This window comes from Variovorax sp. Soil_C_39, from assembly GCF_057656815.1.
Genome location: NZ_JBDGJQ010000001.1, coordinates 553,208 through 609,183, shown reverse-complemented (window position 1 = coordinate 609,183; position 55,976 = coordinate 553,208). Strand labels below are relative to the sequence as shown.

Here is a 55,976-nt window from a genome sequence, read left to right as displayed (position 1 = left end):
GGTGAGCTGGTCGTCCCACTTTCTTGCGGCGATGTCCTGCGGCGAGTAGCGCCGGCCTTCGTAGAGGCCGAGGAACGCTTGGGCGGGCAGGTCGCAGGCCGCGAAGGCACCGAGCCCGTGCACGCCGCTGGGCCCGACGCGGATATAGGGCGTGGAAGAGGTCTGCTTGCGCGATTTCATGCCGACGATTGTGCCGGCGCCTCGGCCGCCTGCGCCTGGAACATGCGCGTGAAGTCGCAGCATTCCTGCGCCAGCATGACGATCGACGCGGTCAGCGCGCTGCGATGCTCGCCCTTGTGCATCGCGACGTAGCGCACCACGGGCAGGGCGGGCACCACGTCGATCACCGCGAGCATGCCGGCTGCCACCAGCGGCTCGAGGCACTGGCGCGGCAGGTAGCTCACGCCGAGCCCGGACACCGTGAGGCCGGTGAGCGCGACGAGGTTGCTCACCACGATGCTTTCGGCCGGCTGCACGCCCTGTTCCTTCATCCAGGCGTCGTAGGCGCGGCCGGTGCCCGAGTTGCTGCCCTGCACCAGCATGCGATGGCGCGCGAGCTCGTGCAGGCGGACCGGGCCGGTGGCCGGCACCACGCCGGGCTTGCACATCCAGGCACTCCGCACCTGGCCGATGACCTTGGTCTGCATGCGTGAATCGGCAAAGGTGTGGGGCACGATCGCGAGGTCGAGCTCGTCGGCCAGCAGCTTGTCGCGCAACTGCAGGCTGTCGTCCACGTCGGGTGCGAGGATCACCTTGGGGTAGTGGCGCTGGATCAGCCCCACGAGCCGCGGCAGCCAGGTCATCGCGGTGAGCTCGGTGACGCCGATGCGCAGCCGGCGCTGCACCACGCCGGGCTTGCCGAACTGCTCGACGGCGGCGTCGCGCTGCTCGAGCAGGCGGCCCGCGAGCACGAACATCTCCTCGCCCTTCTCGGTGAGCCGCGCGCTGCGCTGGCTGCGGTCGAACAGTGCCGTGTCGAACAGCTGCTCGAGTTCGTGCACTCGCTTGGAAACGGCCGATTGCGTGGTGTTCAGCTGGTTGGCCGCCTGCGCGAAGCCGCCGAGCTTGGCTATCCAGTAGAGGGCTTCGAGCTGCTTGAATGTCATCACGTTGCGGGGTCCTCGACTAAGTCGCTTTATTCATGTGATTCGATCACAAAAAATCGCTTTTGGAAATTTGAAGCGGCGCCGAAGATGGGCTGGCCTCATCTTCCAAGGAGACTTTCGAATGAACCTCAAACTGTCCCTCGCGCTGGCGACCTCCGCTGCATTGCTCTGCGGCGCCGCGGCGGCCCAGGAGAGCCCCACGCTGCGCAAGATCAAGGAAAGCGGCGTGGTGCAGATCGGCAGCCGCGACACGCAGCTCCCGTTCTCGTACAAGGCCGGATCCGAGAGCGCGCCGATGGGCTTCACGAACGACATCTGCCTGCAGGTGGTCGAGGCGATCAAGGCGAAGCTCGGCCTGCCGAAGATCGAGGTGCGCTACACGATGCTCACTTCGACCAACCGCATCCCGCTGGTGCAGAACGGCACGGTCGACCTCGACTGCGCGACCACCACCAACACGGTGCAGCGCCAGCAGCAGGTCGACTTCGCGCCAAGCCACTTCGTGACCAACATCACGGCCGTGGTCAAGAAGAGCTCGGGCATCGACTCCATCGCCGACCTGCAGGGCAAGACCGTGGCCACCGTGGCCGGCAGCACCTCGATGCAGCTGCTGCGCGGCTTTCGCAAGACCGAGAACATCGAGGTGCAGGAGATCGCGGGCAAGGACACGGCGGACGGCTTCCTGCTGCTCTCGAGCGACCGCGCGGTGGCCTACGTGCTCGACGACGTGCAGCTCGCGGGCCTGGTCGCCAACCAGCCCAATCCGGCCGACTACAAGCTGCTGAAGGACGTGCTGCGCCAGGAGCCCTACGGCATCATGATGCGCAAGGGCGACCCCGAGTTCAAGGCCATCGTCGACGAGGCCGTGACCGCGATGATGAAGTCGGGCGCGATCGAGAAGCTCTATGCCAAGTGGTTCATGTCGCCGATTCCGCCGCGCAACGTGAACCTGAACTTCCCGATGTCCGATGCCGTGCGCGAGGTCTACCGCAACCCGAACAACAAGGGCGTGTGAGGATGCCGTCCGATGCCATCCGCCCGAACGGGTTCGCGTTTTCGGATGCGCTGATGCGCGAGGTGAAGGCGCGCTTCCTGCACGTCGACCGCGACCACCACGGCCGCGAGCGGCTGTACTTCGACAACGCGGGCGGCTCGTTCCGCCTGAAGGCCGCGGCCGAACGCTTCGCCGCCATCGATGCGGTGCCCGACAACACCGAGCGCATGCACGCCACGGCGATCGAGCTGCAGCAGGTCCAGGCCCGCGGCGCGGACGACCTGCGCACCGTGCTCAATGCCGAGGGCGGCAGCGTCTATGCGTCGCTGACCGCGTCGGGCGCGATGTTCGACATGGTGCGCGCCGTGGCCGAGAACGTGCCGGGCACGAACATGGTCACCACGGTGCTCGAGCATCCGTCGGCCTTCGATGCGATGAGCCTCTATGCGCAGAAGTGCGGCCGCGAACTGCGCGTGGCCCGCAGCAACCGCGAGACCGGCGGCGTCGACGTCGACGAGATCGTGCGGCACATCGACAAGGACACGAGCCTGCTCAACGTGATCCATGCATCGAACATCTCGGGGGCCAAGCTCGATCTCGAACGGATCGTGCAGTGCGCCCGCGAGATCAAGCCCGACCTCTACATCCTGGTCGACGCCGTGCAGCACGCGCCGCACGGGCTCATCGACCTGCAGAAGACGCCGGTGGACGGCATCAACATCGCGCCCTACAAGTTCTTCGGCTGCCGTGGCTCGGGCCTGTCGTGGGTGTCGGACCGTGCGGCGCGGCTGCCGCACCACAAGCTCGCGGGCAAGAAGCCCGATTTCTGGGACCTCGGCAGCTCCGCGCCCTGGCAGTTCGCCGTGCTCACCGAGGTCGTCGACTACGTCTGCTGGCTCGGTGGCCATTTCTCGCAGGCCAATGAGCGGCGGGCGTTGTTTGCCGCCGGCATCGCGCACATCGAGCTGCACGAGCGGGCGCTGCTCGCTGCGCTGCTCGACGGGACAGAGGCCACACCGGGGCTGCGCCGCATGGTCGGCGTCAAGGTCTTCCTCGACCATCCGGACCTCACGAAGCGCGACCTGATCATCGGCATCGGCTTTGACCGCATCGACTGCGCGCAGGCCGTGGTCGAGTATGGTCAGCGCGGCGTCACGGTGTATGAGCGCGTGGCGAGCAGCATCTACTCGAAGCGCATGCTCGACGCCTTCGGCCTCGAGGGCACGGTGCGCGTCTCGCCGCTGCACTGCCACTCGGTCGCGGACATGGAGAAATTCCTGCGCGTCACGCAGGAGATCGCCAAGTCGGCTGCGGCTTAGGGCCTGTTCACCCTATTTACGGGGATCGCGTTGGCCCGCATTGGGGCTGGCTGCAAGGCGCCCGCGCGCAGCAATGCTGAAGCATTGCAAGCGCGGGCAACGCCGCAGACGGCCCCAATGCGGGCCAACCCGGAGGGAAGGCATGCCAAAGCGGCCAACTCCGCGTTGCACGCCTTGTGTATGCCGACGCACACACTGCGTCGTGCGCCTTGATTTGTCCGCTTTGGCATGACTTCGCGACCCCGTAAATAGGGTGAACAGGCCCTAGCCGAGCGCCGAGAGAAAGCGCCGCACCACCGGCGCCACCTGTTGGAGATGCGTCTCGAGCAGCCAATGCCCGCCGTCGGTCATCACGAGTTCGGCCTTCGGCAGGTCGCGCAGGTAGGCGCGCCCCGAGGCCTCGGGCATGTAGCCGTCGTTCGGCCCCCAGACGATCAGCGTCGGCGGCTGGTGATCGCGCAGGTAGGCCTGGTAGCGCGGGAACCATTCGAGGTTTTCTTTCAGGCCTTCCATGAGCCGGCGCGCGAGCTCGCGGCGCTCGGGCGTGTCCATCAGCGGCCAGTGCAGCTTCCACAGGTCGGGCGGGATCTGCGCCGCCTGCGCCTCGGGCACCTCGCCGACGAACTCGGCGCGGAAACCTTCCTCGCTCACGGCCTCCTCGAGCACCGCGCGGTGCTCGGGCGAGGGGTCGCGCCAGAACGCCTGGATGGCCTCGTACTTGGGGCCGAGCGTGTCTTCGTAGATGTCGCCGTTCTGGATGAGCAGCCCCCTGATGCGCGCGGGGTCGCGGATCGCAAGGCGCAGGCCGATCTGGGAGCCGTAGTCGTGCAGCCAAATCGCATGGTGGTCGATGCCGAGCCGGTCACGGAAGGCGTCGAGGAAGGCCGCATACGCATCGAAGTCGTAGCCGAAGCTGCGGGCGTCGGGCGTGTCGCTGAGCCCGAAGCCGGGAAAGTCGGGCGCCACCAGTCGCCGGCGGTCGGCCAGCGCCGGCATGAGGCGGCGGAACTGAAACGACGAGCACGGGTAGCCGTGCGGCAGCAGCAGCACCGGCGCGTCGCGCGGGCCAGCCTCGCGGTAGAAGATCCGCATGCCGTTCACCTCGGTGAAGCGGTGTGCGACCGGATGCGTGTCGGCGTGTTCGGTCATGCAGCCATGCTGCATGCCGGTGCGGGCGCGGTTGTAGGCGGTGTTTGACGCGCCGCGTCGGTCAGGCCAGAAGGTCGGCGAGCGTCCGCGCGATCACCTTGGTGGCGCGGCGCAGGTCCTCGAGCACCACGCGCTCGTCGCTGCGCTTGGCGTGCGATTCGAGCACCGTGCGCGGACCGGCGCCGTAGATCACGCCCGGGATGCCGGCCTCGCCGTAGAGGCGCACGTCGGTGTAGAGCGGCGTGCCCATGGCCCTGACCGGCTCACCGAACAGTTCGCCGCCGTGCTTCTGGATCGCGTCGACCAGCGGCTTGTTGCCCGCGAGCGGCTTCATCGAATTGGCGAGCAGCAGGCGCTTGATCTCGACCGTGATGCCTTCGCTCTCGGCCGCGGCATCGGCGATGACCTTGCGGATCGCGGCCTCGACCTCGACCGGGTTCTCTTCGGGGATCATGCGGCGGTCGAGCTTGAAGACCACCTTGCCGGGCACGACGTTGGTGTTGGTGCCGCCTTCGATGCGCCCGACATTGAGGTACGGGTGCGTGATGCCCTCGACCTTCGACGTGACCTGGCGGTAGAGCGCGTTCTGCGCGTAGAGCGCGTTGAGGATCTTCACGGCGCCCTGCAGCGCGTCGACGCCGGTGGCCGGAATGGCCGCATGGGCCATCTTGCCGTGCACCGTCACTTCCATCTGCAGGCAGCCGTTGTGGGCCGTGACCACTTCGTAGCTGAAGCCGGCCGCGATCATCAGGTCGGGCTTGGTGAGGCCGTTCTTGAGCAGCCAGCCCGGGCCGAGGATGCCGCCGAATTCCTCGTCGTAGGTGAAGTGCAGCTCGACGCCGCCCTTCGATGGCTTTGCCACCGCCTCGAGCGCGCGCAGCGCGAAGGTGAAGCTTGCGAAGTCGCTCTTGCTGACCGCAGCGGCACGGCCGTAGAGCGCGCCGCCTTCGATCTCGCCGCCGTACGGGTCGTGCGTCCAGCCTTCGCCGGGCGGCACCACGTCGCCGTGCGCATTGAGCGCCACGGTGCGGCCACCGTCGCCGTAGCGCCGGCGCACGATCAGATTGGTGATCGATTCGAGGCCGTAGTCCTTCACTTCCTGCGCCGGCACGGCATGCTTCTCGGCTGCGAGGCCGAAGCCTTCGAGCAGCTCGGCGGTGCGCTCGGCATGCGGCGCATTGTTGCCGGGTGGCGTGTCGGTCGGTACCTGCACCAGTTGCTGCAGGAACTTCACTTCCTCGTCGAAGTGGGCGTCGATCCAGGCGTCGAGCTTGGCGTAGTCGGTCATGTCGGTTCTTCTTCGGTGAATCAGTGAGGCTGTTCGGCGGCGAGGTTGTCCAGCAGGTTCTGGAACGCCCGCACCGCGAGTTCGATGTCGTCGTTGGTGCTCGATTCGAGCGGGTTGTGGCTGATGCCCGAATTGATGCCGCGCACGAACAGCATGGCCTGCGGCATCACCTCGTGCAGCTTCATCGCATCGTGTCCGGCGCCGCTGGGCATGCGGTAGAGCGGCACGCCGAGCGCAGCCACGGCCTCTTCCCAGCGCCGCTGCCATTCGGGCGCGCTCGGGGCGGCGGCGGCACGCATCGCCTCCTCGAGCGTGTAGCGCACGCCGCGGCGTTCGGCCACCTGCTGCAGCGCGTCGAGCACGTCGCGCACCACGGCGTCGCGCTGCGGGTCGTTGGGCGCGCGGATGTCGAGGCTGAACCTGCAGCGCCCGGGCACCACGTTGATCGAGCCACCGGGCACCTCGAGCATGCCGACGGTGGCGACCGAGTCGCCATCCTTCGCGGCGCGCTCCTCGGCGCGCAGGATCAGCTCGGCCACCGCGGCCGCGGCATCGTGGCGCCGGTCCATCGGCGTGGTGCCGGCGTGGCTGGCGGTGCCGATCACCTCGCCGACGTAGCGCACGCCACCGTTGATCGAGGTGACGATGCCCAGCGGGATGTCGAGCTCGTTGAGCACCGGTCCCTGCTCGATGTGCACCTCGACGAAGCCGAGGTACTTCGAGGCATCGCGCCGGATCTTCGGGATGTCTTCCTCGCGCAAGCCCGCATGCAGGCGCGCCTCGCGCATCGTGATGCCGTCGGCGTCCTTCTGGTCGAGCCAGGCCGCATCGAAGTGGCCGATGAGCGCGCCCGAGCCGAGGAAGGTGGCCTTGTAGCGCTGGCCTTCCTCTTCGGCGAAGCCCACCACTTCGAAAGCGAACGGCAGGCGGCGGTTCTGGCGCTTGAGCTCGCGCACGCAGGCCATCGGCACGAAGATGCCGAGCCGGCCGTCGTACTTGCCGCCGTTGCGCACCGTGTCGTAGTGCGAGCCGGTCAGGAGCGCCTTGGCGCCCGGGGTGGCGCCTTCGTAGCGGCCGACCACGTTGCCGACCGCGTCGATCTCGACCGAGTCGAAGCCGCAGTCGCGCATCTCGCGCGCGATCTGCGCGGCGCAGGCGCGGTGCGCGTCGGTCAGGTAGGTGACGGTGAGCTGGCCCTTCTCGGCATAGCCCGGATCGCTGTGCACCGCGAGCGCTTCGTGCCAGTCCCACACCATGTTGCCGATCTGGGGCTCGGTTGCGAACTTGTCGTTGAGCCGGATCTCGGCGATGCGGTGAATGTTGCGCAGCGCCTCGGCGAGTTCGAAGCCCGGATGGTTGTGCAGCCGGCGTTCGAAGGTCTCGATGATCTCGCGCTTGCCGAGGCCGGTGCCACGCGGGCCGCGCACCGCCAGGATGAACGGAAAGCCGAACTTGGTGTTGTAGTCGGCATTGAGTCGCTGGATGTTCGCGAACTCTTCGGGCGTGCAATCGGTGAGCCCGGCCTTGCCTTGTTCGTTCGTCGATTCAGTGGTGAGCGTCTTGCTCACCATCGCCTTTCCGGCCAGCTCGGGGTGGGCGCGCACGAGGCCCAGCTTCTCGTCGCGCGTGGCACCGTTCACTGCCTGCGCGAGCGCATGCTTCAGGTGCGCGAGCGAACGGAACGGTCGTGCCGCCAGCGCCTTGCGCGCGATCCACGGCGAATGCTCGTAGGTGCCGTCCAGCAGCGCGACGGCTTCGTCGGCCGTGGCCGCGTTGAGTTGGTCGATGGTGAGGCTCATCATGATGCGGCTCCGGATTCGAAGGGGTGCGCCTCTTTCCAGTGGCGCGCGATGTCGATGCGGCGGCAGACCCAGACGCGGTCGTGCTGCGCGATGTGGTCGAGAAAACGCTGCAGCGCCACGATGCGGCCCGGCCGGCCGAGCAGGCGGCAGTGCATGCCGATGCTCATCATCTTCGGCGCCTCGTCGCCTTCGGCATAGAGCGCGTCGAAGCTGTCCTTCAGGTATTGGAAGAACGGGTCGGCATGCGAATAGCCCTGCGGCAGCGCGAAGCGCATGTCGTTGCAGTCGAGCGTGTAGGGCACGATGAGTTGCGGCACCACGCTGCCGTCGGTCTTCTGCACCTTCATCCAGAACGGCAGGTCGTCGCCGTAGTAGTCGCTGTCGTACTCGAAGCCGCCGTAGTCGGCCACCAGGCGGCGCGTGCGCGGGCTGTCGCGGCCGGTGTACCAACCCAGGGCACGCTCGCCCGTGAGCTTCTCGATCGCTGCCATGCCCAGGCGCATGTGCTCGCGCTCGGTGGCCTCGTCGATGTTCTGGTAGTGGATCCAGCGCCAGCCGTGGCAGGCGATCTCGTGGCCCAGTTCCTTGAAGGCCGCGGTCAGCTCGGGGAAACGCTCGAGCGCCATGCCCACGCCGAACACCGTGAGCGGCAGGCCGCGCTTCTCGAACTCGCGCAGGATGCGCCACACGCCCACGCGCGAGCCGTACTCGTAGATGCCTTCCATGCTGATGTGGCGGTCCGGAAAGCTCGCCGGATTGAACATCTCGGAGAGGAACTGCTCGGAGCCCGCATCGCCGTGCAGCGTGGCGTTCTCGCCGCCTTCCTCGTAGTTGAGGACGAACTGCACCGCGACGCGCGCCTGGCCCGGCCATTGGGCGTGCGGCGGGTTGCGGCCATAGCCGACGAGGTCGCGCGGATAGGGCAGGGTGGTGTCGTAGACGGTCATGTGAGGGCGAGGGAAATGTCGTTGGTGGGAACCTTGCGGTCGAAGGTGAGGTTGGCCTCGACGTGCTCCAGGTGCTCGGTCATGAGGCGCACCGCGCGCTCCTCGTCGCGCGCGGCCAGCGCCTTCACGATGTCGGCATGCTCGTCGTTCGAATGGGCGGCCGCGCTGGTGCTCTGGTACATCAGCGTGATGAGCGCGCAGCGCGAGATCAGCTCGCCGAGGATCTGCGCCAGCACCTGGTTGCCCATGAGCTCGGCCATGCGCACGTGGAAGTCGCCGAGCAGCTCGTTGCGGCCCGAGACGTCCTCGCCCGAGACGGCCGATTTCTCGAGCGCCACGTGTTCCTTGAGCGCCTTGATCTTGGCCGGCGTGACGGTGCGCACGAACTCGCGCGTCATCTCGGCCTCGAGCATGCGCCGCACCTTGAAGACCTGCCGCGCCTCGTCGACCGCGGGCGCGGCCACGAAGGCGCCGCGCGCGGGCTCGAGGCGGATCAGCTTGTTCTGCGACAGCTGGAACAGCGCCTGGCGCACCAGCGTGCGCGACACGCCGAAATGGTCGGCCAGCTTCTGCTCGGCCAGCTTGGTGCCGGGCTGCAGCCGGTGCTCGACGATCGCCTTGGTCAGCGCGTTGACGATCGAGCGGGTGGTGGAGGACTCCATGTTTTCATGATAGACCCAAAGACATTAACTGTATACACTTTTGTCCACCGGAATTTCCCGCAGCCTTTCTTTCGAAGGAGCCCCTCATGGGCCTGAGCACCCACGTACTGGACACGATGCACGGCGGCCCCGCGGCCGGGATGGATGTGGCGCTGTACACCACCGACGGCGACACCGCCACGCTGGTGAAGCGCTTCACGCTGAATTCGGACGGTCGCAGCGACGGTCCGCTCTACGACAACCAGTCGCTCCGGGCCGGTACCTACCGGCTGGTGTTCGACGTGGCGGGGTATTTCAAGGCGCGCGGCGTGCAGCTGCCCGAGCCGAACTTCCTCAACAAGGTGTCGCTGGACTTCGGCGTGGCGCATGCCGACCAGCACTACCACGTGCCGCTGCTCGTGAGCCCGTGGAGCTATTCCACCTACCGCGGCTCGTGAGTGCTTGTCTTTCTCCTTCCCCCGCTGGGGGAAGGCTGGGATGGGGGCAGCCCCCGCGCTCGATGGATGCGCCGCGTGCCCCCACCCCGACCCTGCCCCGAGGGGGGAGGGAGCTACTGCGCGAGCTGGCCTTCGGTCAGCGTGTCGAGTTGGAAGCGCCCGCTCTTGTCCCACAGCCAGGTGTCGGTCCAGGTCACCGCGCCCAGTCGCGTGGCGGCCGGGAAGGGCGCGGCCTGGAGCACGGCGCGCTCGATCTCGGCGATGACCTCGGGTGCATGCTTCGGCGCGCGCAGCCAGTGCATCGAAACCACCTTGCCGCCGGCATCGAGATTCACCTGCAGCGTGCCGACCGCATACAGCAGCGGCGGCAACTGGCCGCCGTAGACGCGCGAACTGTTGATCTCGTAGATGTGGCGCGCGGCGTCGCGGCGGTAGTCGCGCGCGCTCGATGCGCCCGATGCGCGTGGCGCGGGGCCGCCAGCGCTGCGCTCGGCGGTGGCGCTGCTCAACTGGCCAGGCACCGATCCGGTGGTGCCGCATCCGGCCAGCCAGAGGGCGCAAAGGGACGAGGCGAGCAGGGCAAGGCGGCGCGGCGTAAGCTGAAGATTCATCGCCGGGGTTATACCGTGACTCCCGCGGTGCCCCGCAACCGAAGGTATTTGCCATGAGCGGTACGCTCGATCCCCTGCTGGCCCGTCTTGAGCGCGAGGACGCGGTGCTCGTGCGGGTCGAATCGACGCAAGGCTCGGCGCCGCGCGAGGCCGGCACCTGGATGGCGGTCTGGGCCGACGCGATCGCGGGCACCATCGGCGGCGGGCAGCTCGAGTTCCAGGCGATCCAGGCCGCGCGCGACATGCTGGCCGGCGGGCCCTCGATCGATGGCATCCGGCGCTATCCGCTCGGCCCGAGCCTGGGACAGTGCTGCGGCGGCGTGATGTTCCTGTCGTACCGCCGCATCACGGCGGCCGATGCGCCGGCCCTGCAGCGCGAACTCGTGGCGCAGATGCATCCGGTGGCGCTGTTCGGCGGCGGCCACGTGGGCGCCGCGCTCGCGCGGCTGCTCGCAGGCCTGCCGTTCCGGGTGCGCTGGATCGACAGCCGCGACGGCGTGTTTCCCGAGGCGCTGCCCGCGCAGGTCGAGACCGAGCATTCCGACCCGGTGCAGGATGCGGTGGCCGGGCTCGCCCCGGACAGCCGCGTGCTGATCATGAGCTTCAGCCATGCCGAGGACCTCGACATCGTGATCGCCTGCCTCAAGCGCCTGCGCGAACGCGGCGACCTGCCCTATGTCGGGCTGATCGGCAGCAAGACGAAATGGGCCACGTTTCGCCACCGGCTCGAGGCGCGCGGCTTCGGGCCCGACGAACTCGCGCGCATCACCTGCCCGATCGGCGTGCCCGGCATCACCGGCAAGGAGCCCGAGGTGATCGCGGTGGCGGTGGCGGCACAGTTGTTGCAATCGCTCGGATGAACAGGGTTTTCCCGGCAGCGGGGCCCTCAAAAAATCGACCCGCCATCCGTCAAAACTGTATACACTTTCGGTCCACAAGTCCCCGCCGCAGCGGAGCGAGGCCCATCCGGAGCCTGCGTTCGCGGCACTTTCTCTGCTTACAGCGCCCGCAGTGGTGAGCAGGCTGAAGAAGAAACCCGTGCCCGGCGTGCCCCCGCGCCGAACGGGCTGAGAGAGCACCCCATGGAAAGCTACTACCTCGACTGGGCCAACCTGCTGCTGCGTTGGGTCCACGTCATCACGGCCATCGCGTGGATCGGCGCGTCGTTCTACTTCGTGATGCTGGACAACAGCCTCGAGAAGCCGCAGGACGCCGAATCGCTCGACAAGGGCGTGGGCGGCGAACAATGGGCCGTGCACGGCGGCGGCTTCTACAACATGCAGAAGTACGCGCTGGCGCCCAAGAAGCTGCCGGACCACCTGCACTGGTCGTACTGGGAGAGCTACAGCACGTGGATCACGGGCTTCGCGCTCTTCACCATGTCGTACCTCTGGAACGCCAGCACCTACCTGATCGACAAGTCGAAGATGGACTGGCAGCCCGGCGCGGCCATCGGCGTGGCGCTGGCCTTCTTCGTCGTGTTCTGGATGGTCTACGACGGCATCTGCCAGGTCTTCGGCCGCCGCAAGAATGGCGACACCATCGTGGGCGTGCTGATCGCGCTTTTCATCGTGTTCGCGACCTGGCTCGCCTGCCAGTGGTTCGCGGGCCGCGCGGCCTTCCTGCTGGTGGGCGCGATGATGGCCACCACGATGAGCGGCAACGTGTTCTTCTGGATCATCCCGGGCCAGCGCAAGAACGTGCAGGCACTGCGCGAAGGCCGCCCGGTCGACCCGGTGCACGGCCAGCGCGGCAAGCAGCGCAGCGTGCACAACACCTACTTCACGCTGCCGGTGCTGTTCGCGATGCTGAGCAACCACTACAGCTTCACCTACACGCACGAGCACAACTGGATCGTGCTGCTGCTCATCATGCTGGGCGGCGCGGCGATCCGGCAGTTCTTCGTGGTGCGCCACCGCTTCAAGCTCGGCAATGCGCGCAACCCGCTGCCCTATGCGCTGATCGGCATCGTGGTGCTCGGCCTCACGATCGTGTGGATGAAGCCCAAGCCCGCGGCGGCCCCTGCCGCGGGCGCGGCCGCCGCACCGGCCGTGGCGTTCCAGGACGTGCAGAAGGTGCTCGAGCAGCGCTGCTACATGTGCCACGGCGCCGGCGTGCAGATGAAGAACGTGCGCGTCGACACGCCCGACCAGGTGGCCGCGCATGCGCAGGCGATCTACCAGCAGGTGACGGTCACGAAGATCATGCCGATGAACAACGCCACGGGCATGACCGACGAGGAGCGCGCGCTGATCGGCCGCTGGTTCCAGGCCGGCGCAAAAACCAAGTAAGCAGAAAAACGGCGACCGCGGTCAAGAGTCCGGTTCGTGGTTCGCCGCACAATCGCAGGCAGGAGACACAAGCCAAGCATGACCGCATCGACCCTGCCTGCCGCCCCCGATCCGCGCCAAGAACCGCGCGCCTTTCTTGAACATCTTTATCGCGTGGCAGTCGACCGCGCGCTGCCGCTGTCAACGCTCGGCGCGCACCTGCCGAAGCCGCCCAAGGGCCGAACGCTGGTGCTCGGCGCGGGCAAGGCCGGCGCCTCGATGGTGCAGGCGCTCGAGGCGCTGTGGCCGGCCGATGCGCCGCTCGCGGGCCTGGTCGTCACGCGCTATGGTCACATCCCGCCGCGCCCCGAAGGCGTGCCCGAGCGCATCGAGATCGTCGAGGCCGCGCATCCCGTGCCCGATGCGGCCGGGCAGCAGGCCGCAGCGCGCATCCTCGCGCTCGCCGAAGGGCTCACGGCCGACGACCTGGTGCTGTGCCTGATCTCGGGCGGCGGTTCGTCGCTGCTGGTGCTGCCGGCCGAGGGCCTCACGCTCGAGGACAAGCAGCGCATCAACAAGCAGCTGCTCGACAGCGGCGCGCACATCGGCGAGATGAACTGCGTGCGCAAGCACCTGTCGCGCATCAAGGGCGGCCGGCTGGCCGCGGCCTGCGCGCCGGCGCGGGTGGTCACGCTCACGATCAGCGACGTGCCCGGCGACGATCCGGCCGTGATCGCGAGCGGCCCCACCGTGCCCGACGCCACCACCTGCGCCGAGGCGCTGGCGATCCTCGACCGCTACCGCATCGAGGTGCCGCCGCCCGTGCGCGCGCAGCTCGAAAGCGGCGAACTCGAAACGCCGAAGCCGGGCGACACGGTGTTCGCGGGCCACGAGGTCCACATGATCGCCACGCCGCAACAGTCGCTCGAAGCCGCCGCCGCGGCGGCGCGCGCGGCCGGCATCGAGGCCCACATCCTCAGCGACGAGATCGAGGGCGAATCGCGCGAGGTCGGCAAGGTGCATGCCGCGCTGGCGCGTGCCGTGGCACACCGCGGCCAGCCGTTCGCCCGGCCTTGCGTGCTGCTCTCGGGCGGCGAGACCACGGTCACGGTGCGTGCGCGCCAGCCGGGCCAGGCCAAGGGCCGCGGCGGGCGCGCGGGCGAGCTCTGCATGGGACTGGCCGGCGCGCTCATGGGCCAGCAACAGGTCTGGGCGCTGGCGGCCGACACCGACGGCATCGACGGCGTGGAGGACAACGCCGGCGCCTTCGTCACGCCCGACACGCTGGCGCGCGCAGCGGCGGCCGGCCGCAAGCTGTCGGACCACCTCGACCGCAACGACGCCTACGGCTTCTTCGACGCCATCGGCGACCTGTTCGTCACCGGGCCGACGAACACCAACGTGAACGACTTCCGGGCGCTGCTCATTCTTTAAGCAGTGCGACCGCGCGGCCGGCGAGGTCGGCGAACTCGGGTTAATCTACGCCCTGGCGGTGCATTGCCACCGCCGCCGCTGGCGCACCACGATGGTGCCGCATCGCGTATCCAGATTCATCCCCCGTTTTCAATCATCCCGTCCCGAAGGAATAGCTCGTCATGACCTCCACCTACACCGACACCCGCCTGCTGATCGACAACGAATGGGTCGATGCCACCGGCGGCAAGACGCTGGACGTCGTGAACCCTGCCACCGGCAAGGCCATCGGCAAGGTGGCGCATGCCAGCATCGCCGACCTCGACCGCGCACTGGCTGCTGCACAGCGCGGCTTCGAAGCCTGGCGCAGCACGCCGGCCCACGAGCGCGCCGCCGTCATGCGCCGCGCCGCCGGCCTGATTCGCGAGCGCGCCGGCGACATCGCCAAGCTGTTGACGCAGGAGCAGGGCAAGCCGCTCGCCGAAGCCAAGGGCGAGACCCTGGCCGCGGCCGACATCATCGAATGGTTCGCCGACGAAGGCCGCCGCGTCTACGGCCGCATCGTGCCCTCGCGCAACCTGGCCGCGCAGCAGCTCGTGATCAAGGAGCCGCTGGGCCCGGTCGCCGCGTTCACGCCGTGGAACTTCCCGATCAACCAGGTGGTGCGCAAGCTCGGCGCCGCGCTGGCCACCGGCTGCTCGTTCCTCGTGAAGGCACCCGAGGAAACCCCGGCCTCGCCCGCCGAACTGCTGCGCGCCTTCGTCGACGCCGGCATTCCGCCCGGCACCGTGGGCCTGGTGTTCGGCAACCCGGCCGAGATCTCGAACTACCTGATCGCGCACCCGATCATCCGCAAGGTCACCTTCACCGGCTCCACCCCGGTCGGCAAGCAGCTCGCCGCGCTGGCGGGCTCGCACATGAAGCGCGTGACGATGGAGCTGGGCGGCCATGCCCCCGTGATCGTGGCCGAGGACGCCGACGTGGCCCTGGCCGTCAAGGCCGCCGGTGCCGCCAAGTTCCGCAACGCGGGCCAGGTCTGCATCTCGCCTACGCGCTTCCTGGTGCACAACAGCGTGCGCGAGGAATTCGCCAAGGCCATGGTCAAGCATGCCGAGGGCCTGAAGCTCGGCGACGGCCTCGCCGAGGGCACCACGCTCGGCCCGCTCGCCAATGCCCGCCGGCTCACGGCCATGGCCCACGTGCTCGAAGACGCGCGCAAGAAGGGCGCCACCGTGGCGACCGGCGGCGAACGCGTCGGCGACTCGGGCAACTTCTTCGCGCCCACGGTGCTGACCGACGTGCCGCTCGATGCCGACGTGTTCAATAACGAACCCTTCGGCCCGATCGCGGCGATCCGCGGCTTCGACACGCTCGACGAAGCCATCGCCGAAGCCAACCGCCTGCCGTTCGGCCTGGCCGGCTACGCCTTCACCAAGTCGATCAAGAACGCGCACCTGCTGAGCCAGAAGCTCGAGCTCGGCATGCTCTGGATCAACCAGCCGGCCACCCCGTCGCCGGAAATGCCGTTCGGCGGCGTGAAGGATTCGGGCTATGGCTCGGAAGGCGGCCCCGAGGCACTCGAGGCCTATCTCAACACCAAGGCGGTGTCGATCCTCGGCGTCTGAGACGCCGGCGCGGCATCCGTGCCGCGCTGAAAAAAAAGCGGCACCGCTGTAACGCGGTGCCGCTTTTTTTATGGCATCTGGCACTCAGCGCTCGGAAGGCCCAGGCGAAGCATCGACCAGGCGCAGGTAGCTGCGGATGCGCCGCGTGGTCCACAGCGCGGCGGCCTGGTCCAGCGCGCCGCCCGCAGAGGGCGCCTCGCTGCCGGGAGGGGGCGCGGCACGACCTGGCGCACGCAGCTCTGCCGCCTGCACGTGCGGCCGCACCTGCTGCACGGCTTGTTGTTGCTGCTGCTGCTCTTGTTGCTGCTGCAACGGACGACGGTAAAACTGACGCATGACAAGGCTCCTTCGCGAAGAGGGAAACCTCGTGGCATGACCACGCAAGCTGACTTGAAACGTCAGCGACGAGAACGGGCGGAAATCGGGAGGGGAGCCGCTTGCCGTGAAAGGCAAGGGGCGCGCTGCGGGCACACAGGCTGCAGCGCGGGAGAAGCCTGCGCTAGAGAGCCGGGTGTGTCACGCCTGCCGAGGCACGCGTCTTGTCACTGATCCAACTGGCACTGTCCACGCACGAGGCTCCGAAGTGAAGATTTCACAATTGTTGCATTGCATCATGGGTGCGTCAACCCGAAGACCGGACATGAACGAAGGTCAGTCGCGCGTGCACTCGAACCGCACGCCCTGCTCGGCCTGCGCCCTGCCGAGCCATTTCGGCGTGGCGTTTCGCGCGCGGCAGTAGTCGTCGGCCTGCACATACGTCATGGCGCGCAAGGCGCCGTCGCCAAGCGGCACCACTTCGTTGGGGGCCGCGCAACCGGCGGCGGCGAGCAATGCGAGCGGAAGGAGAAGAATGCGCCAGGTCATCCGGCCATTCTAAGCAGCCGGGGTGCCGGGCGCCTCGCACAGCGCCCGGATCTGCGGCGGGATCGGCACCGCGCGAATGCCGCCACCCTCGCGCTTCGCCGCAAAGATGCGCACTTCCTCGCACTCGAGGATCAGGTCGTCGCCGCGCGTCACGCGGTAGGCCTGCACGAAGCTCTTCTCGCGCCATTCGGTCACGCGCACCGCCACCTGCAGCGTGTCGCCGTAGCTCGCGGCCTTGACGAAGCGCGTGTGCGTGTCGACCAGCGGCGTGCCGATCACGCCGAGCGTCTTGGCGGTGTCTTCCCAGCGCGGCACGCCGCATTCGGCAAAGAAATGGCGCGACGCCGCATCGATCCAGCGGAAGAAGTTGGGAAACCAGACGATGCCGGCGGGGTCGCAGTCGCCGAATTCGACGCGCACGGTGTAGACGATGGAGGGTGCGTTGCTGCTTGTTGTCATGCGGTCATTTTCGTTGGGAGCAAACGGGGCGCTGGCTCGGGCTTGTCGACGTGCCGCAGGCCGAGTTCGGCCACGCAGGCGGTGCCCACGAGGGTCATCGTCCGCTCGGTTTCGGCCGCGAGCAGCTGCAGCACGGCGCGCGCACCGTCTTCGCCGCCGCTCGCAAGGCCGAACAGCGGCGCCCGGCCCACCAGCGCCGCGCGCGCACCGAGCGCGAGCGCCTTCACCACGTCGCTGCCGCGCCGGATGCCGCCGTCCACCAGCACCGGGATGCGTCCGCCCACGGCGTCGAGGATGGCGGGCAGCGCGCCGATGCTGGCCGGGGCCGCATCGAGCTGGCGCCCGCCGTGGTTCGACACCACGATGCCGTCCGCGCCGTGTTGCAGCGCCCGCCGCGCATCCGCGACACCCAGCAGGCCCTTGACCAGCAGCGGCCCGTCCCAGAGGCTGCGCAGCCAGCCGAGGCTTTCCCAGGTGAGGCCGCGGTCCATCGTGCGCGAGAGCAGCGCGGCCTGGGCCTGGGCGTCGACCGGCGTGTCGCCGTCGGGCAGCAGGTTGACGAACTGCGGCGTGCCGCCGCGCGCCTGCCGCAGCAGCCACGCGGGGTGCAGCGCCATGTCGGCGAGCGTGCGCGGCGTCAGGCGCATCGGCACGCGGAAGCCGTGGCGCAGGTCGCGCTCGCGCAGCCCGCCCACCGGCACGTCGACGGTGAGCACCAGTGCCTCGAAACCGGCCGCGCGGGCACGCCGCACCACGCGCTCGGCGATCGCGCGCTCGCCCATCACGTAGAGCTGCATCCAGAGCATGGCGTCGGGTGCGGCCGCGCGCACGTCCTCGATGCGGGTGTTCGACGCGGTCGAGAGGATGAAGGGCACGCCCGCGGCCTGCGCGGCGCGCGCCATCAGCGCATCCGCGCGCGGGCGCACCAGCCCCGCAAGGCCGATCGGCGCAACCGCGAAGGGCGCCTGCCATCGGCGCTCGAAGAGTTCGATGCCGATGTCCATCGCGCGGGTGTCGCGCAGGCATTCGGGCACCAGCGGCAGCGCCGCGAGCGCGTCGAGGTTGCGCTGCATGCAGCGTTCGTCTTCCGCGCCGCCGTCGACATAGTCGAACACCAGGCGCGGCAGTACCCGGCGCGCGCGGCGCCGGTGGTCGTCCACATTGAGCAGCGACATCAGTCGGAGACGATCTTCCGCTCGCGGATCACTGCGCCGAAGCGCTCGGAATCGGCCGCGGCGCGTTGCTGGAACGCGGCCGGCGAACCGGGCAGCGCCTCGCCGCCGAGCGCCGCGATGCGCTCCTGCACGGCCGGCATCGCCAGCGTGCGGTTGATCTGCGTGTTGAGCAGCGCCACCACCTCGGGCGGCGTGCCGGCCGGCGCGTAGAAACCGAACACGGTGTCGGCGTCGAAGCCGCGCAGGCCGGCCTCGTCGAGCGTGGGCACCTGCGGGAAGAGCGCCGAGCGCTTGGGGCTGCCCACGGCGAGCAGCCGGAGCTTGCCCGCGCGCACCTGCCCGAGCGCGATGCCGGGGTCGAAGACATAGTCGATCTGCCCGGCCAGCAGGTCCTGCAGCGCCGGTGCGGCGCCGCGGTAGGGCACGTGCAGCGCGAACACGCCCGCCTGGCTCTTGAACATCTCGCCCGCGAGGTGCGGCGAGCTGCCGTTGCCGGGCGACCCGTACGACAGCTTGCCGGGGTTGGCTTTCAGGTGCGCGATGAACTGCGCCACGTCCGTCGGCGGCAACGAGGGCCGCGCGACCAGGAACACCAGCACGCGCGCGGCCGCGGCCACCGGCGTCAGGTCCTTCGCCGGGTCGAAGCTCATGCGCTGGTAGATGTGCGGGTTCACCGACACCATGCCGCCCGAGCTCATGAGCAGCGTGTAGCCATCGGCCGGGGCGCGCGCGACGACCTCGCCGCCGAGGTTGCCGTTGGCGCCCGCGCGGTTCTCGATCACCACGGGCTGCTTCAACAGCTCCTGCAGCGGCTGCGAGACGGCCCGCGCGATCTGGTCCGCCGCACCGCCGGCCGGGAAGTTGACGATCACCTTGATCGGCTTGGCCGGCCAGTCGGCGGCATGGGCCGGCGCCAACAGCGCGGCGGCGGCGAGCCACGGCAGGCCAAGGCGCCGCAGCAGGGGAGTGGGGTTGATGAACATCGTGTGTCTCCTTTTTTTTGGAATCAAACCTTGAGCGTCGGCGGGCGCTTCATCCAGCGGATGGGCTGCGCCTGCACCGGCCGCGGCGCCGCGCCATGGCGCACCAGCGCCGCGTCGAGCGCCTTGCCGCCCTCGTCCGCGAGCGCCGCTTCACGGGCCGCGGCAATGGCCTCGGCGCGGGCCGCAGCGGGCAGGCCCGGGCGGCCCGCGAGTTCGTCGATCACGTGCAGCAGGTTGTGCTTGCCGCGTTCGTTGGTGCTGCCGTAGCCCTTGATGAGCCGGCCGCACAGTGCCAGCTCGCGCCCGAGCGTCCAGCCCTCGCGCGTGCCGCGTTCCACGGCCGCGAGCCAGCGCTCGATCAGCGCCTGCTCCTCGGCGAAGCGGCTGCCGCGGCGGCGCAGCCACTTGAGCGAGGACAAGAGGCGCAGCGACGCCATGCCGAGCACCGAGTGGCTGCCGACCTTGAGCGGCATCGACCACGGTTCGCGCCCTCGCGCCTGCCGCTTCCGGTCCCACGCCGCCACGCGGCGCGCGAGCGCGGGCGGCAGCAGCGCCGCGAACTCGGCCGAGCCGGGCTTGAAGTGGTCGTAGACCTTCAGGATGTCGTCGCTGCCCGCACGCACCTCGGCGCGCACGCGCTCGGCGCGGCTCGCGCGGCCCTTGAGCGCCGCGACCCGAACGATGTCGTCGAAGGCCATCCACAGCGCGAGCCAGCGCGCGACCTCGCGCGTGATCGCGAAGCCCTGCGCGCCCGACGGATCGGCCGCGCGTTCGGCATCGAGCAGCTTCGCGAGCCGGTCGGCGTAGAGCGCTGCGTAGGCGGCGTCCTGGTAGTCGCACACGCGCGCATGGCCGAGCGCGAGCATGTCGTGCACCGCGGGCGGAAAGCGCTGCGCGAGGTCGGCCGGCAGCGCGCGTGCCGGCGGTGGCGCCTCGCTGCCCTCGGCGGCGAGCACGCTGCTCACGAACGCAGCCTGCGCACGCGGCGCATGCACGGCGCCGAAGGCGGCAGCGAATCCGCGCAGGCTGGCGGCGGCCATCCTGCCGAGCTTCTCGGGTGCGCTGCCCCCGCGCACCACGTGCTCGTAGGCCTCGCGCGGAAACGGGAACAGTCCGCTGCCCGCGACGGCGCCGAGCATCACCGCGCTGACCACGGTGCCGGCTTCGCGCGCGATGGCGTTCATGTCGAACACATGGTGCTCGCGGCTGAAGGCCTTGACCACGTCGAACAGGCGCTCGGCGTCGGCGCGGCCGTCGCCGGGCACCATGCGCTCGGCCGTGGTGAGGATGCGCGCCGACGAGCTGATGACCAGCGTGCGCAGCGGCGCGCTCATGCCGTTGCCGATCTGGCGCGCGGTCTCGAGCAGCTCCGAGGAGACGATCGCATCGAGCGCGCCCGGCACCGGGCTCAGGCTGAACACCGGGCGCCGCCCGCCGAGCTGCGCGAGCGGCACGGGAAAGACCTCGATGTAGTAGGTGGTGGCACCGGTGCGCTGCGCGACGCCGGGAATCGAGGTGCTCTGCGCCGCGTAGCCCGCGTGGCGCGCGGTCTCGACCAGCCATTCGGTCAGCACGCCGCCGCCTTCGCCGCCGAGGGCGCAGACGAGCAGGGTGATGGGTTGTGCGTTGTTCATCGTCATGTCCTTCAGGCCGGTTGCAGCGCGCGCACCAAGGCACCGCGCACGCCGTGCAGCAGCCGCTCGTGCCACTTCGGGTTCTGCACCACCTCGGCGCGGTAGAAGCTCGGGCACAGCGTGGCCGCATGGGCGTTTTCGCCGCACAGGCCGCAGCCCACGCAGCCGTCGATCACCGTGGCCACCGGGTCGACCTTGAGCGGATCGGGGTTGTCCTTCAGCGTGAGCGTCGGGCAGCCCGACAGGCGGATGCAGGCGTGGTCGCCGTTGCACACATCCTCGTCCACGCCGTACTTCACGCGCACCACCCGCTCGCCTTTCTTGAGCAAGCTCGCGATCCAGGGCTTGATGCGCCGCTGGCGCTCGAGCTGGCACTCGCCCTCGGCGATCACCACCTTCAGGCCGTTGAAGTCGCTCGTGAGCGCATCGGTCAGCGTCTTGCGCATGCGCTCCACGTCGTAGGTGGTGACGGTGCGAAGCCACTGCACGCCCAGGCCCTTGAGCGTGGACTCGATGGTCTGGTTCTTGTCGACCAGGCTCTGCTGCTTGTCGACCGCGCGTTCCTTCATCTCGTCGTCGGGCGTGGAGATGATGTCCTGCGTGCCGGTGGCCGAGGTGTAGCCGTTCTTGAAGATGACGAGCACCGCGTCGTCGCCGTTGAACAGCGCGCTCTGCACGCCCGTGAGCAGGCCGTTGTGCCAGAAGCCGCCGTCGCCCATGATCGACAGCGTGCGCCGGTTCATCATCGGCGCCACGCCGGCGCGGCTCGCGAGGCTCATGCCGTAGCCGAGGATCGAATGCCCCATCGAGAACGGCTCGAAGGTGCCGAACGCATGGCAGCCGATGTCGGCCGCGATGTGCACCGGCCCCGTCTCCTGCTGCGCGAGCTTGAGGGCCGAGAATACCGGCCGCTCGGGGCAGCCCACGCAGAAGCTCGGCGGCCGCGCGGGCAGCGCCACCTCGAGCTGGCGCGCCACGGCCTCGCGGCGCTCGCGGTTGCCGGCCAGCCAGGCCTCGGCCGACGAAGCGACGTCGCTGGTGCCGAGGTACCGGGCCGCAAAGGTGCCAATGCCGCCCGACAGCACCTCGACGCCGTACTCGCCCGCCGCGGGCAGCATGTCCTTGCCGTGCAGCGGCGTCTGGATGTCGCGCCGGCGCAGCAGCGTCGCGATGTCCTGCTCGATGTACTCGGGCTGGCCTTCCTCGACCACCAGCACCGCGCGCTTGCCGACGCAGAAGTCGGCCACCTGCTCGGGCACCAGCGGATAGGTCACGTTGAGCACCAGGATCGGGATGTCGGTCTCGCCGAAGGCATCGGCCAGCCCCTGTTGCTGAAGGCTGCGCACCAGCGCGTTGTAGAGCCCGCCCTGCACCACGATGCCGAGGTCGGCATGGCGCCGGCCCGGCATCAGCTCGTTCAGGCCGCGCTCGACGATCTGCCGGCGCGCGGCCGGGATGCGTTCGTCGCCCTTGAGCTTCTCGTGGCGGAAGGTCACGGGCGGGTGCGCGAGGCGCATGTAGTCGAAGCCCGCGGGCTCGCTCATCAATGCGCGCGTCGAAATGGCGGGCGCGATGTTGTCCTTGCAGTCGAAGCTGCCGCGCACATGGCAGGTGCGGATGCGCAACTCCATGAGGCAGGGCATGTTCGAGGCCTCGGATAGAAGGAAGCCCTCTTCGACCATCCGCACCATCACGCCGAGGTCGGGCCGCGGGTCGAGCAGGCACATGCTCGACTTGAGCGCATAGGCGTGCGTGCGCTCCTGGATCACGCTGGCGCCTTCGCCGTAGTCCTCGCCCACCACGACCAGCACGCCGCCCGTGACGCCCGGCGACGAGAGGTTGGACAGCGCATCGGCCGCCACGTTGGTGCCGACGATCGACTTCCACGTCACCGCGCCGCGCAGCGGATAGTGGATCGACGCGCCGAGCATCGCGGCGGCCGAGGCCTCGTTGGAGCAGGCCTCGACGTGCACGCCGAGCTCTTCCATGTAGTCCTTGCCCTGCACCATCACGTCAAGCAGGTGCGACACGGGCGCGCCCTGGTAGCCGCCGACATAGGAAACGCCCGACTGCAGCAGGCCCTTGGTGATCGCGAGGATGCCCTCGCCGTGGAAGGTGTCGCCGGCGCCCAGGCGCAGCAGCTGCACTTCCTTGCTGAATGAAACTTCCAAGTGAATGACTCCGTGGGGTTGTCTGGCTTGTTCTGATCTCCGCCGGTGGCTTCGCGCGGCAGGCGCCAGTGTGCAAAGACACTGGCATCTCTTCAATAAAATGAGACAGCTAAGTAATATGCATGCCATGCATATTGAATCGATGGACCTGAACCTGCTGCGGCTGTTCGACGCGGTGTACCGCGCGCGCAGCGTGAGCCGCGCAGCCGAAGCGCTGGGCCTCACGCAGCCGGCCGCGAGCCACGGCCTCGGGCGCCTGCGCCTGCTGCTGAAGGACGCGCTCTTCACGCGGGCGCCGGGCGGCGTGGCGCCGACGCCGCGCGCCGACCGGCTGGCGGCGGCAGTGCAGGCCGCGCTCGGCACCCTCGAGGAAGCGCTCAGCGAACCCGACCGCTTCGAGCCGGCGGCCTCGCGAAAGTTGTTTCGCATCCACATGAGCGACATCGGCGAAGGCCGTTTCCTGCCCGCGCTGATGGCACGCCTGGGCGAACTGGCGCCCGGCGTGCGGCTGGAGACGCTGCCGCTTGCACTGGGCGAGATCGCGCCCGCGCTCGACAGCGGCCGCATCGACTTCGCCTTCGGTTTTCTGCCCAAGGTGCGCGACACCCAGCGCAGGCACCTGCTCAAGGACCGCTACATCGTGCTGCTTCGCAAGGGCCATCCGTTCGCGCGCGGGCGGCGCAGCAGCCAGGCGCTGATCGAGGCGCTGCAGACGCTCGAGTACGTGGCGGTGCGCACGCATGCCGAGACGCTGCGCATCCTGCAGCTGCTCAACCTCGAAGAGCGCGTGCGGCTCACCACCGAGCACTTCATGGTGCTGCCGGCGATCGTGCGCGCCACCGATCTGGCCGTGGTGATGCCGCGCAACATCGCGCGCGGCTTTGCGGAGGAGGGCGGCTACGCCATCGTCGAGCCGGCCTTTCCGCTGCGCGACTTCACGGTCTCGCTGCACTGGAGCCGGCGCTTCGAGGCCGATCCGGCGAACCGGTGGCTGCGCGAGGTCATCACGGGGCTGTTCACCGAAGGCAGCTGAGGCGCTCCGATCAGCCGGGCGGTTTCGCGCCGCCGCGCTCGATGTTCGATTCGGTGATGCCGAGCAGCTCCTCCATCGCCCGCCGCGCCTGGGCAGGCTTGCGCGCCCAGATGGCCTCGAGCACTGCGCGGTGCAGCGGCAGGCTCTTGCGCGGCGCGCCGGGCTGGCGCGTCGAGAGCTCGAACGAGATGCGCAGCGCCGCTTCGATGGTGGCGCCGAACGCGACGAGGAACGGGTTGCCCGTGGCGTTCAGGATCGCGCGGTGGAATTCGAGGTCGGGGCCGGCGTAGGCGACGGCATCCATGCCGGCCGCGTCCATGCCGCGGTAGGCGCGCTCGATGGCGGCGATCGCGGCATCGGGTGCCGAGGCCGCCGCAAGCTCGCAGGCCGCGGGCTCGACGATGCGGCGCAGCTGCATCAGGTGCTGCGCCATCTGCACGCGGTCCTGGCCCGACCAGGTCCAGCGCAGCACGTCCTCGTCGAGCATGTTCCATTGGGTGCGCGGCAGCACGCGCGTGCCGGCCTTCTGGCGCGAAGCGACGAGCCCCTTGGCCTTGAGCCGCGTCAGCGCCTCGCGCACCGACGTGCGCGCCACGCCGAGCGCCTCGGCCAGTTCGAGCTCGGTCGGGAGCGCCGAGCCGTCGTCCCATTCGCCCGCGATCACGCGGCGCGCGAGCGCCTCGGTCACGGCCATCGGGCCGCGCTTGGTCGAGGCGGGCGGGGTTACTTCAGGATTTTTCAAGTCGGACATATTTATTGTTGCATCGAGCCTATCTGAGTGAAGAGCGCGAAAAAGCAAGGGTTTTCCAGAAGACATTTTGATTTATATGTCTGTCATATTCGCCAGAACACCCGAACCAGGAGACACCTCGATGAAATCCGTACTGCGACGCGCCGCACTCACCTTCGCAACGGCCGCATTGGCCGCCGTTCCCGCACTGGCGCAGGCCCAGCCCGCGGCGGCCACCTATCCGCAAAAGCCTGTCGTGCTCGTGGTGCCGCAGCCGCCGGGCGGCGCGGCCGACCAGTTCGCGCGCCCCTTCGCTCAGCTGCTGTCCCAGCGGCTGGGCCAGCCGGTGGTGGTCGACAACCGGCCCGGCGCCAACGGCAACATCGCGGCCGCGTACGTTGCGCGCAACCAGCCGGCCGACGGCTACACGGTCTTCTTCGGCTCGGTCAGCACGCTGGCCGTGAACCCGCACCTCTACAAGTCCACCGGCTTCGATCCGCTGAAGGACTTCCAGCCGATCACGCTGACCAACCAGACGCCCAACGTGCTGGTGGTGGGCGCGGGCACCCCGTACAAGACCGTGGCCGACGTGGTCGCTGCCGCGAAGAAGGAACCCGGCGCGCTGAGCTTCGGCTCGGCGGGCAACGGCAACACGATGCACCTCACGGGCCTGCAGTTCGAAGCCGCCACCGGCACCCAGCTGATCCACGTGCCGTACAAGGGCGGCCCGGCCGCGCTCAACGACGTGATGGGCGGGCAGATCCCGATGATGTTCCACAACCTCTCGGCCGTGCTGGCGCAGGAGAAGGGCGGCCGCGTGCGCGTGCTGGCCGTGGCCGACACGCAGCGCTCGAAGCTGCTGCCGAACGTGCCGACCATGGCCGAGGCCGGCGCGCCCGGCGTGGTGCAGCTCGCCTGGAGCGGCATGCTCGTGCGTGCGGGCACGCCCGCGCCGGTGGTCGAGCGGCTGCACAAGGAGATGCTCGATATCCTCAAGGACCCGGCATTCCGCAAGCCGCTCGAGGCGCAGGGCTTCGATATGCTGTCGTCGACGCCGCAGGGCTTCACGGACCGGCTGAAGGCCGACTACGCCAGGATGGGCGAAGTCATCAAGGCCGGCAAGGTGCAGATCGATTGAATGTCTCCCTCCCCACCATCAACATGCCCGCACGCAACACCTTCAAGCACGCCCTCGCGGCGAAGATCCCGCAGATCGGCATCTGGTCGACGCTGCCTGACCCGTACATCTCCGAGCTGCTCGCGGGCGCCGGCTTCGACTGGATGCTGCTCGACGCCGAGCACACGCCCGGCGACCCGACCACGATGCTGCGCCAGCTGCAGGCGGTGCAGGCCGAGCGCGACCGGCCCACCAGCGCCGTGGTGCGCCCGCCGTGGAACGACCCGGTGCTGATCAAGCAATACCTCGACATCGGCGCGCAGACGCTGCTGCTGCCTTTCGTTCAGACGCGCGAGGAGGCCGAGGCGGCCGTGGCCGCCACGCGTTATCCGCCGCACGGCATCCGCGGCATGGGCGGCACGGTGCGCGCCTCGCGCTTCGGCCGCGACACCAAGTACGTGGCCGAGGCCTCGAACGAGATCTGCGTGCTGGTGCAGGTGGAAACCGCCGAGGCGCTCGAGCAGCTCGAAGCGATCGCCAACGTCGACGGCATCGACGGCGTCTTCATCGGCCCCGGCGACCTGTCGGCCAGCATGGGCGTGGCGGGCCAGGTCAACCATCCCACGGTGCGCGCCGCGATCGACAAGGCCGTCGCGCGCATCCTGGCTTGCGGCAAGGCGCCCGGCATCCTCATGAACGACGAGCCGCGCGCGCAGGAACTGCTCGACCTCGGCGCGCTGTTCGTGGCCGTGGCCAACGACCAGCTGCTGCTGCGCAAGACCGCCGACGAGGTGGCCGCGCGCTTCCGCCAGCGTGGTGCGCCGCCTGCACCTTCCGCGCCGCCCGCCCCCGCGACCTACTGAAAAGAAACCCACCCGCATGTCCACCGAGAGCGCCCGCCCCCCGAAGAAGCACAACAAGACCATCGACGAACTGCGCAGCCAGCGTTGGTTCGCGAGCGACGACATCCGCGGCTTCGCGCACCGTCAGCGCATGCAGCAACAGGGCCTCGCGCGCGAGGCGTTCATGGGCCGCCCCGTGATCGGCATCATCAACACCTGGAGCGATCTCTCGCCCTGCCATGCGCATTTTCGCGAGCGCGCCGAGGCCGTGAAGCGCGGCGTGCTGCAGGCCGGGGGCTATCCGCTCGAACTGCCGGCGCTGAGCCTCGGCGAGGTGATGGTCAAGCCCACCACCATGATCTACCGCAACCTGCTGGCGATCGAATGCGAGGAGCTGCTGCGCAGCCTGCCGATCGACGGCGCCGTGCTCATGGGCGGCTGCGACAAGACCACGCCCGCGCTCATCATGGGCGCGCTGTCGATGGACATCCCGGCCATCTACATGCCCGCCGGCCCGATGCTCAACGACCGCTACAAGGGCCAGGCCGTGGGCGCGGGCACGCACACCAAGAAGTTCTGGGCCGAGCGCACCATCGGCAACGTGGGCGAGGCCGAGTGGATCCAGCTCGAATCGCACATGACGCGCACGCCCGGCACCTGCAACACCATGGGCACGGCCAGCACCATGACGGCCATCGCCGAGGCCATGGGCTTTTCGCTGCCGGGTGCGATGAGCATTCCGGCGGTCGATTCGGCGCACAGCCGCATGGCGTGGCGCACGGGCGAGCGCATCGTCTCCATGGTGTGGGAAGACTGGAAGCCCTCGCGCTTCGTCACCAAGGCCTCGTTCCTGAACGCCGTGGCCGCCTACATGGCGCTCGGCGGCTCGACCAATGCCGCGGTGCACCTGCCGGCCATGGCGGGGCGCGCGGGGCTCGCGCTCACCATCGACGAGCTCGACGCGATCGCGCGGCGCGTGCCGGTCATCGCCAACCTGTATCCCTCGGGCGAGAAGCTGATGGAAGACTTCCACTACGCGGGTGGCCTGCCGGCAGTGCTGAACAAGATCGCAGCGCACCTCGACCTGTCGGCGCGCACCGTCACCGGCCGCACGCTCGGCGAGGACATCGCGGGCCGCGTGGGCGAGGACGACGGCACCATCCTCGACCCGGCCACGCCCCTCAAGCAGGGCACGCCCGAATGCCCGGAAGCGGGTATTGCACTGGCCGTGCTGCGCGGCAACCTGTGCCCCGACGGCGCGGTCATCAAGCCCTCGGCCGCCACACCTGAACTGCTGCGCCACACCGGGCGCGCGCTGGTGTTCGACTCGAATGCAGAGATGCTCGCGGCCATGGCCGACGAGAACCTCGACTGCGACGCCTCGACCGTGCTGGTGCTGCGCAACGGCGGCCCGGTGGGCGGCCCCGGCATGCCCGAGTGGGGCAACCTGCCGATCCCGAAGAAGCTGCTGCGCGAGGGCGTGCGCGACATGCTGCGCATTTCCGATTCGCGCATGAGCGGCACGCACTACGGCACCTGCGTGCTGCACGTGTCGCCCGAATCGGCCGTCGGCGGGCCGCTGGCGCTGCTGAAGACCGGCGACACGGTGCAGCTCGACATCGGTGCGCGCAGCCTCGACATGCTCGTGAGCGACGAAGAACTGGCCGCACGCCGCGCCGCCTGGCAGCCACCGGCGCCGGCCTATGCGCGCGGCTACACGAAGATCTTCCAGCACGAGGTGACGCAGGCGCACCTCGGTTGTGATTTCGCGAGCCTGGCAGGCAACGCTGCGACGCCAGAGCCGCAAATTTACTGACGCCCCCCGAAGCGCCTTCGGCGCCTCCCCCCCACTGGGGGGCGCACCCAGCGGCCCGGCCAAGCCGGTTCCGCGGGTGCCCACGGCTGAGCCTGTGGTTACCTGAAGGGCTTCAGGCGTAGGAAGAACAGAGTTCGCCTTCGGCCTTCATCGCGTCGAAAGCGCTGTAGTCGGCCTGCCAGGCATTGCCTTCGCGCAGCGTGAGCGCTTCGAGGTCGGCCAGCGTGGCCGCGCCGTCCTTCTTCAGTTGTTCGGCGCACTTGTCCAAATCCGGAAAGTTCTGCAGCGCCTGCCACCACACCGCACGCCCGGCCAGGAAGCCGTGCGCGCCAGCGGCGTAGGCGTATTCCATCACGCGCAAAAACTGCTGCGAGGTCACGCCGGCCGAGAGCATCACCCACGGAATGTTCGCTCCCTTGCAGATCGCGCCCATCTGGTCGAACCAGCCTTGCGCAGCGGTGTGCGCGGCGCCGCCGTCGCGCGCGGGCAGCGTGGCGCCGGGCAGCGGGCTTTCGAGCTTGAACAGATCGACGCCGTACTCGGGCTTGGCGAACTCGCGCACGCTCTCGATGACGAGCTCGGGCATCTTCTCGGGCGACTCGATGTAGTCCACCGTGTGGCGCTCGCTCTTGGGAAACGGATAGACCAGAAGCTCGAGCACGAGCGGGATGTCCCACTGGCGGCACTCTTCACCGATCTTGCGCACGTAGTCCTTCTGGTGCGCGAGCACGTCGGGCTCGGCATCGGGGCGGTACCAGGCCAGCACTTTTACGCCGTCGCCGCCGGCGCGCTTGATCTTCTCGACGCTCCAGTCGTCGATGGAGTGCGACAGGCGGCCGCCGGGCGTGTCGCGGAAGCGATGGTCCTCGAGCGTCACCACGAGGCCGGTGTGCGCGGGCAGCTTCTGCAGCGCGGCGGGAAAGGCGTAGTTGGGGTCGAACAGCATCGCGCTGGCATGCGTGCCGAGCGTGTCGACGAGCGTGCGCTTGACGGCGACCATGTCGGCAAAGCTGACGTCGGCGGGCGCAATGCCGCGCTTGGCGCCGATCAGCTGCGCGATGGGCGGGCGCTGGTCGAGAGCGACCATGGTGAAGTGGCCCTGGGGCGTGGCCATGCGGCGCAGGCCCCAGTTCTTGCCGAGGTGGAGGGGGGGCTTCGTTGTCATGAGAGGGTTCACTCCTGAATGGAATCGACGAGAGACATCGCGGTGGCGAAATCGGGCACCCCGGCGCGTCCGCCGGGTCGTGTGCACTTGAGGGCCGCCACCGCGGCGGAAAACTGGAAGGCGCGGCGCACGGGCCAGCCAGCGCCGATGGCGAACGCGAACGCGCCATGGAACACGTCGCCGGCACCGGTGGTGTCGACGGCCTGCACTTCGAAAGCCGGCAGGGCATGCAGGCCGCCGGCATCGGCCCAGCGCAACCCGTGCTCGCCGAGCGTGACGGCCGCGAGGCGGCAGCCGCGCGAGAGCGCGAAGTTCAACTGGTCGTCGACGGTGCGCGCACCCGCGGCATAGCCTGCGAGGCCGGGTTCGGAAAAAATGGCGTGGTCGGTGTGCGGCAGCAGCATGTCGAACACGGCGGCTTCGGCGACGTCGCCGTCGAGCACGGTGGGCAGCGCGTGCTGGCGCGCGGCGCCGAAGAGCGCCAGCGCGCCTTCGGGCCAGCGCGGGTCGGCGAGCACGGCGTCCGTGTCGGCCAGCGCGTCGAGCGGCAGCCAGGTCGGATCGGCCGGCAGGTCGGCGCCGCGAAAGTTGACGATCATGCGTTCGCCGCGCGCATCGACGACGATGCCCGAGACCGACGAGCGGCCGCCCGCGAACAGACGGAAGCGCGAGACGTCGACGCCCAAAGCGGTGAGCTGCGCCTTCATTTCATGGCCTGCGCTGTCTTCGCCCGCGCGGCCCCAGAACTGCACGGACGCGCCGAGCTTGGCCGCGGCAGCGGCCGCATTGGCCGCCATGCCGCCGCCGCCTTCTCGCAGGTCGTTGGCGCGCGTCTTGCCGCCGCCGTGGGGCAGCGTGTCGACCTGCCAGGTGACGTCGAGTGCGGAGAGGCCCAGGCAGACGATGCGAGGGGTTGGGTGTCGGCTTGTGTTCATTGCGAAGTCGAGTTTTTGCCTGGGGCGCGTGCACAGGCCACCGGGTACTCCCCTCCGCGAATGTCCCCCGGCCTGCGGCCTCCTCCTTTATTTCGCTGCGGGGAGCACCCGATACCCTGCGCACGCCAAGCGCAGCGCTTGTGCGGGCGGTGCGAGCGCTCTGCGTCCCGAGCACGCCGATGGGGTGCCTTGCGCAGCGAAATAAAGGGGGAGGGCGAAGCCCGGAGGACATTCGCGGAGCAAGGTACCCCGTCGGCGTAATCGCACCCCGAAGAGTGCCCAAAACAAAGACGTCCCATCTCAACCACGCAGCACGGCCCCATCGTTCTTGTCGAACAGATGGCACTTGTCCATGTCGAAGTCCAGCGTGACCGTGTCCTTCGGCCGCACCTGCAGCTCGGGCGCCACGCGCGCCACATGCCGCGTGCCGGCGCGGTCGAAGTACACCAGCGTGTCCGAGCCCAGCGGCTCCACCACGCTCACCTGCACGCGCAGGCCCGGTGCGTCGGGCGGTAGCACCCGCATGTGCTCGGGGCGCACGCCCAGCACCGCCGCGCCGGCCACGCCGCCGCAGCGTGGCGGCATGGCGAACAGCGTGCCGTCGTCCATGCGCACGTTGGTGCCTTCCGCGGTCACGTCGAAGAAGTTCATCGTCGGCGAGCCGATGAAGCCCGCCACGAACTGATTCGCGGGCGACTTGTAGACCTCTTCGGGCGTGCCGAACTGCTGCACCACGCCGGCCTTCAGCACCACGATCCGGTCGGCCATGGTCATGGCCTCGACCTGGTCGTGCGTGACGAAGATCATCGTCGTCTTGAGCTGCTGCGACAGCGCCTTGATCTCGGTGCGCACCTCGCCGCGCAGCTTGGCGTCGAGGTTCGACAACGGCTCGTCGAACAGGAACACCTTCGGGTTGCGCACCATCGCGCGGCCCATGGCCACGCGCTGGCGCTGGCCGCCCGACAGCGCCTTGGGCTTGCGGTCGAGGTAGGGCTCGATGCGCAGCATGCCGGCGGCGCGGTCGACGCGGCGCGCGATCTCGTCCTTGGGCGTGTTGCGCATCTCCAGGCCGAAGCCCATGTTGTCGCGCACCGTCATGTGCGGATAGAGCGCGTAGTCCTGAAACACCATCGCGATGTCGCGCTGCGCCGGCGGCATGTCGTTCACGCGCGTGTCGCCGATGAAGAGATCGCCGCCGTCGATGGGCTCCAGGCCCGCGATGATGCGCAGCAGCGTCGACTTGCCGCAGCCCGAGGGGCCGACGAAGACCACGAACTCCTCGTCGCGGATCTCGAGGTCGAGCGAGGGGATCACGGCCACGTCGCCGAAGCGCTTGACCAGGCCGTTGATTCGAATGGAAGCCATGCGTCTTGATCCTTCAGGCGAACGCCAGCAATGGCTTGACCAGCTCGCCGGCCACGAAGCGGCCGAACATCTCGGGCAGCTGGTCGATGCCGAACTGCGCATCGACCAGCTGGCGGTAGCGTGCCTTCTCGGCGCGCAGCAGCTCGACGTTGAGCGCGAAGTCGCTCTTCGGAAAGTAGAAGGTGCGCACCATGTAGAAGTCCTTGCGACGAATCGCCTTGTTCTCCTGCACCGGCCAGGGCTTGTCGCTCTCGCCGATGAGGATGAGCACGCCGCGCGGCAGCACGATCTCCATTCCCAGGCTGCGCGCGGCATGCGCCCCGCTGCATTCGACGATGAGCTTGAAGCGCTTGCTCGCATCGCCCACGGGGTGCCGCTTGGCGCCGAACGACTCGGCCAGCTGCAGCCGCTCTTCCTTCAGGTCGGACACGTACACGTCGGTGTAGCCGATGTTCTGCAGCGCGATCAGCGCGCCGATGCCGACCGGGCCCGCGCCCGTCACCAGCACCGCGCCGGTGGTCTCGGGCGGCACCAGCGGCTTGACGAAGCGGATGCCGTGCGCGGCCGTGCCGATGGTGTCGAGCAGCAGCGGGGCGAGTTCGTCCTCGATGTCGTCTGGCACCGGCAGCAGGCACTGCTCGGGCACCGTGAGGTACTCGGCGTAGCCGCCGGGGCGGTTCCAGCCGACCAGCACCGATTCGTTCAGGCACATCTGCGTGTCGCCCGCGCGGCAGGCGTCGCAGTGGCCGCAGTGCACCGGGATGTAGACCAGGCAGCGCCGGCCGTCGAGCGCATGGCCCGGCTGCTGTACCACGCCGAAGATCTCGTGGCCGGGCGTGAAGCTCGCGCCGTTGAACCACAGCTTGGTGTCGGAGCCGCAGAGCGCGGTGCGGCGCACGCGCAGCAGCACCTCGCCGGGGCCCGCGACGGGCATCGGAGCCTCGCCGATGGTGATGTTCTTGTCGCCGTGAAAAGTGGCAGCTTGCATGGGATGTCTCCTAGCCTTTGACCGCACCCATCGCCAGCCCCGACACGAGCCGGCGCTGGACGATGAATGCAAGGATGAGCGGCGGCAGCGCGATCAACGTGGCGGCCGCCATCAGCGCGCCCCAGTTCGAGGCGCCTTCGCCGATGAAATTGAACGACGCCGCGATCAGCGTCTTGGTGTCGCCGTTCGACAGGACGAGCGCGAACAGGAAGTAGTTCCATGAGAAAACGAACGACAGGATCGACGCCACCACCACGCCCGGCATCACGAGCGGCAGCGCGATGCGCCACAGGATGCGCGGCACGCTGCAGCCGTCGACCTGCGCGCTTTCGAGCACGCTGCGCGGAATGTTGTCGAAGAAGGGCAGCAGCACCCAGATCACGATCGGCATGGTGATGGCCGCGTGCGTGAGGATCAGCGCCCAGTAGCTGCCGATCATTCCGGCCTCGCGGAACATCACGTACCACGGCAGCAGGAACAGCGTGCCCGGTGCCATGCGCGCGAGCAGCGTCACGGTGGCGGGCCAGGTGATGCGCGTCCACGAGACCGCGAATGCGGCCGGAATGCCCAGCAGCAGGCCGATGGCGGTCGAGCCCACGGTGATGACCGTGCTGTTCCAGGTGTACTGCAGGAACGGCGTGGTGCCGAAGAGCGTGCGGTAGTTCTCCAGCGTGGGCGAGAAGAGCAGCTTGGGCGGGTAGGCCGTGACCTCGGCCGAGGGCTTGAAGGACGCGAGCGCCATCCAGGCAATGGGCAGCAAAATCAAGAGCGCCACGAAGGCGATCTGCAGCAGGTTCAGGCGTTGCACGAGCTTGTCGTTCATGGCTTGCATGCCTCCTTCACCACGCCACACGCTTGCGCGCCTGGGTGAGCACCATCACCGCGCCGAGCACGATGGCCGAGAGCGTGATCATCAGCGCGCTCGCATAGCCGATCTCGAACAGCTCGAAGCCCTTGCGGAAGCCGTAGATGTTGAGCGTGTTCGAGGCATTGCCCGGACCGCCCTGCGTGGTGATGTAGATGATGTCGAAGAAGCGCAGCAGGTCGACGCTGCGCAGGATGGCCGCCGTGACCAGCGTGGGCGCGAGCAGCGGCAGCGTGATGCGCCAGAAGGTCTTCCAGCGCGAGGCGCCGTCGATCTGCGCGGCCTCGTAGACGTTGGGCGGCAGCGACTGCAGGCCGCCCAGCACGATCAGCGCGACATACGGCGTCCATTGCCAGGTGTCGATCATCGCCACCGTGGGGATCACCCACACGGGCGACGCGAGCCAGTCGGAGCGCGGCAGCCCCGCGGAGGTCAGCAGGTAGTTGGCCGCACCGATGGACGGGTCGAGCACCACCAGCCACATCATGCCGACCACCACCGGCGGCAGCACGAAGGGCGAGATCATCAGCGTGCGCACGATGCCCGACAGCTTCTTGGAGCCGTGCAGCAGCAGCGCCACCCAGGTGCCCAGCACCAGCTGCAGCACCAGCGAGAGCACGTAGAGCACCAGCGTGATCTTCAGGCCGTTCCAGAACTCGCCGTCGCCGACCATCTCGACGTAGTTCATGCCCCAGTTGAGCTTGGGTTTGCCGCCGAAGCTGAACTCGTGCAGGCTGAACCACACGGTGTAGGCGAACGGAAAGGCGATCATCGCGGTCGTGAAGATCACGGCCGGGAGCGAGAGAAACGCGAGCTGGCCGCGTGTGCCGATCGATTGGCTCATGGGTTCACCCTGCGAGAAAGCCGCCATCGACGGCCAGAACGGTGCCAGTGACGTAGTGCGCGGCGGGCGAGGCGAGGAACACCGCGCTGCCCGCGATGTCGCCGGGCTGCGCCCACTGGCCGAGCGGAATGCGCGAGCGGATGCGCTCGTAGTGCGCCGTGTCCTGCCGGCCGGCCGCGTTGATGGCGGTTTCCACATAGCCCGGCGCGATGGCGTTCACGCGCACCTTCTTCTCGGCCCAGGCCAGCGCGAGCGACTTGGTCAGCATGACCACGCCACCCTTGCTGGCGCAGTAGGCCGGAATGAAGGGCAGCGCGACGAAGGCGTTCATCGAGGCCACGTTGACGATGCTGCCCCGGCTTTTTTCCAGCAGCGGCAGGCTCGCGTTGCACAGGCGGAAGGTGCCGGTGAGATTGACGTCGAGCACGCGCTGGAAGGTTTCTGTCTCGAACTCCTTGAAGCGCGAGAGGATGCCGGCGCAGTTGACCAGCGTGTCGAGCCTCTCGAGGCCGCCGACGAAGCCGGCGACCTGCGCATCGTCGGTCACGTCGAGCGTGCGCAGCGCGAGCCGGGGCGACGACGCGCGCAACGGCGCGAGCGAACTGGCCGCGAGCGCGGCCTCGTCGACGCCGGTTGCAATGACCTCGCAGCCCATCTCGAGGAACGATCGCGAGATCGCGGCGCCGATGTCGCCGGCGCCGCCGACCACCAGCACGCGGTGGCCTGCGGGAAAGTCGAACACCGCCATCAGTCTTTGGCGATCAGCGCGTCGAGCTTCTTGTCCGCGTCGGCGCAGGCCTCGGCGGGCGACTTCTGGCCCAGCAACAGCTCGGTCACGGCCTGGCCGATGTGGTCGCGCGATGCGGGGTTGGCGACGATCGGGTAGCCCACTTCGGAGGTGCCGGTGCGCGCCAGTTCGTTGACCGCCGCGACCCATTCGGCACGCACCGGCTGCTCGTCCATCCAGGCCTTGTAGCCGGGCGACTTGGCGACGGCCGAGCGCGGCGGCGCCACGCCGTCGAGCGCGAGCTTGGCCTGCACGGCCGGGCTGGTGGCCCACTGCACGAAGTACCAGGCGGCTTCCTTGTTCTTGCTGTGCGCCGAGACCGACATGGTCCAGCCGATCACCGTGGGGTGCGAGCCGCCGGGGCCGGCGGGCAGCACGGCCACGGCGGTGTCCTTCAGGCGCGCGCCGCCGTCCATCACGTTGCGCAGCTCGTTCGACGACTCGAACGCCATCGCCGCCTTGCCTTCGCGGTAGAGCGAGGAGATCTGATAGAAGCTGTAGTTCACCACGCCGGGCGGGCCGTAGTCCTTGAGCAGCTTGGCGTAGAGGCCCATCGAGGCCTGGCCTTCCTTGCTGCACAGCTGCGACTTGCCGTCCTTCATGTACTGGCCGCCCATGTTGTGCAGGAACACGCTGTAGGTGAAGGGCAGGGCGGGCTTCAGGCCGCGCGAGACGAAGGGCGTGACGCCCGGCTCGCAGGCCTTGAGCTTGGCGGCCACGGCCTCCAGCTCGGGCAGGTTCTTGGGCAGCGATACGCCGCACTTCTGGAACAGGTCCTTGCGGTAGTACAGCACCGGGCCCTCGACGTTCATCGGGATACCGGTGAGCTGCTTCTCGTAGGTCGCGTCCTTGAGCATGCCGGCGCTCAGGTCGGCGAAGTCGTAGTCGGTCGCGCTGGCGGTCTTCACCAGGCCCGACAGGTCGGCGTACCAGCCGGCCTTGGCGAACTGCATGCCCTCGCGCGAGGGCAGCGACATGAACACGTCGATCTCGTCGCTGCGCGAATTCATCACCGTGACCAGGCGCTGGCGCATCTGCTGTTCCTGGTAGGAGTCGACCTTGAGCTTCATGCCGGTCTGCTGCTCGAAGTCGTCCTTGTGCTTGAGCAGCGCATTCGCGACCGGGTTGTTGTTGGCCAGGAAGGTCACGGTCTTGCCCTGGTGCTTCTTCCAGTCGAAGGCCTGGGCAGCTGCCGTGCCGGCGCAGGCGGCGGCGACGACGAGCACCGCGATGGCGCGAACGTGCGGGCGAAGGGCGGGGCGGCGGAAGGGGGTGTGCATGTCTTGTGTCTCCTTTGACGTGTTGAAGGCGGGGTCACCGAGGTCGGCGATTCGCTTGTAACCGTTTACAGGATTTTCGGAATCGTGCGCCGCGGTGTCAACCCGAAAAGAACGCTTCAGCAGGGAAAAGGCTAGGGGATTTCCCCGAAAAATTGCTGTGATCGGCAACGTATCGTTTCCTGTAAACTGTTTCATCATGAAGCCGAAATCCGTGGGAATCCGTGACGTCGCCAAGCATGTGGGCGTGTCCACGGCCTCGATTTCGCGCACGATCAACAACCCCGAATCGGTGCGCCCCGACCTGCGCAAGCGCATCGATGCGGCGATCGCCGAGCTCGGCTACATCCCCGACGCCGCGGCGCGCGCGCTCTCCTCGCGCCGCACGCGCACCATCGGCGCGATCATCCCGACGGTGGACAACGCCATGTTCGCGCGCGGCATCGAGGCGCTGCAGAGCTACCTGTCGCTGCAGGGCTACCTGCTGCTGCTGTCCACCAGCGGCTACGACCCCGAGACCGAGGCGCGGCAGGCGCAGAACATGGCGAGCCGCGGCATCGACGGGCTGATCCTGCGCGGCGACACCCACACCGACGCACTGCGCCGGCTCTTGGCCTCGCAGCGCATCCCGTTCGTGAACGTGGGCGTGTACCACCCCGACAAGCCCTATGCCTCGGTGGGCGGCAACAACGAGGCCGCGGCCTACCGGGCCTGCCGCTACCTGATCGAGCTGGGCCACACGCGCATCGGCATGGTGGCGGCCATCTCGTCGAACAACGACCGCGCCACGGCGCGCGTCTCGGGTGTGCGGCGCGCGCTGGCCGAGAGCGGTCTCGCGCTCAGGCCCGAGTGGTACATCGAGGTGCCCTACCACCTCGACGATGCGCGGCAGGGCGCGCGGGTGCTGCTGTCGCCGCCGTGCGAACAGTGGCCCACGGCCGTGGTCTGCGGCAACGACGTGATCGCCTACGGCGTGCTGCTCGAGGCCGAACGCCGCGGCCTGCACGTGCCCGGCGACCTGTCGGTGATGGGCTTCGACGACCTCGAATGGAGCCGCCACCTGCGCCCCAGCCTCACCACCATGCATGTGCCGACCGACGAGGTCTGGACGCGGGCCGGCGAATACCTCGTGAAGTCGCTCGCGGGCAAGGCCGCCGCGCTGCACCACGAGGTCGACGTGTCGCTGGTGGTGCGCGAATCGACCGGGCGGCCGCGCGCATAGAAGCTCGTCGGGCGCGCCGCCTCCCCGATGGCGCGAGAATTGCTCAGCCCGCCCAAGGGTTTCCCCGTACGCGCCATACCGGCGCCCGCATACGCGTTATGGGCGCCCCCGTATGCAACCTCGCGGACAAGCCGCTAACGTCCATGACTGGCCCGCCACGGGCCGCCCACGAGCCAAAAAGCATGAGCACCGACAGCAGCCACAGCAGCCAGATTCGTCCGATCCGCTTCTTCCACCGCGGCAAGATCGTGGAGGTGAGCGGCGTCCACCCGACCCGTTCGGTGCTCGACTGGCTGCGCGAGGACGCGCACTGCACCGGCACCAAGGAAGGCTGCAACGAAGGCGACTGCGGCGCCTGCACGGTGGTGGTCGGCGAACTGGCCGAGGGCGACGACGCCCAGGCGCCCGGCACGATCGGCGGGCTCCGGCTGCAGACGGTCAATGCCTGCATCCAGTTCTTGCCGACGCTGCATGGCAAGGCGCTGTTCACCGTCGAGGACCTGAAGTCGCAGTGCGCGACCGCGGCGCCACCCAAGGGTGTCAAGCACCCTGTCCACACGCTGCACCCGGTGCAGCAGGCGCTGGTCGACTGCCACGGCTCGCAGTGCGGCTTCTGCACGCCGGGCTTCGTGATGTCGCTGTGGTCGAGCTACGAGCACCATCAGGCCCGCGGCACGCAGCCCACGCGCCAGCAACTGGCCGACGAACTGTCGGGCAACCTGTGCCGCTGCACCGGCTACCGGCCGATCCTCGACGCGGGCCAGCGCATGTTCGACCTGCCCGGCGTGCGGCTCGACACCAAGCCGGTGGTGGCCGCGCTCGCTTCGCTGCAGGACGGCGACGGGCTCGAATATGCCGCGCCGCTCGGTGCGCGCACCGACCGCTTCCATGCGCCGAAGACGCTGGCGCAACTGGCCACGCTGCGTGAGCGCAAGCCCGGTGCACAGCTGCTCGCGGGCTCGACCGATGTCGGCCTCTGGGTCAACAAGCAGTTCCGCGACCTGGGCGACATCATCTACGTGGGCGACGTGGCCGAACTCAAGACGATCGAAGTGCGCGAGGACGCGCTCTACATCGGCGCCGGCGCTTCGCTCGAAGCCGCCTTCGCGGCGTTGGTGCAGCGCGTGCCGAGCCTGCAGGACGTGTGGCTGCGCTTTGCCTCGCCGCCGATCCGCCATGCCGGCACCATGGGCGGCAACGTGGCCAACGGCTCGCCGATCGGCGATTCGCCGCCGGTGCTGATGGCGCTCGACGCCGAGATCGAACTGCGCCGCGGCGAGGCGGTGCGCCGCATGCCGCTCGCGGACTTCTACGTCGACTACATGAAGAACCAGCTGCAGCCCGGCGAGTTCGTGCAGGGGCTGGCCGTTCCGCTCGCGGCCATGCGCCGCCAGGTGCGCGCCTACAAGATCAGCAAGCGCTTCGACTGCGACATCTCGGCGCTGTGCGCGGGCTTCGCGCTCGAGCTCGAGGCCGATGGCGAGACCGTGAAGGCCGTGCGCCTCGCCTTCGGCGGCATGGCCGCGACCGTCAGGCGTGCCGCGAAAGCCGAGGCCGCGCTCGTCGGCCGGCCCTGGCGCCAGGCCAGCGTCGAGGCCGCCAAGCGCGCACTCGCCGAAGACTTCAATCCGCTCTCCGACATGCGCGCGTCGGCCGACTACCGCATGCAGGTGGCGCAGAACCTGATCCAGCGCCTGTGGCTCGAAACGCGTGCCGACGATCCGCTCGCGACCGAAGAAACCAGCGTCTGGAGCGTGATGCCGCATGCGGCTGCCGCCGCGGAAGGATCCTGACCATGAACAAACCGATCGACCCCCGGCTGCTGCAACCCGCAGAGGCCTTCGCGAACTACCTGAAGAACACGGCCGCGCGCATCGACCAGGGCGCCGAGAAGCAGGCGCACGCGCAGGGCGCGCGCGTCGGCATCAGCCGTCCGCACGAGTCGGCGCACCTGCATGTGGCCGGCGAAGCGACCTACATCGACGACATTCCCGAGCTCGTGGGCACGCTGCATTGCGCGCTGGGCCTGTCGCCGGCGGCCAGCGGCCGCATCACGGCGCTGTCGCTCGATGCGATCCGCGCGATGCCCGGCGTGGTGGCCGTGCTCTCGGCCGACGACATCCCGGGCAGCAACGACTGCGGCTCGATCGTGCATGACGACCCGATCCTGCTGCCGGTGAACGCGGGCGGCGAGATCCGCTACCTCGGCCAACCCGTGTTCGCGGTGATCGCCGAGACGCGCGATGCCGCGCGCCGCGCCGCGGCCAGGGCGAAGGATGCGATCACGCTCGAGGCCGAGCCGCCGGTCCTCACGCCGCAAGAAGCGCATGCGCGCGGCCAGTACGTGGTGCCGCCGATGCACATCGTGCGCAGCGGCGGCGCAGCCAACCAAGGCGACGAGGCCGCGGTGCGCGCGGCCATTGCCGGTGCACCGCACCGCCACAAGGCGAGCTTCGACGTCGGCGGCCAGGAGCAGTTCTACCTCGAAGGGCAGATCAGCTACGCCATTCCCAAGGAAGGCGGCGCGCTGCACATCCACTGCTCGACCCAGCACCCGAGCGAGATGCAGCACCTGGTGGCGCATGCGCTGCACCTGCAGTCGAACGAGGTGCATGTCGAATGCCGGCGCATGGGCGGCGGCTTCGGCGGCAAGGAATCGCAGTCGGCGCTCTTTGCCTGCGTGGCCGCCATCGCGGCGCGGCAGCTGCAGCGCCCCGTGAAGCTGCGGCTCGACCGCGACGACGATTTCATGATCACCGGCCGACGCCACTGCTTCTGGTACGAGTACGACGTGGGCTACGACGACGAGGGCCGCATTCTCGGCGCGGAGATCACCATGGTGTCGCGCGCCGGCCATTCGGCCGACCTCTCGGGCCCGGTGATGACGCGCGCGCTGTGCCACTTCGACAACGCCTACTGGCTGCCGAACGTGGCGATGCACGGCTACTCGGGCAAGACCAACACGCAGAGCAACACCGCGTTCCGCGGCTTCGGCGGGCCGCAGGGCGCGATCGCGGTCGAGAACATCCTCGACTCGGTGGCGCGTGCGCTGGGCCGCGATCCGCTCGACGTGCGGCGCGTCAACTTCTACGGCAAGACGAAGAACAACGTCACGCCCTACCGCCAGACCGTGACCGACAACATCGTGCACGAGCTCGTCGCCGAACTCGAAGCCACCAGCGACTACCGCGCGCGGCGCGAGGAGATCGCCGCCTTCAACGCGAAGAGCCCGGTGCTCAAGCGCGGCCTGGCGCTGGCGCCGCTGAAGTTCGGCATCTCCTTCAACGTGAAGCACTTCAACCAGGCCGGCGCGCTGGTGCATGTGTACACCGACGGCTCCATCCTCGTGAACCACGGCGGCACGGAAATGGGACAGGGCCTCAACACCAAGGTGGCGCAGGTGGTGGCGCACGAGCTGGGCGTGAGCTTCGAGCGCGTGCGCGTGACGGCCACCGACACCACCAAGGTGGCCAACACCTCGGCCACGGCCGCCTCGACGGGCGCCGACCTCAACGGCAAGGCCGCGCAGGACGCCGCGCGCCAGATCCGCGAGCGCCTGGCGGCGTGCGCGGCCGAGCGCCACGGCGGCGACGCGGCCGCGGTGCGCTTCGCGAACGACCAAGTCGAAGTCAACGGCCGCACGCTGGCCTTCAGCACCGTGGTGGGCGAGGCCTATCTCGACCGCAAGCAGCTCTGGTCGGACGGCTTCTACGCCACGCCGGGGCTGAGCTGGGACAAGGACAAGATGCAGGGCCGCCCGTTCTACTACTTCGCCTATGGCGCGGCGGTGAGCGAGGTGGTGGTGGACACGCTCACCGGCGAATGGAAGCTCCTGCGCGCCGACATCCTGCACGACGCGGGCAAGTCACTCAACCCGGCCGTGGACATCGGCCAGGTCGAAGGTGCTTTCATCCAGGGCATGGGCTGGCTCACCACCGAGGAACTCGTGTGGCATCCGCAGAGCGGCAAGCTCACCACGCATGCGCCGAGCACCTACAAGATCCCCACCGCCAACGACTGCCCGCCGGTGTTCAACGTGCGCCTGTTCGACGGCCAGAACGCGGAAGATTCCATCCACCGCAGCAAGGCCGTGGGCGAGCCGCCGCTGTTGCTGCCGTTCTCGGTGTTCTTCGCGATCCGCGACGCGGTGTCGGCCGCGGGCGGGCACCGCGTCGATCCGCCGCTCAAGGCGCCCGCGACGAGCGAGGCGATCCTGCGCGCGGTCACGGCAGTGACCGCCGCGACCGCCGCGCAGGCGGGATGACCGCCGGCGCCTCGATCCCCGGCGTATAACCGCTCGCACCGTCCACTACCGTACGAGCGGCCCATGCGCGACCAGGCTCTTTTCGACAAGATCGATCTTCACCTCATCCGGGTGCTCCACACCGTGCTGACCGACCGCAGCGTCTCGCGCGCCGCCATCCGCCTGGGCATGTACCAGCCGGCCGTGTCGGCGGCGCTCAAGCGGCTGCGCGAGCTCTCGGGCGATCCGCTCCTGGTGCGCTCGGGCTCGGGCATGGTGCCCACCGACGCGGGGCTGCGCATGATCGAACCGGCCGCGAGCATCCTGCGCGCCGCCGAGATGCTGTTCTCCGATGCGCGCGGCTTCGAGCCGCAGTCGGCGGCCACCACCTTCCGGATCGCCGCGAGCGACTACATGGACCCGCTGTTCCTGCCGATGCTCGTGGCGCAGGTCAAGCGCGAGGCGCCGTTGTGCCACATCGAGATCCACGCGCTCTCGCCCGACTCCGACTACCACGGCCATCTGTCGCTCGGCCAGGTCGACCTGGTGATCGGCAACTGGCTCAAGCCGCCCGAAGACCTGCACATGGCGCGGCTCTTCGGCGACGAGGTGGTGTCGCTCGTCAACCAGGACCACCCGGCGGTGCGCCGCGGCTGGGACCTCGAAACCTGGCTCGCGGCCGAGCACATCGCGCCCACGCCGATGCATCCCGGCGGGCGCGGCATCATCGACCAGATGCTCGACGAGCTCGGGCGGCAGCGCAATATCACGGCGCGTTGCGCGCACTTCGGGCTCATCCCCGACATGGTCGCCTCCAGCCTGCTGGTGCTGACCACGGGCCGCCAGTACTGCGAGCGCTTCGCGGCGCGGCTGCCGGTGAAGATCCTCGACTGCCCGGTGGCCCTGCCGCGGCTCATGTACTACCAGCTCTGGCACGAGCGCACCCATTCGTCGAGTTCCGCGCGCTGGCTGCGCGACTGCATCAAGGGCGTGGCGGCATCGCTGCGGCCCCCGCACGCCCCCGACAGCCCCGATCCGCCCTGAGCGGTGAGCCCCCGGTCGCGCCGGCGTCGCGCCCGGAAAGGCACGATGAAACAACGACCGCCCAATACAACAGCTGGAGACAAGCGAAATGAACAGGTTTGAAGAGGTGCCCAAGCTCACCGATCCCGCCGCACCGGTGGCGGCCGCGCGCGGCGTGCCGCACGGCGGAGGCTGGCTCGAGCGCATGTTCGGCCTGGCCGAGCACAACACGACGGTGCGCACCGAGGTCATCGCCGGCCTCACCACCTTCCTGACGATGGCCTACATCATCTTCGTCAACCCGTCGATCCTCGGCGACGCGGGCATGCCGAAGGGCGCGGTGTTCGTGGCCACCTGCCTGATCGCGGCGCTGGGCACGCTGATCATGGGCCTGTATGCCAACTACCCGATCGCGATGGCGCCGGGCATGGGGTTGAACGCCTACTTCTCGTACGTGGTGGTGCTGGGCATGGGCTACACGTGGCAGGTGGCGCTCGGCGCGGTGTTCATCTCGGGCTGCCTGTTCCTCGTGGTGACGGTCACGGGGCTGCGGGAGCTGTTCATCCGGGGCATACCGCAGTCGCTCAGAACCGCGATCACGGTGGGCATCGGCATGTTCCTCGCGCTCATCGCGCTCAAGAGCGCCGGCGTGGTGGCCGCCTCGCCCGCCACCTTCGTGACGCTCGGCAACCTGCATTCGCCGCCGGTGATCCTGGCCACGCTGGGTTTCCTGATCATCGTGGTGCTCGACCGGCTCAAGGTTCGCGGCGCGATCCTGGTCGGCATCATGGTGGTGACGGTACTGTCGTTCTTCTTCGGCGGCAACAAGTTCAACGGCATCTTCGCCGCGCCGCCGTCGGTCATGCCCACCTTCCTCGAGCTCGACATCATGGGCGCGCTCCAGGGCGGCATCCTCAACGTGGTGCTGGTGTTCTTCCTGGTCGAGATGTTCGACGCCACCGGCACGCTGATGGGCGTGGCCAAGCGCGCCGGGCTGCTGGTGCCCGGCAAGATGGAGCGGATGAACAAGGCGCTCCTGGCCGACAGCGGCGCGATCTTCGCGGGCTCGCTGCTCGGCACCTCGAGCACCACGGCCTACGTCGAGAGCGCGGCCGGCGTGCAGGCGGGCGGGCGCACCGGCCTCACCGCGGTGGTGGTCGCCGTGCTGTTCCTGGCCTGCCTCATGATCTCGCCGCTCGCGGGCTCGGTGCCGGCCTATGCCACCGCGCCGGCGCTTCTGTTCGTGGGCTGCCTGATGCTGCGCGACCTGGTCGAGCTCGACTGGGAAGACACCACCGAGGTGATCCCCGCGGTGGTCACCGCGCTGGCGATGCCCTTCACCTATTCGATCGCCAACGGGCTGGCCTTCGGCTTCATCACGTATGCGGTGCTCAAGCTGTTCACCGGCCGGGCACGGGAAGTGCATGTGATGGTCTGGGTGATCGCGGCGATCTTCCTGTTCAAGTTCGCCTACATCGGCGGGCATTGAGGACGCCCCCCGAAGCGGCTCACTGCGTGTAGCCGCCTCCCCCCACTGGGGGGCGCACCCAGTGGCCCGGCGTAGCCGGTTCCACGGGTGCCCTGGCCGGGGCTGCCGTTCGTGGGCCGATTTCGTCGGGGACGCTATTAAACTTGTAGCTATTCCGCACCAGGCTTTGGCATGACCCATCCCAGACTCCAGCTCGCCAACATCACGAAGCGCTATCCGGCGGTGGTGGCGAACAGCGACATCTCGCTGGCCGTCGCCCCCGGCGAGATCCATGCCGTGCTCGGCGAGAACGGCGCCGGCAAGTCGACGCTGATGAAGATCATCTACGGCTCGGTCAAGCCCGACGAGGGCACCGTGGTGTTCGACGGCGAGCCCGTGCAACTGCGCAACCCGCAGCAGGCGAGGGCGCTGGGCATCAGCATGGTGTTTCAGCACTTCAGCCTGTTCGACACGCTCACCGTGGCCGAGAACGTGTGGCTCGGCCTGGACAAGTCGCTGGCGCTCGCCGAAGTGGCGCGCAGCATCTCGGCCAAGGCGAGCGAGTACGGACTGGACATCGACCCTTCGCGACCGGTGCACACGCTGTCGGTCGGCGAGATGCAGCGCGTGGAGATCATCCGCGCGCTGCTCACCAACCCCCGGCTCCTGATCCTCGACGAGCCGACCTCGGTGCTCACGCCGCAGGCGGTGGGCAAGTTGTTCGCAGTGCTCAACAAGCTGGCGTCCGAAGGCTGCAGCATCCTCTACATCAGCCACAAGCTGCACGAGATCCGCGAACTCTGCACCGCCTGCACGGTGCTGCGCGGCGGCAAGGTCACGGGCGTGTGCGACCCGCGGCAGGAAAGCAACGAGTCGCTGTCGCGGCTGATGATCGGCTCCGAGCCGCCGCCGCTCACGCACCGGCCGGTGCATGCGGGCGCGGTGGCGCTCGCCGTCGAGGGCCTCACGCTGGCGCGCGAGGACCAGTTCGGCGTCGACCTCGACGCAATCTCGTTCGAGGTGCGCGCGGGCGAGGTGGTCGGCATCGCGGGCGTCTCGGGCAATGGCCAGAAGGAGCTGCTCTACGCGCTCTCGGGCGAGGACGTGCGCGCCGGCGCCGCCATGGTGCGGGTGTTCGACCGGCCCGCCGGACGGCTTGCGCCGCGCGCGCGGCGGGCGCTCGGCCTGCATTTCGTGCCCGAGGAGCGGCTGGGCCGCGGCGCGGTGCCCACGCTCGGGCTCGCGCACAACCTGCTGCTCACGCGCGGCAATGCCGTGGGCCGGGGCGGCTGGATCCGCACCGCGGCGCTCGAGAAGCATGCCAAGGCCATCATTGCGCGCTTCAACGTCAAGGCCGGCGGCCCGCATGCGGCGGCGCGCTCGCTGTCGGGCGGCAACCTGCAGAAATACATCGTCGGGCGCGAGATCGATGCCGACCCGAAGCTCTTCATCGTCTCGCAGCCGACCTGGGGCGTGGACGTGGGCGCCGCCGCGCTGATCCGCGGCGAGATCCTCGCGCTGCGCGACGCGGGCTGCGCGGTGCTGGTGGTCAGTGAAGAACTCGACGAGCTGTTCGACATCAGCGATCGCCTGCACGTGATCGCCAAGGGGCGGCTGTCGCCCTCGGTCGACCGCGCGGCAGCCACGCTGCCGCAGATCGGCGAATGGATGAGCGGGCTCTGGCAGGCGAACGGCGGCAAGGAGGCGGCGCATGCTCAAGCTTGAAGCGCGTCCGGAGCTTTCGCGCTTCTGGACTTTTGCCTCGCCGATCCTGGCGCTGCTGGTCACCGTGCTGATCGGCGTGGCGCTGTTCGCCGCGCTCGGCAAGGACCCCGTCAAGGGCCTGCTGGTGTTCTTCTACGAGCCCATCAAGAACGGCTACGCGATCGGCGAACTCACGATCAAGGCCACGCCGCTGCTGATCATCGCGCTCGGCCTGGCGGTGTGCTTCCGTTCGAACGTCTGGAACATCGGCGCCGAGGGCCAGTTCGTGTTCGGCGCCATCGCAGCGGGCGGCGTGGCGCTGATGGCCGACAAGACCACCGGTTCGTGGATCGTCGGGGCCATTCTCGTGGCGGGCACGCTCGGCGGCATGGTGTGGGCCGGCATCGTGGCTTTCCTGCGCGACCGCTTCAACGCCAATGAAATTCTCGTGAGCCTGATGCTGGTGTACGTGGCGACGCTGCTCTTGAGCTACATGGTGTTCGGCCCCTGGAAAGATCCGCAGGGCTACAACTTCCCACAGTCGAAGACCTTCGAGGCCGTGACGCAGATTCCGCGGCTCTTCAAGGGCTCGCGCGTGAGCATCGGGCTGATCATCGCGCTGGTAGGCGTGGGCGTGCTCTGGGTCTTTCTTTTCCGCACGCGTGCCGGTTTCGCACAGCAGGTCGGCGGGCTGGCACCGGCGGCGGCGCGCTACGCGGGCTTCTCGGCGCGGCGCGCGGTGTGGACAGCGCTGCTGGTCTCGGGTGGCGCGGCGGGCCTGGCCGGTGCGCTCGAAGTCGCCGGCCCGCTGGGCCAGCTGACGCCGTACGTGCCCGCAGGCTACGGCTTCGCCGCGATCATCGTGGCCTTCGTGGGGCGACTGCATCCGGTCGGCATGGTGTTCTCGGCCATCCTCATGAGCATGTTCTATATCGGCGGTGAGCTCGCGCAGTCGCGCCTGGGCCTGCCCAAGTCGCTCACGGGCGTGTTCCAGGGACTGCTGCTGTTCACGCTGCTGGCCTGCGACACGTTGATCGCCTATCGCATCCGCCGAAAGGCCGCTGCGAAAGCGGCGGGGCCCACGTTGACGACAGGCTCGCTGCAAGCCAGCACGCCTTTGACCGCGCCGATCGTGCGTTCCACGGAGTCCACATGAAGCACACGATGAATTCACTTCCAGGAACACCGCGGAACCGGCTTTGCCGGGCCGCTGGTGTTGCCCCCGGTAGGGGGTTGGCGGAGCGGACACGCAGTGCCGCGCAGCTTGGGGGCGAGCAACATGTTTGACAGCTACGCACTCCTTTTGGGCTCCACACTTAGCGCCGGCACCGTGCTCGCGATCGCGGCGCTGGGCCTCTTGATCAACGAGAAGGCCGGCATCGTCAACCTCGGCGCCGAGGGCATGATGCTCTGCGCCGCCATCGCGGGCTTCGCGACGGTCGTCACCACCCACAACCCCTGGCTCGGCTTCCTGGCCGGCATGGCCGCCGGCGCACTGCTCGCGGCCTTCTTCGGTGTGCTGGTGATCTGGCTCAACACCAACCAGTACGCCACCGGGCTGGCGCTGAGCCTGTTCGGCGTCGGCTTCTCGGCCTTCGTCGGCATCAACTTCGTGCAGGCGCGGCTGCCGGAGAGCGTGTCGTACGCCATACCGTGGCTCAGCGAGATTCCCCTCGTCGGCCCCGCGCTGTTCCGCCACCACCCGATGGTGTACATCGCGGTGTTGTTGACGGTCGGGCTCATCTGGTTTCTCTACCGCACGCGCGCCGGCCTCGTGCTGCGCTCGGTCGGCGAATCGCCTGAATCGGCGCATGCGCTCGGCTACCCGGTGCGCCGCATCCGCTTCATGGCCGTGGTCGCTGGCGGTGCTCTCTGCGGGCTTTCGGGCGCGTACCTCTCGACCGTCTACACGCCGCTGTGGGTCGAGGGCATGGTCGCGGGCCGCGGCTGGATCGCGCTCGCGCTCACCACCTTCGCCACCTGGCGGCCCATGCGCGTGCTGCTGGGCGCCTACCTGTTCGGCGGCGTGTCGATGCTGGGCTTCCATTTGCAGAGCAGCGGCGTCGACGTGCCCGCCCAGTTCCTCAGCATGCTGCAGTACATCGCACCCATCGTGGTGCTGGCGCTGATCTCGCGCAATCCGGCGTTCATCCGCATCAACATGCCGGCCTCGATCGGAAAGCCGTTCTACCCCGGCTCATAATCTCGCTTTTCGTTTTTCCGCCAACCGTCCTTTTTTTAGGATTCCGACAATGAATGACCTGAACAAGCGCTCCCTGCTCAAGCTCGCCGCCCTGACCGCGGTGGCTTCGGCGGCCCTGATCGGCTGCGGCAAGACGGAGGAGCCGGCTGCACCCGCCGCGGCGCCGACGCCCGCACCGGCGCCCGCCGCCGCGGCACCGGCACCCGCAGCGCCGCTCAACATCGCGTTCGCCTACATCGGTCCGGTCGGCGATGGCGGCTGGACCTTTGCGCACGACAACGGCCGCAAGGCGCTCGAAAAGGAATTCGGCGACAAGATCAAGACCACCTTCGTGGAGAGCGTGCCCGAGGGCGCCGACGCCGAGCGCGTGTTCCGCGACCTGGTCGGCCAGGGCAACAAGCTGATCTTCGGCACCACCTTCGGCTACATGGAGCCGATGCTCAAGGTGGCCAACGACAGCAAGGACGTCAAGTTCGAGCATGCCACCGGCTACAAGACCGCCGAGAACATGCGCACCTACGACAGCCGCACCTACGAAGGCGCGTACATGGCCGGCATCATTGCCGGCGCCATGACCAAGAGCAACACGCTCGGCGTGGTGGGCTCGGTGCCGATCCCCGAGGTGCTGCGCAACATCAACAGCTTCACCATGGGCGCGCAGTCGGTCAACCCGAAGATCACCACCAAGGTCGTGTGGGTCAACGAATGGTTCAGCCCGCCCAAGGAGACCGAGGCCGCCACCGCCCTCATCAACGGCGGCGCCGACGTCCTGTTCCAGAACACCGACTCGCCGGCCGTGCTCAAGACCGCGCAGGAAAAAGGCAAGCGCGCCTTCGGCTGGGATTCGGACATGACCGCCTACGGCCCCAAGGCCCACCTCGCGTCGGCCACCATCAACTGGGCGCCGTACTACATCAAGGCCACGCAAGACGCGATCGACGGCAAGTGGACCACCGGCCAGAGCTGGTGGGGCGTGAAGGAAGGCGCGATCGACATCGTCTCGATCGCCGAAGACGTGCCGGCTGAAACCAAGGCCAAGGTCGAGGAAGTGAAAAAGGGCCTGAAGGACGGCAGCTTCTCGATCTGGAAAGGCCCCATCCTGGGCCAGGACGGCAAGGAACTGGTCGCCAAGGACGCGGTGGCCGACGACAAGTTCCTGTCGGGCGTGAACTTCTACGTCAAGGGCGTGGAAGGCAAGGTGCCGGGCGGGGACAAGAAGTAAGACACAGCGCCGGATCATCAACGGGCCATGCCTTCAGGGGCATGGCCCGTTGTCGTTTCATCCTTTTCAACTGGAGCCTTCGATGCGCAACCCACTCGACTTCACCTCCTGGCAAGGCCTTGTCTCCACGCTCCTCGGACTGGTGCTGGTCTCGATCGTGGCGGTCGGCATCCGCATCGTGGTGATGCTCAGCGTGCAGCAACGGCGGGAGCGGCAGAACCGGCAGATCAATGAGCGGCTGAAGACGCTGATCGCGGCCTACAAGGTGCTCGGCGGGTCGTTCACCGGTGAACTGGCGGTGGACCCGAGCCACTTGCGCGACTTGCGGGAGCGGCGGTCTCAGGCGCGGGCCGGCGGGCAAGCCGCGATTACAGGTGAAGCCATCGAGGGCGCGGACGAGGACGGACTTCCGGCATCGGACCGGCGCCGCCGCATCCGCGACGCGGTCGAGGGCGCGCTGTCCGACGTGATCCTGCTGGGCACCGAGGCGCAGGTCCGGCTGGCGGCGCAGGCGGCCAGCGACATGGCGGCGGGACGCAGCGTGGAAACGGCCGAACTGGTGGTCTCGCTGCGCACCTTCATCCGCGAGGTGCTCGACCTGGCACCGGTGCCGCCGGAACTCGGCATTCCGAAGCAGGGACCGCTGCGCACCAAGGGCACGCCGACACGCAGCGACCGCGCGGGTGGCGGCGCGGGCGGAGGCGGCGGCGCGAGAGGTGGTGGCAGCGGTGCGGGCATGGGCATGGGCGCCGGACTCGGCGCCGGCGTCGGCGTCGGCCTGCACCATGGCGCGGCCGATGCAAGCCCGGCGCCCGCGGCGGGGCTGCCGCGCGACACGGAACCCTGACTCTTCGTGGCTCACGGCCCGCGCCACAATCGCCCGCGCGGCCGCGCTGCCCTGGACGTGCTATTGGTCGACGCTCGAAAACGCCTTGAGCACGGCCACGCCCCTGAAGGCCCGCCAGAGTCCGAAGGGCACCAGCAGCGCGCCGGCCAGCCGATGCAGCGGCGGCTCCAGGGACAGCGCGGCCCAGATACCGAGCGCGGCGATGAGCAGGCCACCGACGATGTTCACCACGCCGCCGCTGAGCCACTGCAACTGGAGGATCCGCGCCGTCAGCGACAGCATGCGATCGGCCACCTTGAGTCCGAGGCGGTCGGCCAGCACATAGAGCCCAAGCAGCAGCAGCGGCGCCACGGCGATGCCGATCAGGAGATACGCCGCGATGCTGATCAAGGTGTGCATGCTTGCCAGCTTATCAAGCGGGCCGCCGGCTCAGGCGAATCGATCGAGCAGTCTGTACGAGGCCACGCCCGCCGCGATGTAGAAGCGCTGCAATCCAGGCCATACGGTTTTGCGCATCGCGGTGGCGTCGCGAGCCTTTATGCTGTGCGCGAACGCTGCCACTTTTCGCATTCCCACATCCCCGCGCAAGACCCCGCCATGACCGACTTCCGCCCCACCTTCGACCAGCGCTTCGATAGCATCCCGGCCGCGCGCCTGCCCGAACTGCTGTGCGCCATGCCCAAGGCCGAGCTGCACATGCACATCGAAGGCTCGCTCGAACCCGAGCTGATCTTCGCGCTCGCCGGGCGCAACGGCGTGGCCCTTCCCTACGCGAGCGTGGAGGAACTGCGCCGCGCCTACGCCTTCACCAACCTGCAGAGCTTCCTCGACATCTACTACGCCGGCGCGAGCGTGCTGCTGAAGGCGCAGGACTTCCACGACATGGCCTGGGCTTACCTAGAGCGCGCCGCGGCCGACAACGTGGTCCACACCGAGATGTTCTTCGACCCTCAGACGCACACCGCGCGCGGCGTGGCGATGGAGACCGTCATCGAGGGCCTGTACAGCGCCTGCACCGCGGCGGGGCCGAAGCTCGGCGTGAGTGCCTCGCTGATCCTGTGCTTCCTGCGCCACCTGAGCGAGGAAGAGGCTTTCGAGACGCTCGAACAGGCGCTGCCTTTTCGCGACAAGTTCATCGGCGTGGGGCTCGACTCGAGCGAGGTGGGCCATCCGCCCGAGAAGTTCGCGCGCGTGTTCGCGCGCTGCCGCGAGCTGGGATTGCATCTGGTCGCGCATGCCGGCGAGGAGGGCCCGCCCGAGTACGTCTGGAGTGCGCTCGACGTGCTGAAGGTCGAGCGCGTCGACCATGGCGTGCAGAGCGCAAAGGATCCGGCGCTGATGCAGCGGCTCGCGCAAGACCGCATTCCGCTCACCGTGTGCCCGCTGTCGAACCTCAAGCTCTGCGTGTTCCCCGACCTCGCGCAGCACAACCTCGGCGCGCTGCTCGATGCGGGGCTGGTCGCCACCGTCAACTCGGACGACCCGGCCTACTTCGGCGGCTACATGAACCAGAACTTCCTGCAGACCTTCGCGGCCACGGGGCTCGGCGTGCGGCATGCGTGGCAGCTCGCGGCCAACAGCTTCGAGGGCAGCTTCATCGACGAAGCGGCCAGGCGCGACTACCTGACGCGGCTCGACGCCGTCTTCGCGCGCTTCTCTGCCGACGCCTGAACTGGAGCCCCCATGAAACCCCAACCGATCCACTACGCGGACGCGCCCGACGAGGTGAAGGCCGTGTTCGACGACATCAAGGCCGTGCGCAACGTGCCCGACGTCAACAACTTCTGGAAGTACCTCGCGAACGATCCTGCGACGCTGCGGCGCACCTGGGCCAGCCTCAAGGAGGTGATGGCGCCGGGTGCGCTCGATCCGGTGGTCAAGGAGATGGTGTACCTCGCGGTGAGCGTGAGCAACGGCTGCGGCTATTGCACCGCAAGCCATCACGCGGGCGCCGAGAAGGCCGGCATGACGCCCGCGATGTTCGCCGAGCTGATGGCGGTCGTCGGCATGGCCAACGAGACGAACCGGCTCGTCAACGGCTACAGGGTGCCGATCGATCCCGCCTTCGACGCGTAAGGCAAGCCCGACAAGCCCGACAGCCTCCTAGGTAGAATCCCCAGCCCCGCAGCCGGCGTCCCGGCGGCTGCGGGGCTTTTGTTTTTCCGGGGCCATGTAGAGGAACACCATGTACAAAAACCTCGCGGGCCGCGCCGTTCTGGCGTGGGCAGCCGCTTGCTTTTTATCTCCCGCCTTCTCGCAACAGCCGCAGGCGCCGAAAGGGCCGCCGTTGAAGATCGGCTTCGTCTACGTCACGCCCGTCACCGACGCCGGCTGGGTGCGCCAGCACGAAGAGGGCCGCAAGGCCGTCGAAGCGGCGCTGGGCGACAGGGTCAAGACCAGCTTCGTCGAGAACGTGCCCGAAGGCGCCGATGCCGAGCGCGTGATCCGGGATCTGGCGCAACAGGGCCATGGGCTGATCTTCACGCCGAGCTTCGGCTACATGGAGCCCACGCTCAAGGTGGCGCGCGACTTTCCGGACGTGAAGTTCGAGTCGGTCACGGGCTACAAGACCGCGCCCAATGTCGCGACATCGAACGCGCGCTACTACGAAGGGCGCTACCTTGCGGGCATTGCCGCAGGCCGCATGACGAAGACGAACATCGCCGGCTACGTGGCGGGCTTTCCGATCCCGGAGGTGCTGCAGGGCATCAATGCCTTCACGCTCGGCATGCGCTCGGTGAACCCGCAGGCAAAAGTGGCGGTGGTGTGGCTCAACGAATGGTTCGATCCGCCGAAGGAGCGCGACGCCGCGATGGCGCTCTTCAACCAGAACGCCGACGTGCTGGCCTTCCACACCGGCTCGACCGCAGTGATGGCCGCGGCGCAGGAGCGCGGCAAGATGGCCGTGGCCTACCACTCCGACATGCGCAAGACGGCCCCCGACGCGCAGATCGTCGCCGTCACGCACCAGTGGGGCGGCTATTACACCGCCCGGGCCAAGGCCGTGCTCGACGGCACCTGGAAGAGCGGCAATCTCTGGGGCGGTGTGAAGGAAGGCCTGATCCGCGTCGGCGACTTCGGCGCGAAGGTGCCCAAGGCGGTGCAGGACGAAGTGCTGGCGCGGCAGAAGGACATCGCGTCGGGCAAGCTGCAGCCGTTTCGCGCGGTGGCCGCCGACGTGCGCGACAACGAAGGACGCACCGTCATTGCCAAGGGCGCGCAGCTGACCGACGAGCAGATCCTCAAGATGAACTGGCTCGCCGAGGGCGTGCAGGGGCGGGTGGGGCGCTGAGGCACTGGGCCGTGGGAGCGCCGACGCGCCGGCGCGCGAGTGGCCTGGGCATATAGCATTCATACACGCAGGGAAATTGCGCCGGCGCAGGGCTGGTTTACCCTCCGCAGCCACGATGAAAAAAGCCTACCGCGCCTCCCTCCTGCGTTTCGACGCTGCCGGCCAGCCCGTTTTCGACGAGGACGGCCTGCTGGTCGTCGCGCCCGATGGGGCCGGCCGACAGCGCGTGCTCGACGCGGGCAGCCATGCGGCCGTGTCGCCGCGCCATCCCGACGCCGAACTCACCACACTGCCGGGCCGCATCCTCGCGCCGGGCTTCGTGGACATGCACATCCACTTTCCGCAGACCGACATCATCGGCTCGCCGTCGCCGGGCCTCTTGCCCTGGCTCGAGAACTACACCTTCCCCGCGGAAGCGAAGTTCGCCGACCCCGCGCATTCGAACGAAGTCGCCGAGGTGTTCTTCGACGAGCTGCTGCGCAACGGCGTGACGACGGCGCTGACCTTCGCGACCTCGCACGTGGCCTCGGTCGATGCTTTCTTCGAGGCCGCGCAGCAACGGGGCCTGCGCATGATCTCGGGCAAGGTGCTGCAGGATCGCCATTCGCCCGACGGCGTGCGCGATGAGACCGCGCAGAGCCTGGTCGATTCCGAGGCCCTGATCCGCAAGTGGCACGGCACCGATCGCCTGGGCTACGCGATCACGCCGCGCTTCGCGCCCGCGAGCACCGACGCCCAGATGCGCGGCGCCGGCGAGCTGGCCGCGAAGTACCCCGACACCTGGATCCAGTCGCACGTGGCCGAGAACCGCGACGAGGTGGCCTGGGTGCGCGAGCTCTATCCGCAATCGCGTTCCTACCTCGACGTGTACGCGGGTTTCGGCCTGATGCGCGAGCGGGCCGTGTACGCGCACTGCATCTACCTCGACGACACCGACCGCGCGCTGATGCGCGACACGAAGACCGCGGCCGCCGTGAGCCCGACCAGCAACCTGTTCCTCGGCAGCGGCTTCTTCGACTTCGGGGCGGCCGACCGCACCGGGTTTCCGTACGGCCTCGCGAGCGACGTGGGCGGCGGCACCAGCTTCAGCCCCTTCCACACGATGATGGCGGCCTACTACGTCGGCCGCGAGGGCCAGACCAAGCCCGGCCTGAGCATTGCGCCGTCCGAGCTCTGGTGGCGCCACACCGGCGGCGCGGCGCGCGCCCTGGGGCTCGACGGCGTGATCGGCAACCTGCAGCCCGGCTGCGAGGCCGACTTCCTGGTGCTCAACCCGCAGCAGGCCACGCCGCTGCTCGCGCGCAAGGCCGTGCGCGCCGAGAACCTCGAGGAACTGCTGTTCGCGATGATCGTGCTTGGCGACGACCGGCTGATCGAGCGCACGGTGATTTCGCAGGCGGGGTGAGCGGACGCGCAGTTCGCCCATGCCACAATCGCCGACCTAGCGGCGCAGCGGGTACCTTCGGGAAACGCCGCGGAACCGGCTTTGCCGGGCCGCTGGTGTTGCCCCCTTGAGGGGGTTGGCGAAGCGACACGAAGTGCGCGAAGACTGGGGGTGTTTTATGTCTATCAAGAGCGACAAATGGATTCGGCGCATGGCCGAGCAGCACGGCATGATCGAGCCCTTCGAGCCCGGGCAGGTGCGCGAGGCCGCGGGCCACAGGATCATCAGCTACGGCACTTCGAGCTACGGCTACGACATCCGCTGCGCGCCTGAATTCAAGGTTTTCACCAACATCCACAGCACCGTGGTCGACCCGAAGAACTTCGACGAGAAGAGCTTCGTCGACATGCACGGCGATTACTGCATCATCCCGCCCAACAGCTTCGCGCTGGCGCGCACGGTCGAGTACTTCCGCATCCCGCGCAACGTGCTCACCATCTGCCTCGGCAAGAGCACCTACGCGCGCTGCGGGATCATCGTGAACGTGACGCCCTTCGAGCCCGAATGGGAAGGCTACGTGACGCTCGAGTTCAGCAACACCACGCCGCTGCCCGCCAAGATCTATGCGGGCGAGGGCTGTGCCCAGGTGCTGTTCTTCGAGAGCGACGAGGTCTGCGAGACCAGCTACAAGGACC

Annotated in this window: 51 protein-coding genes (2 of these 51 running past the window's edge); 26 read left to right on the top strand and 25 right to left on the bottom strand. The window is 68.7% G+C overall.

Annotated features, from left to right (window positions below):
• A protein-coding gene (locus AC3A6J_RS02875) for an SET domain-containing protein (RefSeq protein WP_487858385.1) crosses the window boundary here: on the bottom strand, positions 1-180 show its start. The gene continues 306 nt to the left of window position 1, outside the view; the window shows 180 of its 486 coding nt (coding positions 1-180); the start codon lies at positions 178-180; its stop codon lies beyond the left edge, outside the window.
• On the bottom strand, positions 177-1,106 hold the full coding sequence (locus AC3A6J_RS02870) for a LysR family transcriptional regulator (protein ID WP_487858384.1): 930 nt from the start codon (positions 1,104-1,106) through the stop codon (positions 177-179). Before AC3A6J_RS02870 ends, AC3A6J_RS02875 begins: the two co-directional genes overlap by 4 nt.
• 121 nt (positions 1,107-1,227) lie before the next feature.
• Here AC3A6J_RS02870 and AC3A6J_RS02865 point away from each other — a divergent pair, with 121 nt between their 5' ends.
• Both AC3A6J_RS02865 and AC3A6J_RS02860 read left to right on the top strand, forming a co-directional pair.
• The gene (locus AC3A6J_RS02865; RefSeq protein WP_487858383.1) at positions 1,228-2,121 is read left to right on the top strand and encodes an amino acid ABC transporter substrate-binding protein; all 894 of its coding nucleotides are present in this window, start codon (positions 1,228-1,230) and stop codon (positions 2,119-2,121) included.
• A gap of 2 nt (positions 2,122-2,123) precedes the next feature.
• Positions 2,124-3,419 (top strand): aminotransferase class V-fold PLP-dependent enzyme, encoded by a 1,296-nt coding sequence (locus AC3A6J_RS02860; RefSeq protein WP_487858382.1) that lies wholly within the window; start codon positions 2,124-2,126, stop codon positions 3,417-3,419.
• Between the two features lie 264 nt (positions 3,420-3,683).
• Here AC3A6J_RS02860 and AC3A6J_RS02855 read toward each other — a convergent pair whose 3' ends face one another.
• The 5 genes from AC3A6J_RS02855 to AC3A6J_RS02835 form a co-directional block, all read right to left on the bottom strand.
• Positions 3,684-4,568, bottom strand: a complete 885-nt coding sequence (locus tag AC3A6J_RS02855; protein WP_487858381.1) for an alpha/beta fold hydrolase — start codon at positions 4,566-4,568, stop codon at positions 3,684-3,686.
• 61 nt (positions 4,569-4,629) lie between these two features.
• Positions 4,630-5,856, bottom strand: coding sequence for a M20 family metallopeptidase (locus tag AC3A6J_RS02850; protein WP_487858380.1), 1,227 nt, complete (start codon positions 5,854-5,856; stop codon positions 4,630-4,632).
• A gap of 20 nt (positions 5,857-5,876) precedes the next feature.
• Positions 5,877-7,655, bottom strand: coding sequence for a 2-oxo-4-hydroxy-4-carboxy-5-ureidoimidazoline decarboxylase (uraD, locus tag AC3A6J_RS02845; RefSeq protein WP_487858629.1), 1,779 nt, complete (start codon positions 7,653-7,655; stop codon positions 5,877-5,879).
• On the bottom strand, positions 7,655-8,605 hold the full coding sequence (puuE, locus tag AC3A6J_RS02840; RefSeq protein WP_487858379.1) for an allantoinase PuuE: 951 nt from the start codon (positions 8,603-8,605) through the stop codon (positions 7,655-7,657). The genes uraD and puuE overlap by 1 nt, the downstream gene beginning before the upstream one ends.
• Positions 8,602-9,267 (bottom strand): GntR family transcriptional regulator, encoded by a 666-nt coding sequence (locus AC3A6J_RS02835; RefSeq protein ID WP_487858378.1) that lies wholly within the window; start codon positions 9,265-9,267, stop codon positions 8,602-8,604. Before AC3A6J_RS02835 ends, puuE begins: the two co-directional genes overlap by 4 nt.
• A gap of 86 nt (positions 9,268-9,353) precedes the next feature.
• Here AC3A6J_RS02835 and uraH point away from each other — a divergent pair, with 86 nt between their 5' ends.
• On the top strand, positions 9,354-9,704 hold the full coding sequence (uraH, locus tag AC3A6J_RS02830; protein ID WP_487858377.1) for a hydroxyisourate hydrolase: 351 nt from the start codon (positions 9,354-9,356) through the stop codon (positions 9,702-9,704).
• Between the two features lie 113 nt (positions 9,705-9,817).
• Here the strand turns inward: uraH and AC3A6J_RS02825 are convergent, their stop codons facing one another.
• Complete coding sequence (locus tag AC3A6J_RS02825) at positions 9,818-10,315, bottom strand: hypothetical protein (RefSeq protein WP_487858376.1); 498 nt, start codon at positions 10,313-10,315, stop codon at positions 9,818-9,820.
• 53 nt (positions 10,316-10,368) lie between these two features.
• Between AC3A6J_RS02825 and xdhC the strand changes: the two genes are divergently transcribed.
• The 4 genes from xdhC (at position 10,369) to AC3A6J_RS02805 (ending at position 15,623) form a co-directional block, all read left to right on the top strand.
• Positions 10,369-11,175: a xanthine dehydrogenase accessory protein XdhC gene (gene xdhC / locus AC3A6J_RS02820; protein ID WP_487858375.1), complete on the top strand. Its 807-nt coding sequence runs from the start codon at positions 10,369-10,371 to the stop codon at positions 11,173-11,175.
• Positions 11,176-11,397: 222 nt separating this feature from the next.
• Positions 11,398-12,606 carry a urate hydroxylase PuuD gene (locus AC3A6J_RS02815; protein WP_487858374.1) on the top strand — a complete coding sequence of 403 codons (1,209 nt, stop codon included), beginning with the start codon at positions 11,398-11,400 and terminating at the stop codon, positions 12,604-12,606.
• A 78-nt stretch (positions 12,607-12,684) separates the two neighbouring features.
• Complete coding sequence (locus tag AC3A6J_RS02810; RefSeq protein ID WP_487858373.1) at positions 12,685-14,019, top strand: glycerate kinase type-2 family protein; 1,335 nt, start codon at positions 12,685-12,687, stop codon at positions 14,017-14,019.
• Between the two features lie 161 nt (positions 14,020-14,180).
• A complete protein-coding gene (locus AC3A6J_RS02805) occupies positions 14,181-15,623 on the top strand; it encodes an NAD-dependent succinate-semialdehyde dehydrogenase (RefSeq protein WP_487858372.1) in 1,443 nt (480 codons plus the stop codon).
• 84 nt (positions 15,624-15,707) lie between these two features.
• Here AC3A6J_RS02805 and AC3A6J_RS02800 read toward each other — a convergent pair whose 3' ends face one another.
• From AC3A6J_RS02800 to AC3A6J_RS02770, 7 genes are all read right to left on the bottom strand, one after another.
• Positions 15,708-15,959 (bottom strand): hypothetical protein, encoded by a 252-nt coding sequence (locus tag AC3A6J_RS02800; protein ID WP_487858371.1) that lies wholly within the window; start codon positions 15,957-15,959, stop codon positions 15,708-15,710.
• Between the two features lie 315 nt (positions 15,960-16,274).
• A complete protein-coding gene (locus tag AC3A6J_RS02795) occupies positions 16,275-16,487 on the bottom strand; it encodes a hypothetical protein (protein ID WP_487858370.1) in 213 nt (70 codons plus the stop codon).
• A gap of 9 nt (positions 16,488-16,496) precedes the next feature.
• The gene (locus AC3A6J_RS02790) at positions 16,497-16,946 is read right to left on the bottom strand and encodes an acyl-CoA thioesterase (protein ID WP_487858369.1); all 450 of its coding nucleotides are present in this window, start codon (positions 16,944-16,946) and stop codon (positions 16,497-16,499) included.
• Positions 16,943-18,121, bottom strand: a complete 1,179-nt coding sequence (locus AC3A6J_RS02785) for an alpha-hydroxy acid oxidase (RefSeq protein ID WP_487858368.1) — start codon at positions 18,119-18,121, stop codon at positions 16,943-16,945. The genes AC3A6J_RS02790 and AC3A6J_RS02785 overlap by 4 nt, the downstream gene beginning before the upstream one ends.
• A complete protein-coding gene (locus AC3A6J_RS02780) occupies positions 18,121-19,104 on the bottom strand; it encodes a Bug family tripartite tricarboxylate transporter substrate binding protein (protein WP_487858367.1) in 984 nt (327 codons plus the stop codon). Before AC3A6J_RS02780 ends, AC3A6J_RS02785 begins: the two co-directional genes overlap by 1 nt.
• 23 nt (positions 19,105-19,127) lie before the next feature.
• Positions 19,128-20,738: an indolepyruvate oxidoreductase subunit beta family protein gene (locus AC3A6J_RS02775; protein WP_487858366.1), complete on the bottom strand. Its 1,611-nt coding sequence runs from the start codon at positions 20,736-20,738 to the stop codon at positions 19,128-19,130.
• Positions 20,739-20,749: 11 nt separating this feature from the next.
• The gene (locus tag AC3A6J_RS02770; RefSeq protein ID WP_487858365.1) at positions 20,750-22,909 is read right to left on the bottom strand and encodes a thiamine pyrophosphate-dependent enzyme; all 2,160 of its coding nucleotides are present in this window, start codon (positions 22,907-22,909) and stop codon (positions 20,750-20,752) included.
• Between the two features lie 127 nt (positions 22,910-23,036).
• Between AC3A6J_RS02770 and AC3A6J_RS02765 the strand changes: the two genes are divergently transcribed.
• Positions 23,037-23,942: a LysR family transcriptional regulator gene (locus tag AC3A6J_RS02765; protein WP_487858364.1), complete on the top strand. Its 906-nt coding sequence runs from the start codon at positions 23,037-23,039 to the stop codon at positions 23,940-23,942.
• A gap of 10 nt (positions 23,943-23,952) precedes the next feature.
• Here AC3A6J_RS02765 and AC3A6J_RS02760 read toward each other — a convergent pair whose 3' ends face one another.
• The gene (locus AC3A6J_RS02760; RefSeq protein ID WP_487858363.1) at positions 23,953-24,693 is read right to left on the bottom strand and encodes a FadR/GntR family transcriptional regulator; all 741 of its coding nucleotides are present in this window, start codon (positions 24,691-24,693) and stop codon (positions 23,953-23,955) included.
• A 121-nt stretch (positions 24,694-24,814) separates the two neighbouring features.
• On the opposite strand from AC3A6J_RS02760, the gene AC3A6J_RS02755 reads away from it, so the two are divergent.
• From AC3A6J_RS02755 to araD, 3 genes are read left to right on the top strand one after another with little or no spacing between them, the layout of a single operon-like run.
• On the top strand, positions 24,815-25,810 hold the full coding sequence (locus tag AC3A6J_RS02755; RefSeq protein WP_487858362.1) for a Bug family tripartite tricarboxylate transporter substrate binding protein: 996 nt from the start codon (positions 24,815-24,817) through the stop codon (positions 25,808-25,810).
• A gap of 23 nt (positions 25,811-25,833) precedes the next feature.
• Positions 25,834-26,652 carry an HpcH/HpaI aldolase family protein gene (locus AC3A6J_RS02750; RefSeq protein WP_487858628.1) on the top strand — a complete coding sequence of 273 codons (819 nt, stop codon included), beginning with the start codon at positions 25,834-25,836 and terminating at the stop codon, positions 26,650-26,652.
• Between the two features lie 16 nt (positions 26,653-26,668).
• The gene (gene araD, locus AC3A6J_RS02745) at positions 26,669-28,447 is read left to right on the top strand and encodes an L-arabinonate dehydratase (RefSeq protein WP_487858361.1); all 1,779 of its coding nucleotides are present in this window, start codon (positions 26,669-26,671) and stop codon (positions 28,445-28,447) included.
• Positions 28,448-28,559: 112 nt separating this feature from the next.
• On the opposite strand, the gene AC3A6J_RS02740 is transcribed toward araD, so the two are convergent.
• The 8 genes from AC3A6J_RS02740 to AC3A6J_RS02705 form a co-directional block, all read right to left on the bottom strand.
• Entirely contained in the window at positions 28,560-29,612 is a 1,053-nt protein-coding gene (locus tag AC3A6J_RS02740; protein WP_487858360.1) for a tagatose 1,6-diphosphate aldolase, read from the bottom strand.
• 8 nt (positions 29,613-29,620) lie between these two features.
• Positions 29,621-30,547 carry a PfkB family carbohydrate kinase gene (locus AC3A6J_RS02735; protein WP_487858359.1) on the bottom strand — a complete coding sequence of 309 codons (927 nt, stop codon included), beginning with the start codon at positions 30,545-30,547 and terminating at the stop codon, positions 29,621-29,623.
• 300 nt (positions 30,548-30,847) lie between these two features.
• Entirely contained in the window at positions 30,848-31,912 is a 1,065-nt protein-coding gene (locus tag AC3A6J_RS02730; protein WP_487858358.1) for an ABC transporter ATP-binding protein, read from the bottom strand.
• A 13-nt stretch (positions 31,913-31,925) separates the two neighbouring features.
• Entirely contained in the window at positions 31,926-32,900 is a 975-nt protein-coding gene (locus tag AC3A6J_RS02725) for an alcohol dehydrogenase catalytic domain-containing protein (protein WP_487858357.1), read from the bottom strand.
• Positions 32,901-32,910: 10 nt separating this feature from the next.
• Entirely contained in the window at positions 32,911-33,723 is an 813-nt protein-coding gene (locus AC3A6J_RS02720) for a carbohydrate ABC transporter permease (RefSeq protein WP_487858356.1), read from the bottom strand.
• A 16-nt stretch (positions 33,724-33,739) separates the two neighbouring features.
• Positions 33,740-34,609 carry a carbohydrate ABC transporter permease gene (locus AC3A6J_RS02715; RefSeq protein WP_487858355.1) on the bottom strand — a complete coding sequence of 290 codons (870 nt, stop codon included), beginning with the start codon at positions 34,607-34,609 and terminating at the stop codon, positions 33,740-33,742.
• 4 nt (positions 34,610-34,613) lie between these two features.
• On the bottom strand, positions 34,614-35,357 hold the full coding sequence (locus AC3A6J_RS02710; protein ID WP_487858354.1) for an SDR family NAD(P)-dependent oxidoreductase: 744 nt from the start codon (positions 35,355-35,357) through the stop codon (positions 34,614-34,616).
• A complete protein-coding gene (locus AC3A6J_RS02705) occupies positions 35,357-36,676 on the bottom strand; it encodes an ABC transporter substrate-binding protein (RefSeq protein WP_487858353.1) in 1,320 nt (439 codons plus the stop codon). The genes AC3A6J_RS02710 and AC3A6J_RS02705 overlap by 1 nt, the downstream gene beginning before the upstream one ends.
• Before the next feature lie 211 nt (positions 36,677-36,887).
• Between AC3A6J_RS02705 and AC3A6J_RS02700 the strand changes: the two genes are divergently transcribed.
• The 10 genes from AC3A6J_RS02700 (at position 36,888) to AC3A6J_RS02655 (ending at position 50,605) form a co-directional block, all read left to right on the top strand.
• Positions 36,888-37,895 carry a LacI family DNA-binding transcriptional regulator gene (locus tag AC3A6J_RS02700; protein ID WP_487858352.1) on the top strand — a complete coding sequence of 336 codons (1,008 nt, stop codon included), beginning with the start codon at positions 36,888-36,890 and terminating at the stop codon, positions 37,893-37,895.
• 182 nt (positions 37,896-38,077) lie between these two features.
• Positions 38,078-39,688, top strand: a complete 1,611-nt coding sequence (gene xdhA / locus AC3A6J_RS02695) for a xanthine dehydrogenase small subunit (RefSeq protein ID WP_487858351.1) — start codon at positions 38,078-38,080, stop codon at positions 39,686-39,688.
• Positions 39,689-39,690: 2 nt separating this feature from the next.
• Positions 39,691-42,159, top strand: a complete 2,469-nt coding sequence (gene xdhB, locus AC3A6J_RS02690; protein ID WP_487858350.1) for a xanthine dehydrogenase molybdopterin binding subunit — start codon at positions 39,691-39,693, stop codon at positions 42,157-42,159.
• 63 nt (positions 42,160-42,222) lie between these two features.
• Entirely contained in the window at positions 42,223-43,182 is a 960-nt protein-coding gene (locus AC3A6J_RS02685) for a LysR family transcriptional regulator (RefSeq protein WP_487858349.1), read from the top strand.
• A gap of 88 nt (positions 43,183-43,270) precedes the next feature.
• Entirely contained in the window at positions 43,271-44,650 is a 1,380-nt protein-coding gene (locus AC3A6J_RS02680) for an NCS2 family permease (protein ID WP_487858348.1), read from the top strand.
• Positions 44,651-44,821: 171 nt separating this feature from the next.
• Entirely contained in the window at positions 44,822-46,354 is a 1,533-nt protein-coding gene (locus AC3A6J_RS02675) for an ABC transporter ATP-binding protein (protein ID WP_487858347.1), read from the top strand.
• On the top strand, positions 46,341-47,489 hold the full coding sequence (locus AC3A6J_RS02670; protein WP_487858346.1) for an ABC transporter permease: 1,149 nt from the start codon (positions 46,341-46,343) through the stop codon (positions 47,487-47,489). Before AC3A6J_RS02675 ends, AC3A6J_RS02670 begins: the two co-directional genes overlap by 14 nt.
• A gap of 123 nt (positions 47,490-47,612) precedes the next feature.
• Entirely contained in the window at positions 47,613-48,536 is a 924-nt protein-coding gene (locus tag AC3A6J_RS02665; RefSeq protein ID WP_487858345.1) for an ABC transporter permease, read from the top strand.
• Between the two features lie 49 nt (positions 48,537-48,585).
• Positions 48,586-49,758 carry a BMP family ABC transporter substrate-binding protein gene (locus AC3A6J_RS02660; protein ID WP_487858344.1) on the top strand — a complete coding sequence of 391 codons (1,173 nt, stop codon included), beginning with the start codon at positions 48,586-48,588 and terminating at the stop codon, positions 49,756-49,758.
• Between the two features lie 82 nt (positions 49,759-49,840).
• Positions 49,841-50,605, top strand: coding sequence for a hypothetical protein (locus AC3A6J_RS02655; RefSeq protein WP_487858343.1), 765 nt, complete (start codon positions 49,841-49,843; stop codon positions 50,603-50,605).
• 60 nt (positions 50,606-50,665) lie between these two features.
• Here AC3A6J_RS02655 and AC3A6J_RS02650 read toward each other — a convergent pair whose 3' ends face one another.
• Entirely contained in the window at positions 50,666-51,004 is a 339-nt protein-coding gene (locus tag AC3A6J_RS02650; protein ID WP_487858342.1) for a hypothetical protein, read from the bottom strand.
• 198 nt (positions 51,005-51,202) lie between these two features.
• On the opposite strand from AC3A6J_RS02650, the gene AC3A6J_RS02645 reads away from it, so the two are divergent.
• From AC3A6J_RS02645 to dcd, 5 genes are all read left to right on the top strand, one after another.
• A complete protein-coding gene (locus AC3A6J_RS02645; protein WP_487858341.1) occupies positions 51,203-52,276 on the top strand; it encodes an adenosine deaminase in 1,074 nt (357 codons plus the stop codon).
• Between the two features lie 12 nt (positions 52,277-52,288).
• Positions 52,289-52,681 (top strand): carboxymuconolactone decarboxylase family protein, encoded by a 393-nt coding sequence (locus AC3A6J_RS02640; protein ID WP_487858340.1) that lies wholly within the window; start codon positions 52,289-52,291, stop codon positions 52,679-52,681.
• Between the two features lie 109 nt (positions 52,682-52,790).
• Positions 52,791-53,897 (top strand): BMP family ABC transporter substrate-binding protein, encoded by a 1,107-nt coding sequence (locus AC3A6J_RS02635; RefSeq protein ID WP_487858339.1) that lies wholly within the window; start codon positions 52,791-52,793, stop codon positions 53,895-53,897.
• 115 nt (positions 53,898-54,012) lie between these two features.
• Entirely contained in the window at positions 54,013-55,302 is a 1,290-nt protein-coding gene (gene guaD / locus AC3A6J_RS02630; protein ID WP_487858338.1) for a guanine deaminase, read from the top strand.
• 157 nt (positions 55,303-55,459) lie between these two features.
• Positions 55,460-55,976 carry the 5' portion of a dCTP deaminase gene (gene dcd, locus AC3A6J_RS02625; protein WP_487858337.1) on the top strand. Its footprint extends 50 nt past the window's final position, so only the first 517 of its 567 coding nucleotides appear in the window; the start codon lies at positions 55,460-55,462; the stop codon falls past the right edge of the window.

Excerpts from the sequence above, each read along its gene's own strand:
- AC3A6J_RS02795 (WP_487858370.1), bottom strand. The coding sequence starts at position 16,487 with ATGACCTGGCGCATTCTTCTCCTTCCGCTCGCATTGCTCGCCGCCGCC.
- AC3A6J_RS02765 (WP_487858364.1), top strand. The coding sequence starts at position 23,037 with ATGCATATTGAATCGATGGACCTGAACCTGCTGCGGCTGTTCGACGCG.
- AC3A6J_RS02810 (WP_487858373.1), top strand. The coding sequence starts at position 12,685 with ATGACCGCATCGACCCTGCCTGCCGCCCCCGATCCGCGCCAAGAACCG.
- AC3A6J_RS02715 (WP_487858355.1), bottom strand. The coding sequence starts at position 34,609 with ATGAGCCAATCGATCGGCACACGCGGCCAGCTCGCGTTTCTCTCGCTC.
- AC3A6J_RS02705 (WP_487858353.1), bottom strand. The coding sequence starts at position 36,676 with ATGCACACCCCCTTCCGCCGCCCCGCCCTTCGCCCGCACGTTCGCGCC.
- AC3A6J_RS02735 (WP_487858359.1), bottom strand. The coding sequence starts at position 30,547 with ATGAACACAAGCCGACACCCAACCCCTCGCATCGTCTGCCTGGGCCTC.
- uraD (WP_487858629.1), bottom strand. The coding sequence starts at position 7,655 with ATGAGCCTCACCATCGACCAACTCAACGCGGCCACGGCCGACGAAGCC.
- xdhB (WP_487858350.1), top strand. The coding sequence starts at position 39,691 with ATGAACAAACCGATCGACCCCCGGCTGCTGCAACCCGCAGAGGCCTTC.
- guaD (WP_487858338.1), top strand. The coding sequence starts at position 54,013 with ATGAAAAAAGCCTACCGCGCCTCCCTCCTGCGTTTCGACGCTGCCGGC.
- AC3A6J_RS02655 (WP_487858343.1), top strand. The coding sequence starts at position 49,841 with ATGCGCAACCCACTCGACTTCACCTCCTGGCAAGGCCTTGTCTCCACG.
- AC3A6J_RS02780 (WP_487858367.1), bottom strand. The coding sequence starts at position 19,104 with ATGTTCATCAACCCCACTCCCCTGCTGCGGCGCCTTGGCCTGCCGTGG.
- puuE (WP_487858379.1), bottom strand. The coding sequence starts at position 8,605 with ATGACCGTCTACGACACCACCCTGCCCTATCCGCGCGACCTCGTCGGC.
- AC3A6J_RS02865 (WP_487858383.1), top strand. The coding sequence starts at position 1,228 with ATGAACCTCAAACTGTCCCTCGCGCTGGCGACCTCCGCTGCATTGCTC.
- AC3A6J_RS02870 (WP_487858384.1), bottom strand. The coding sequence starts at position 1,106 with ATGACATTCAAGCAGCTCGAAGCCCTCTACTGGATAGCCAAGCTCGGC.
- AC3A6J_RS02660 (WP_487858344.1), top strand. The coding sequence starts at position 48,586 with ATGAATGACCTGAACAAGCGCTCCCTGCTCAAGCTCGCCGCCCTGACC.
- AC3A6J_RS02640 (WP_487858340.1), top strand. The coding sequence starts at position 52,289 with ATGAAACCCCAACCGATCCACTACGCGGACGCGCCCGACGAGGTGAAG.
- AC3A6J_RS02710 (WP_487858354.1), bottom strand. The coding sequence starts at position 35,357 with ATGGCGGTGTTCGACTTTCCCGCAGGCCACCGCGTGCTGGTGGTCGGC.
- AC3A6J_RS02855 (WP_487858381.1), bottom strand. The coding sequence starts at position 4,568 with ATGACCGAACACGCCGACACGCATCCGGTCGCACACCGCTTCACCGAG.
- AC3A6J_RS02800 (WP_487858371.1), bottom strand. The coding sequence starts at position 15,959 with ATGCGTCAGTTTTACCGTCGTCCGTTGCAGCAGCAACAAGAGCAGCAG.
- uraH (WP_487858377.1), top strand. The coding sequence starts at position 9,354 with ATGGGCCTGAGCACCCACGTACTGGACACGATGCACGGCGGCCCCGCG.
- AC3A6J_RS02775 (WP_487858366.1), bottom strand. The coding sequence starts at position 20,738 with ATGAACAACGCACAACCCATCACCCTGCTCGTCTGCGCCCTCGGCGGC.
- AC3A6J_RS02850 (WP_487858380.1), bottom strand. The coding sequence starts at position 5,856 with ATGACCGACTACGCCAAGCTCGACGCCTGGATCGACGCCCACTTCGAC.
- AC3A6J_RS02635 (WP_487858339.1), top strand. The coding sequence starts at position 52,791 with ATGTACAAAAACCTCGCGGGCCGCGCCGTTCTGGCGTGGGCAGCCGCT.
- AC3A6J_RS02680 (WP_487858348.1), top strand. The coding sequence starts at position 43,271 with ATGAACAGGTTTGAAGAGGTGCCCAAGCTCACCGATCCCGCCGCACCG.
- AC3A6J_RS02755 (WP_487858362.1), top strand. The coding sequence starts at position 24,815 with ATGAAATCCGTACTGCGACGCGCCGCACTCACCTTCGCAACGGCCGCA.
- AC3A6J_RS02645 (WP_487858341.1), top strand. The coding sequence starts at position 51,203 with ATGACCGACTTCCGCCCCACCTTCGACCAGCGCTTCGATAGCATCCCG.
- AC3A6J_RS02825 (WP_487858376.1), bottom strand. The coding sequence starts at position 10,315 with ATGAATCTTCAGCTTACGCCGCGCCGCCTTGCCCTGCTCGCCTCGTCC.
- AC3A6J_RS02685 (WP_487858349.1), top strand. The coding sequence starts at position 42,223 with ATGCGCGACCAGGCTCTTTTCGACAAGATCGATCTTCACCTCATCCGG.
- AC3A6J_RS02740 (WP_487858360.1), bottom strand. The coding sequence starts at position 29,612 with ATGACAACGAAGCCCCCCCTCCACCTCGGCAAGAACTGGGGCCTGCGC.
- araD (WP_487858361.1), top strand. The coding sequence starts at position 26,669 with ATGTCCACCGAGAGCGCCCGCCCCCCGAAGAAGCACAACAAGACCATC.
- AC3A6J_RS02675 (WP_487858347.1), top strand. The coding sequence starts at position 44,822 with ATGACCCATCCCAGACTCCAGCTCGCCAACATCACGAAGCGCTATCCG.
- AC3A6J_RS02760 (WP_487858363.1), bottom strand. The coding sequence starts at position 24,693 with ATGTCCGACTTGAAAAATCCTGAAGTAACCCCGCCCGCCTCGACCAAG.
- AC3A6J_RS02730 (WP_487858358.1), bottom strand. The coding sequence starts at position 31,912 with ATGGCTTCCATTCGAATCAACGGCCTGGTCAAGCGCTTCGGCGACGTG.
- AC3A6J_RS02725 (WP_487858357.1), bottom strand. The coding sequence starts at position 32,900 with ATGCAAGCTGCCACTTTTCACGGCGACAAGAACATCACCATCGGCGAG.
- AC3A6J_RS02860 (WP_487858382.1), top strand. The coding sequence starts at position 2,124 with ATGCCGTCCGATGCCATCCGCCCGAACGGGTTCGCGTTTTCGGATGCG.
- xdhA (WP_487858351.1), top strand. The coding sequence starts at position 38,078 with ATGAGCACCGACAGCAGCCACAGCAGCCAGATTCGTCCGATCCGCTTC.
- AC3A6J_RS02805 (WP_487858372.1), top strand. The coding sequence starts at position 14,181 with ATGACCTCCACCTACACCGACACCCGCCTGCTGATCGACAACGAATGG.
- AC3A6J_RS02650 (WP_487858342.1), bottom strand. The coding sequence starts at position 51,004 with ATGCACACCTTGATCAGCATCGCGGCGTATCTCCTGATCGGCATCGCC.
- AC3A6J_RS02665 (WP_487858345.1), top strand. The coding sequence starts at position 47,613 with ATGTTTGACAGCTACGCACTCCTTTTGGGCTCCACACTTAGCGCCGGC.
- AC3A6J_RS02835 (WP_487858378.1), bottom strand. The coding sequence starts at position 9,267 with ATGGAGTCCTCCACCACCCGCTCGATCGTCAACGCGCTGACCAAGGCG.
- AC3A6J_RS02815 (WP_487858374.1), top strand. The coding sequence starts at position 11,398 with ATGGAAAGCTACTACCTCGACTGGGCCAACCTGCTGCTGCGTTGGGTC.
- AC3A6J_RS02785 (WP_487858368.1), bottom strand. The coding sequence starts at position 18,121 with ATGTCGCTGCTCAATGTGGACGACCACCGGCGCCGCGCGCGCCGGGTA.
- AC3A6J_RS02670 (WP_487858346.1), top strand. The coding sequence starts at position 46,341 with ATGCTCAAGCTTGAAGCGCGTCCGGAGCTTTCGCGCTTCTGGACTTTT.
- AC3A6J_RS02720 (WP_487858356.1), bottom strand. The coding sequence starts at position 33,723 with ATGAACGACAAGCTCGTGCAACGCCTGAACCTGCTGCAGATCGCCTTC.
- xdhC (WP_487858375.1), top strand. The coding sequence starts at position 10,369 with ATGAGCGGTACGCTCGATCCCCTGCTGGCCCGTCTTGAGCGCGAGGAC.
- AC3A6J_RS02790 (WP_487858369.1), bottom strand. The coding sequence starts at position 16,946 with ATGACAACAAGCAGCAACGCACCCTCCATCGTCTACACCGTGCGCGTC.
- AC3A6J_RS02750 (WP_487858628.1), top strand. The coding sequence starts at position 25,834 with ATGCCCGCACGCAACACCTTCAAGCACGCCCTCGCGGCGAAGATCCCG.